This is a genomic window from Streptomyces sp. NPDC002032, from assembly GCF_042890765.1.
Classification (GTDB): Bacteria; Actinomycetota; Actinomycetes; order Streptomycetales; family Streptomycetaceae; genus Streptomyces.
In genome coordinates this window covers 275,699-332,253 of the sequence record NZ_JBIASM010000003.1, presented here as the reverse complement: position 1 = coordinate 332,253, position 56,555 = coordinate 275,699, and the positions used below count along the sequence as shown (strand labels likewise).

General features: G+C 73.2%; 51 protein-coding genes, 1 tRNA gene and 1 pseudogene (2 of these 53 running past the window's edge). 31 read left to right on the top strand and 22 right to left on the bottom strand.

Going from position 1 to position 56,555, the window contains the following annotated elements:
- Positions 1–727, bottom strand: partial view of a PucR family transcriptional regulator gene (locus ACFYYT_RS09620; protein WP_351823487.1) — the 5' end (the start) only. Its footprint begins 881 nt before the window's first position; 727 of the gene's 1,608 nt are visible here — the first part of the coding sequence; it begins with the start codon at positions 725–727; its stop codon lies beyond the left edge, outside the window.
- Positions 728–843: 116 nt separating this feature from the next.
- On the opposite strand from ACFYYT_RS09620, the gene speB reads away from it, so the two are divergent.
- A complete protein-coding gene (speB, locus tag ACFYYT_RS09615; protein WP_351823484.1) occupies positions 844–1,812 on the top strand; it encodes an agmatinase in 969 nt (322 codons plus the stop codon).
- 5 nt (positions 1,813–1,817) lie between these two features.
- Positions 1,818–3,485, top strand: a complete 1,668-nt coding sequence (locus tag ACFYYT_RS09610) for a thiamine pyrophosphate-binding protein (protein WP_351823481.1) — start codon at positions 1,818–1,820, stop codon at positions 3,483–3,485.
- On the opposite strand, the gene ACFYYT_RS09605 is transcribed toward ACFYYT_RS09610, so the two are convergent.
- On the bottom strand, positions 3,457–3,729 hold the full coding sequence (locus tag ACFYYT_RS09605) for a helix-turn-helix domain-containing protein (protein WP_351823478.1): 273 nt from the start codon (positions 3,727–3,729) through the stop codon (positions 3,457–3,459). The two genes, ACFYYT_RS09610 and ACFYYT_RS09605, sit on opposite strands and share 29 nt — an antisense overlap.
- A complete protein-coding gene (locus ACFYYT_RS09600; RefSeq protein ID WP_351823476.1) occupies positions 3,723–4,151 on the bottom strand; it encodes an ATP-binding protein in 429 nt (142 codons plus the stop codon). The genes ACFYYT_RS09605 and ACFYYT_RS09600 overlap by 7 nt, the downstream gene beginning before the upstream one ends.
- Positions 4,152–4,311: 160 nt before the next feature.
- Here ACFYYT_RS09600 and ACFYYT_RS09595 point away from each other — a divergent pair, with 160 nt between their 5' ends.
- Both ACFYYT_RS09595 and ACFYYT_RS09590 read left to right on the top strand, forming a co-directional pair.
- Positions 4,312–5,079, top strand: a complete 768-nt coding sequence (locus ACFYYT_RS09595; protein WP_351823473.1) for a GntR family transcriptional regulator — start codon at positions 4,312–4,314, stop codon at positions 5,077–5,079.
- Between the two features lie 133 nt (positions 5,080–5,212).
- Complete coding sequence (locus tag ACFYYT_RS09590; RefSeq protein ID WP_388607330.1) at positions 5,213–8,992, top strand: ABC transporter ATP-binding protein; 3,780 nt, start codon at positions 5,213–5,215, stop codon at positions 8,990–8,992.
- A gap of 10 nt (positions 8,993–9,002) precedes the next feature.
- On the opposite strand, the gene ACFYYT_RS09585 is transcribed toward ACFYYT_RS09590, so the two are convergent.
- The gene (locus tag ACFYYT_RS09585; protein ID WP_351823469.1) at positions 9,003–9,557 is read right to left on the bottom strand and encodes an EF-hand domain-containing protein; all 555 of its coding nucleotides are present in this window, start codon (positions 9,555–9,557) and stop codon (positions 9,003–9,005) included.
- 279 nt (positions 9,558–9,836) lie between these two features.
- Between ACFYYT_RS09585 and ACFYYT_RS09580 the strand changes: the two genes are divergently transcribed.
- Together ACFYYT_RS09580 and ACFYYT_RS09575 are read left to right on the top strand one after the other, a co-directional pair.
- On the top strand, positions 9,837–10,202 hold the full coding sequence (locus ACFYYT_RS09580) for a hypothetical protein (protein ID WP_351823466.1): 366 nt from the start codon (positions 9,837–9,839) through the stop codon (positions 10,200–10,202).
- 84 nt (positions 10,203–10,286) lie between these two features.
- Positions 10,287–11,723, top strand: a complete 1,437-nt coding sequence (locus ACFYYT_RS09575; RefSeq protein WP_351823464.1) for an aminopeptidase — start codon at positions 10,287–10,289, stop codon at positions 11,721–11,723.
- A 40-nt stretch (positions 11,724–11,763) separates the two neighbouring features.
- Here the strand turns inward: ACFYYT_RS09575 and ACFYYT_RS09570 are convergent, their stop codons facing one another.
- A complete protein-coding gene (locus ACFYYT_RS09570; RefSeq protein WP_351823562.1) occupies positions 11,764–13,545 on the bottom strand; it encodes a glycoside hydrolase family 3 N-terminal domain-containing protein in 1,782 nt (593 codons plus the stop codon).
- Between the two features lie 55 nt (positions 13,546–13,600).
- Positions 13,601–14,557, bottom strand: a complete 957-nt coding sequence (locus ACFYYT_RS09565) for a LysR substrate-binding domain-containing protein (RefSeq protein ID WP_351823461.1) — start codon at positions 14,555–14,557, stop codon at positions 13,601–13,603.
- A gap of 107 nt (positions 14,558–14,664) precedes the next feature.
- On the opposite strand from ACFYYT_RS09565, the gene ACFYYT_RS09560 reads away from it, so the two are divergent.
- Positions 14,665–15,597, top strand: a complete 933-nt coding sequence (locus ACFYYT_RS09560; protein WP_351823458.1) for an EamA family transporter — start codon at positions 14,665–14,667, stop codon at positions 15,595–15,597.
- Between the two features lie 63 nt (positions 15,598–15,660).
- Here the strand turns inward: ACFYYT_RS09560 and ACFYYT_RS09555 are convergent, their stop codons facing one another.
- Entirely contained in the window at positions 15,661–16,200 is a 540-nt protein-coding gene (locus tag ACFYYT_RS09555) for a DUF937 domain-containing protein (RefSeq protein WP_351823455.1), read from the bottom strand.
- A 298-nt stretch (positions 16,201–16,498) separates the two neighbouring features.
- Between ACFYYT_RS09555 and ACFYYT_RS09550 the strand changes: the two genes are divergently transcribed.
- Positions 16,499–18,745 (top strand): ATP-dependent RecD-like DNA helicase, encoded by a 2,247-nt coding sequence (locus ACFYYT_RS09550; RefSeq protein WP_351823452.1) that lies wholly within the window; start codon positions 16,499–16,501, stop codon positions 18,743–18,745.
- A 182-nt stretch (positions 18,746–18,927) separates the two neighbouring features.
- Complete coding sequence (locus ACFYYT_RS09545) at positions 18,928–20,217, top strand: citrate synthase (protein WP_048479416.1); 1,290 nt, start codon at positions 18,928–18,930, stop codon at positions 20,215–20,217.
- A 355-nt stretch (positions 20,218–20,572) separates the two neighbouring features.
- Here the strand turns inward: ACFYYT_RS09545 and ACFYYT_RS09540 are convergent, their stop codons facing one another.
- Both ACFYYT_RS09540 and ACFYYT_RS09535 read right to left on the bottom strand, forming a co-directional pair.
- Positions 20,573–22,852 carry a heavy metal translocating P-type ATPase gene (locus ACFYYT_RS09540; protein WP_351823449.1) on the bottom strand — a complete coding sequence of 760 codons (2,280 nt, stop codon included), beginning with the start codon at positions 22,850–22,852 and terminating at the stop codon, positions 20,573–20,575.
- A 91-nt stretch (positions 22,853–22,943) separates the two neighbouring features.
- Complete coding sequence (locus ACFYYT_RS09535) at positions 22,944–23,177, bottom strand: heavy-metal-associated domain-containing protein (protein ID WP_351823446.1); 234 nt, start codon at positions 23,175–23,177, stop codon at positions 22,944–22,946.
- A 154-nt stretch (positions 23,178–23,331) separates the two neighbouring features.
- Between ACFYYT_RS09535 and ACFYYT_RS09530 the strand changes: the two are divergent.
- A pseudogene (locus tag ACFYYT_RS09530) lies at positions 23,332–24,547 on the top strand (cation:proton antiporter).
- A 55-nt stretch (positions 24,548–24,602) separates the two neighbouring features.
- Here the strand turns inward: ACFYYT_RS09530 and ACFYYT_RS09525 are convergent.
- The 3 genes from ACFYYT_RS09525 to ACFYYT_RS09515 all read right to left on the bottom strand — a co-directional run bounded on the left by ACFYYT_RS09525 (position 24,603) and on the right by ACFYYT_RS09515 (position 27,077).
- Positions 24,603–24,803 (bottom strand): MerR family transcriptional regulator, encoded by a 201-nt coding sequence (locus ACFYYT_RS09525; protein WP_266577242.1) that lies wholly within the window; start codon positions 24,801–24,803, stop codon positions 24,603–24,605.
- A gap of 323 nt (positions 24,804–25,126) precedes the next feature.
- The gene (locus ACFYYT_RS09520) at positions 25,127–26,143 is read right to left on the bottom strand and encodes a Gfo/Idh/MocA family oxidoreductase (protein WP_351830257.1); all 1,017 of its coding nucleotides are present in this window, start codon (positions 26,141–26,143) and stop codon (positions 25,127–25,129) included.
- Positions 26,144–26,162: 19 nt separating this feature from the next.
- Positions 26,163–27,077, bottom strand: coding sequence for a sugar phosphate isomerase/epimerase (locus ACFYYT_RS09515; protein ID WP_351830254.1), 915 nt, complete (start codon positions 27,075–27,077; stop codon positions 26,163–26,165).
- Between the two features lie 135 nt (positions 27,078–27,212).
- On the opposite strand from ACFYYT_RS09515, the gene iolC reads away from it, so the two are divergent.
- From iolC to ACFYYT_RS09460, 11 genes are all read left to right on the top strand, one after another.
- Complete coding sequence (gene iolC / locus ACFYYT_RS09510; RefSeq protein ID WP_351830251.1) at positions 27,213–28,154, top strand: 5-dehydro-2-deoxygluconokinase; 942 nt, start codon at positions 27,213–27,215, stop codon at positions 28,152–28,154.
- Between the two features lie 7 nt (positions 28,155–28,161).
- Positions 28,162–28,968, top strand: a complete 807-nt coding sequence (gene iolB, locus ACFYYT_RS09505; protein WP_351830262.1) for a 5-deoxy-glucuronate isomerase — start codon at positions 28,162–28,164, stop codon at positions 28,966–28,968.
- Positions 28,965–30,839 (top strand): 3D-(3,5/4)-trihydroxycyclohexane-1,2-dione acylhydrolase (decyclizing), encoded by a 1,875-nt coding sequence (gene iolD / locus ACFYYT_RS09500; RefSeq protein ID WP_351830248.1) that lies wholly within the window; start codon positions 28,965–28,967, stop codon positions 30,837–30,839. The genes iolB and iolD overlap by 4 nt, the downstream gene beginning before the upstream one ends.
- Before the next feature lie 10 nt (positions 30,840–30,849).
- The gene (locus tag ACFYYT_RS09495) at positions 30,850–32,349 is read left to right on the top strand and encodes a CoA-acylating methylmalonate-semialdehyde dehydrogenase (protein WP_351830245.1); all 1,500 of its coding nucleotides are present in this window, start codon (positions 30,850–30,852) and stop codon (positions 32,347–32,349) included.
- A gap of 195 nt (positions 32,350–32,544) precedes the next feature.
- Positions 32,545–32,751 carry a hypothetical protein gene (locus tag ACFYYT_RS09490; RefSeq protein WP_351830242.1) on the top strand — a complete coding sequence of 69 codons (207 nt, stop codon included), beginning with the start codon at positions 32,545–32,547 and terminating at the stop codon, positions 32,749–32,751.
- Positions 32,735–33,259, top strand: coding sequence for a DUF6879 family protein (locus ACFYYT_RS09485; RefSeq protein WP_351830239.1), 525 nt, complete (start codon positions 32,735–32,737; stop codon positions 33,257–33,259). The genes ACFYYT_RS09490 and ACFYYT_RS09485 overlap by 17 nt, the downstream gene beginning before the upstream one ends.
- Positions 33,249–34,082, top strand: a complete 834-nt coding sequence (locus ACFYYT_RS09480) for a helix-turn-helix transcriptional regulator (RefSeq protein ID WP_351830237.1) — start codon at positions 33,249–33,251, stop codon at positions 34,080–34,082. The genes ACFYYT_RS09485 and ACFYYT_RS09480 overlap by 11 nt, the downstream gene beginning before the upstream one ends.
- A gap of 77 nt (positions 34,083–34,159) precedes the next feature.
- Positions 34,160–34,351 carry a hypothetical protein gene (locus ACFYYT_RS09475; RefSeq protein WP_351830234.1) on the top strand — a complete coding sequence of 64 codons (192 nt, stop codon included), beginning with the start codon at positions 34,160–34,162 and terminating at the stop codon, positions 34,349–34,351.
- A 6-nt stretch (positions 34,352–34,357) separates the two neighbouring features.
- A complete protein-coding gene (locus ACFYYT_RS09470; RefSeq protein ID WP_351830259.1) occupies positions 34,358–34,576 on the top strand; it encodes a hypothetical protein in 219 nt (72 codons plus the stop codon).
- A gap of 50 nt (positions 34,577–34,626) precedes the next feature.
- A complete protein-coding gene (locus tag ACFYYT_RS09465) occupies positions 34,627–34,851 on the top strand; it encodes a DUF397 domain-containing protein (RefSeq protein ID WP_351830232.1) in 225 nt (74 codons plus the stop codon).
- Between the two features lie 80 nt (positions 34,852–34,931).
- Positions 34,932–35,399 (top strand): hypothetical protein, encoded by a 468-nt coding sequence (locus ACFYYT_RS09460; RefSeq protein WP_351830229.1) that lies wholly within the window; start codon positions 34,932–34,934, stop codon positions 35,397–35,399.
- A 351-nt stretch (positions 35,400–35,750) separates the two neighbouring features.
- On the opposite strand, the gene ACFYYT_RS09455 is transcribed toward ACFYYT_RS09460, so the two are convergent.
- The 6 genes from ACFYYT_RS09455 to ACFYYT_RS09430 all read right to left on the bottom strand — a co-directional run bounded on the left by ACFYYT_RS09455 (position 35,751) and on the right by ACFYYT_RS09430 (position 41,946).
- Positions 35,751–35,951 carry a recombinase family protein gene (locus tag ACFYYT_RS09455; protein ID WP_351830227.1) on the bottom strand — a complete coding sequence of 67 codons (201 nt, stop codon included), beginning with the start codon at positions 35,949–35,951 and terminating at the stop codon, positions 35,751–35,753.
- 198 nt (positions 35,952–36,149) lie between these two features.
- Positions 36,150–37,223: a WxL protein peptidoglycan domain-containing protein gene (locus ACFYYT_RS09450; RefSeq protein ID WP_351830224.1), complete on the bottom strand. Its 1,074-nt coding sequence runs from the start codon at positions 37,221–37,223 to the stop codon at positions 36,150–36,152.
- Positions 37,224–37,315: 92 nt separating this feature from the next.
- Positions 37,316–38,608: a hypothetical protein gene (locus ACFYYT_RS09445; RefSeq protein WP_351830222.1), complete on the bottom strand. Its 1,293-nt coding sequence runs from the start codon at positions 38,606–38,608 to the stop codon at positions 37,316–37,318.
- Positions 38,609–38,839: 231 nt separating this feature from the next.
- Positions 38,840–40,177 (bottom strand): S8 family serine peptidase, encoded by a 1,338-nt coding sequence (locus ACFYYT_RS09440; protein ID WP_388607313.1) that lies wholly within the window; start codon positions 40,175–40,177, stop codon positions 38,840–38,842.
- Between the two features lie 124 nt (positions 40,178–40,301).
- Complete coding sequence (locus tag ACFYYT_RS09435) at positions 40,302–40,733, bottom strand: GNAT family N-acetyltransferase (protein WP_351816510.1); 432 nt, start codon at positions 40,731–40,733, stop codon at positions 40,302–40,304.
- A gap of 511 nt (positions 40,734–41,244) precedes the next feature.
- Positions 41,245–41,946 carry a 4'-phosphopantetheinyl transferase superfamily protein gene (locus tag ACFYYT_RS09430; protein WP_351816513.1) on the bottom strand — a complete coding sequence of 234 codons (702 nt, stop codon included), beginning with the start codon at positions 41,944–41,946 and terminating at the stop codon, positions 41,245–41,247.
- An 82-nt stretch (positions 41,947–42,028) separates the two neighbouring features.
- On the opposite strand from ACFYYT_RS09430, the gene ACFYYT_RS09425 reads away from it, so the two are divergent.
- The gene (locus tag ACFYYT_RS09425; protein WP_351816516.1) at positions 42,029–42,805 is read left to right on the top strand and encodes an alpha/beta fold hydrolase; all 777 of its coding nucleotides are present in this window, start codon (positions 42,029–42,031) and stop codon (positions 42,803–42,805) included.
- Positions 42,806–42,911: 106 nt separating this feature from the next.
- Here the strand turns inward: ACFYYT_RS09425 and ACFYYT_RS09420 are convergent, their stop codons facing one another.
- Positions 42,912–43,448, bottom strand: a complete 537-nt coding sequence (locus ACFYYT_RS09420; protein ID WP_351816519.1) for a hypothetical protein — start codon at positions 43,446–43,448, stop codon at positions 42,912–42,914.
- A 346-nt stretch (positions 43,449–43,794) separates the two neighbouring features.
- Between ACFYYT_RS09420 and ACFYYT_RS09415 the strand changes: the two genes are divergently transcribed.
- Positions 43,795–44,268, top strand: a complete 474-nt coding sequence (locus tag ACFYYT_RS09415; RefSeq protein WP_351816522.1) for a phospholipase — start codon at positions 43,795–43,797, stop codon at positions 44,266–44,268.
- An 85-nt stretch (positions 44,269–44,353) separates the two neighbouring features.
- On the opposite strand, the gene nadE is transcribed toward ACFYYT_RS09415, so the two are convergent.
- Together nadE and ACFYYT_RS09405 are read right to left on the bottom strand one after the other, a co-directional pair.
- Positions 44,354–45,226: an ammonia-dependent NAD(+) synthetase gene (nadE, locus tag ACFYYT_RS09410; RefSeq protein WP_351816525.1), complete on the bottom strand. Its 873-nt coding sequence runs from the start codon at positions 45,224–45,226 to the stop codon at positions 44,354–44,356.
- A gap of 160 nt (positions 45,227–45,386) precedes the next feature.
- Positions 45,387–45,459 (bottom strand) — tRNA-Arg (locus ACFYYT_RS09405).
- Between the two features lie 332 nt (positions 45,460–45,791).
- Between ACFYYT_RS09405 and ACFYYT_RS09400 the strand changes: the two genes are divergently transcribed.
- From ACFYYT_RS09400 to ACFYYT_RS09380, 5 genes are all read left to right on the top strand, one after another.
- Positions 45,792–47,405 carry a dynamin family protein gene (locus tag ACFYYT_RS09400; RefSeq protein WP_351816776.1) on the top strand — a complete coding sequence of 538 codons (1,614 nt, stop codon included), beginning with the start codon at positions 45,792–45,794 and terminating at the stop codon, positions 47,403–47,405.
- Positions 47,406–47,409: 4 nt separating this feature from the next.
- Positions 47,410–49,434 carry a YfjP family GTPase gene (locus tag ACFYYT_RS09395; protein WP_351816528.1) on the top strand — a complete coding sequence of 675 codons (2,025 nt, stop codon included), beginning with the start codon at positions 47,410–47,412 and terminating at the stop codon, positions 49,432–49,434.
- 99 nt (positions 49,435–49,533) lie between these two features.
- On the top strand, positions 49,534–49,941 hold the full coding sequence (locus ACFYYT_RS09390) for a single-stranded DNA-binding protein (RefSeq protein WP_351816531.1): 408 nt from the start codon (positions 49,534–49,536) through the stop codon (positions 49,939–49,941).
- 437 nt (positions 49,942–50,378) lie between these two features.
- Positions 50,379–51,560 carry a thioester domain-containing protein gene (locus ACFYYT_RS09385; RefSeq protein ID WP_351816534.1) on the top strand — a complete coding sequence of 394 codons (1,182 nt, stop codon included), beginning with the start codon at positions 50,379–50,381 and terminating at the stop codon, positions 51,558–51,560.
- 33 nt (positions 51,561–51,593) lie between these two features.
- Complete coding sequence (locus tag ACFYYT_RS09380; protein ID WP_351816537.1) at positions 51,594–53,213, top strand: phosphatase PAP2 family protein; 1,620 nt, start codon at positions 51,594–51,596, stop codon at positions 53,211–53,213.
- On the opposite strand, the gene ACFYYT_RS09375 is transcribed toward ACFYYT_RS09380, so the two are convergent.
- Complete coding sequence (locus ACFYYT_RS09375) at positions 53,198–53,845, bottom strand: hypothetical protein (RefSeq protein WP_351816540.1); 648 nt, start codon at positions 53,843–53,845, stop codon at positions 53,198–53,200. The genes ACFYYT_RS09380 and ACFYYT_RS09375 overlap by 16 nt on opposite strands.
- Positions 53,846–54,083: 238 nt before the next feature.
- Between ACFYYT_RS09375 and ettA the strand changes: the two genes are divergently transcribed.
- The 3 genes in view from ettA to ACFYYT_RS09360 are tightly spaced (at most 9 nt apart) and all read left to right on the top strand, a layout consistent with a single transcriptional unit that may run on beyond the window.
- Positions 54,084–55,748, top strand: coding sequence for an energy-dependent translational throttle protein EttA (gene ettA / locus ACFYYT_RS09370; RefSeq protein ID WP_351816543.1), 1,665 nt, complete (start codon positions 54,084–54,086; stop codon positions 55,746–55,748).
- Positions 55,749–55,757: 9 nt separating this feature from the next.
- Positions 55,758–56,213 (top strand): thioesterase family protein, encoded by a 456-nt coding sequence (locus ACFYYT_RS09365; RefSeq protein WP_285536382.1) that lies wholly within the window; start codon positions 55,758–55,760, stop codon positions 56,211–56,213.
- Positions 56,210–56,555, top strand: partial view of a hypothetical protein gene (locus ACFYYT_RS09360; RefSeq protein WP_351816547.1) — the 5' portion only. Its footprint extends 404 nt past the window's final position; 346 of the gene's 750 nt are visible here — the first part of the coding sequence; its start codon is at positions 56,210–56,212; the stop codon falls past the right edge of the window. Before ACFYYT_RS09365 ends, ACFYYT_RS09360 begins: the two co-directional genes overlap by 4 nt.

The window sequence follows — 56,555 nt, the reverse complement described above, 5'->3', positions numbered from 1 at the left end:
CCGCACCGGGCCGCCCGACGCCCGGGTCAGCACCCGCACCGGGGCGGCGCTCCCCGCCCGGGCCCCCGTCCGGTCCCGTCCCCGAGCCGGGTGACGGCGCGTCGGCCGGGGCCGCCGGCGTTGCCGTGTCCGGCGGGATGGCCGGTGCCGCCCAGCCCGTGCCCGGCTGCTCCGCTTCGGCCGCCCGGCCCGGCGGGGGCAGCAGTGCCGCCCAGCCGCCCAGGGCCGAGGCCAGGCGGCCCAGGACCGCCGGGACCGGGCTGGGGCGGGCGGCCGCCGACGCCAGGGACTGCTGCGCCTCGGTCACCCGGCGCAGCTCCCTGGTCCGGGCCTCGGCCATCAGCCGCCAGACCGCCCGGCCGACCGCCGTGAACGGGGTCCCGGGCGGCACCTCCACCAGCGGCAGCCCGTAGCGCTCGCAGGCCTCGGCGAGGGCGGGCGGCACCGTCTCGTGCACCGGGGTGACGCCGAACCCGACCGCGCCCACACCCGCCCGGACCAGCCGCGCCACGTACTCCGCCGGATCCGTGAGCCCCGCGCCGGCCGTCAGCAGCAGCTCCCCGCCCAGCAGGTACGGCGACGGGTCGGCCATCTCCGAGGCGTGCACCCCGTACACCTCGGCCGCCCCCGCCGCCCCGGCACCCGCCCCCGCGAGCAGCCTCAGCCCCAGCTCCCGGTCGGCGGTCAGGGCGGCCAGCGGGACCGGCGGGGTGAGCGGGGCTTCCATGGACACTTCCTACACATCGGGGCATGACAGTGGATGAAACGTACACTTCGCGCCCCGGCCGCGCCCGCTTACGCTCGAAGCACCGCACTCGCAGGACCACCAGAAGGGCACCCCCCATGAGCACGCAGCCGCGCGGCCCCGTCGACTCCTCCCGCATCCCGCGTTACGCGGGCCCGGCGACCTTCGCCCGGCTGCCCCGCCTCGACGAGGTCGGCTCCGCCGACGTCGCCGTCGTCGGCGTGCCCTTCGACTCCGGCGTCTCCTACCGCCCCGGCGCCCGCTTCGGCGGCAACGCCATCCGCGAGGCCTCCCGCCTGCTGCGCCCGTACAACCCGGCCCAGGACGCCTCCCCCTTCGCCCTCGCGCAGGTCGCCGACGCCGGTGACATCGCCGCGAACCCCTTCAACATCAACGAGGCCGTCGAGACGATCGAGGCCGCCGCCGACGAGCTCATCGGCAACGGCTCCCGCCTGATGACCCTCGGCGGCGACCACACCATCGCCCTGCCCCTGCTCCGCTCGGTCGCGAAGAAGCACGGCCCGGTCGCCCTGCTCCACTTCGACGCCCACCTGGACACCTGGGACACCTACTTCGGCGCCGAGTACACCCACGGCACCCCGTTCCGCCGCGCCGTCGAGGAGGGCATCCTCGACACCGAGGCGCTGTCCCACGTCGGCACCCGCGGCCCGCTGTACGGCAAGCAGGACCTGGACGACGACGCCAAGATGGGCTTCGGCATCGTCACCTCCGCCGACGTCTACCGCCGCGGCGCCGACGAGGTCGCCGACCAGCTGCGCCAGCGCATCGGCGACCGCCCCCTCTACATCTCCATCGACATCGACGTGCTCGACCCGGCCCACGCGCCCGGCACCGGCACCCCCGAGGCCGGCGGCATGACCTCCCGCGAGCTGCTGGAGATCATCCGCGGCCTGTCCTCCTGCAACCTCGTTTCCGCCGACGTCGTCGAGGTCGCCCCGGCGTACGATCACGCGGAGATCACCTCGGTCGCGGCCTCGCACACCGCGTACGAGCTCACCACGATCATGAGCCGCCAGATCTCCGCGGCGCGGGCGAAGGGCAACTGACCACCGTGACGCACGACCACGACCTGGTACTCCGTCCCACCGAGGCCCAGACGGCGGCCGCACTCGCGCCGCCACCGGGCCGCACGGGCGGGGACCTGGTCGTGGAGGCGCTGCGCGGGCTCGGCGCCACCACCGTCTTCGGGCTCCCGGGCCAGCACGCGCTGGCCCTCTTCGACGCCGTCGGCCGCTCCGGCCTGCGCCTCGTGGGCCTGCGTACGGAGAACAACGCGGGCTTCGCCGCCGACGGCTACGGCCGGCTCACGGGCACGGCCGTCCCGCTGCTCCTGTCGACCGGGCCGGGCGCGCTGATGTCCCTGCCCGCCCTCGCGGAGGCGGCCGCCGCCTCCGCGCCGGTGCTGGCGATCTCCTCCCAGGTCCCGTCCCCGGGCCTGGGCGGGGGCCGCCGAGGCCACCTGCACGAGCTGCGCGACCAGGCGGCCTCCTTCCGGGACGTGGTCAAGTCGGTCCACCAGGCCCGCACCCCCTCCCAGATCCCCTCGGTCATCGCCGAGGCCTGGGAGTCGGCCCTGACGGTCCCCTTCGGTCCGGTCTGGGTCGAGATCCCCGAGGACGTGCTCCGCGCGGAGACGGTGATCCCGCAGGTCACCGGCATGGACGCGACCCCGCACGAACTGGCGCCGCGCCCCGAGCTGACGGCCCTCGCCGCGCACTGGCTCTCGAACGCCTCCCGCCCGGTGATCATCGCCGGGGGCGGCGTGATCCGTGCGGACGCCGCGGGCAAGCTGAAGCAGCTCGCGGAGCGCTTGAACGCACCCGTCGTCACCACTTTCGGCGGCAAGGGCGCCTTCCCCTGGAACCACCCGCTCTCCCTGCGGTCCTGGCTGGAGGACCGCCACACGACGGACTTCCTGGAGGACGCGGACGTCGTCCTGGTCGTCGGCTCCGGCCTCGGCGAGCTGTCCTCGAACTACCACACGTTCTTCCCCACGGGCCGGGTCGTCCAGATCGAGGCCGACCTCGGCAAGCTGGAGTCCAACCACCCCGCCCTGGGCATCCACGCCGACGCCCGCCTCGCCCTCCAGGCCCTGCTGGAGACGGTGACCGAGCGCGCGGACCCGGACGCCCCGCAGCGGGTGGCGTCCCTCCTCGCCGCGGTCTCGGCCCGCCTCGCCACCCAGGACGTCACCCTGGAGCAGGACCTCCTGACCGCGATCCGCGCGGCCCTGCCGCCCCGCTCCCCGTCCTTCTGGGACATGACGGTCCTGGGCTACTGGGCCTGGTCGGCCTTCGACCCGAAGCACCCGAACACGATGCACTCCGCCCAGGGCGCGGGCGGCCTCGGCTACGCGTTCCCGGCGGCCCTCGGCGCGGCCGTGGCGGAGCCGGACACCCCCGTCCTCGCCGTCTCGGGCGACGGCGGCGCCATGTACTCGATCGCCGATCTGGCCACCGCCCGCCAGCACGACCTGGACGTGACCTGGCTGATCGTCGACGACGGCGGCTACGGCATCCTCCGCGAGTACGGCTGCGCCACCGGCACCGAGCTCACCCGCCCCGACTTCGCCGCCCTGGCCGCCTCCTTCGGCGTCCCGGCGACGGTCACCACCCCGCAGACCCTGCGCGCGGACCTCAGCCAGGCCCTGAAGACCCCGGGCCCCTCGGTGGTCGTCCTGGCGGCCACCCTCAAGATGTTCGCCCCGACCCACCTCTGAGGACGACGGCGCAGCTCCCGGCGGCGAGGGTGAGGTCCAGCCCGGCCTCCAGGGCGCGGGCCAGCCGGGCCAGCAGCGGCAGGGCCGGCAGGGCCGCGCCCAGCTCCAGCCGGGACGCCTCCCACCGCGTCAGTCCCGCCCGCCGCGCCAGCTCGTCCTGCGAGATCCCGAGCTCGACGCGCCTGTCGTAGACGGCCTGCCCGACCGCGAAGCCGAGCCGCACCTCCTCCACCGCCCTCAGCACGGAACCCCCTCCGGGCCCCACCCGATCTCGGCCCAGACGGCCTTGCCGATGCCGTGCCGGCGGGGGCACTGCCCCCAGCGGTCCGCGAGGGCGGCGACGATGCGGAGCCCCCGCCCCCGCTCGTCCCACTCACCCGCGTCCCCCGGGGCCAGCTCCACGAGGTCGCCCGCGTCGGCCACCTCCACCCGCAGCACCCCCGCGTACCGGGCCACCCGCACCCCGATCTCCCGCCCCGGCGGCGCCCCGGAGTGCCGGACGGCGTTGGTGACCAGCTCGGAGAGCAGCAGCTCGGCCGTATCGGCGGCCTCCACGCCGACGCACCACGCCGCGCATTGCCCCCGTAGGAGCGCGCGGGCCCGGCCGGGGGCGCGGGGGCCCGGAGGTACGAGCCAGTACGTCTCGTCGGCAGAAGACACCGTCATGAACCTCACCTATCTAGATACCTGAGGAAAGTGAAGCGGCTGCGCGAGCCTCCCGTCAAGAGATATCTAGATATGTGTACGCTGCGTGGCGGCACGGTGGCCGCCGTCCGTCACCCCCGGCCCGCCTACGCTGTCGGCAGGATGATCGGGGAGGACCGGCATGGCCAAGCACGACGCCACGGGGCGGCAGCCCAAGTACCTGCGCATCGCTGCCGCACTGAAGGACGCCATCGCGTCGGGTGAGTACGGACCCGGCGACCGGCTGCCCGGCGAGAGTGACCTGATGGCGGCGTACGGCGTCGCGCGGATGACGGCGCGGCAGGCCTTCGGCGTCCTTCAAGCCGAAGGTCTGGCCGAAGCGCGCAAGGGAGCGGGGGTGTTCGTGCGCGAGTTCCGGGTCGGCATCCGGCGGCGCGGGATCCAGCGACTGGCCGTCGAGGTGTGGGGCGCGGGCGGGTCCATCTGGGCGGCGGACGGCAAGGGCCGCGATCCGCAGGTCGAGGTGCTCGGTATCACCCAGGAGGCCGCTCCGGCCGCTGTCGCCGCCGCACTGGGTCTGGCCGACGGCGCCCCGGCGTGCGTGCGCCGCCGCAGGTTCCTGTTCGAGGGCAGGGCGGTCATGCTGGCCACCTCCCACCTCGACGCCGCCCTCGTCGCCGGCACCCCCATCACCGAGGCCGACACCGGCCCCGGCGGGATCTACGCCCGCCTCGCCGAGATCGGGCACAAGCCCGCCCGCTTCCGCGAGGAGGTCCGCTCCAGGATGCCCAGCGCCGAGGAGGCCGAGGCGCTCGGGCTGGCGGCCGGGACCCCGGTGGTGCTGATCTGCCGGACCGCCCTCACGGCGGACGGCCGCGCCGTCGAGGTCAACGAGATGGTGCTGGACTCCGCCGCCTACGTCCTGGAGTACGAGTTCGACGCCCCGTAGCCGTCGGCTTCCTCCGGGCGGGTGCGGTTCGCGCGCCGTCCCCGTACGGCCGTGCGATTGTTGCGGCGGGATGAAATCCGCCGGTCGGAGCGTTGGGGGTGGCGGCAGGACAGGACCTACGGGGAGGTACGACGTGACGGCGGCCGGCGGAAAACAGGGCTGGGCCAGGCGGCTGACCGCCTACACCTGGCGGTACAAGGGCAACGTGCTGCTCGCGCTCGGCTCCTCGCTGGGCGGCATGGCCGTCATGGCCCTCGTCCCGCTCGTCACCCGGGTGATCATCGACGACGTCGTCGGGAACAAGACCAAGGACATGGGCCCCTGGGCCGGCCTGTTCATAGGCGCGGCCGTCCTCGTCTACGTCATGACCTACATACGCCGCTACTACGGCGGCCGCCTCGCCCTCGACGTCCAGCACGACCTGCGCACCGACATGTACGCCACCATCGCCCGCCTCGACGGGCGGCGGCAGGACGAACTGTCCACCGGGCAGGTCGTCGGCCGGGCCACCAGCGACCTCCAGCTGATCCAGGGCCTGCTGTTCATGCTCCCCATGACCATCGGGAACTTCCTCCTCTTCGGGATATCCCTCGGCGTCATGCTGTGGCTGTCCCCGCTGCTGACCCTGGTCGCGCTGCTGATGGCCCCCGCGCTCTGGTTCATCGCCAAGCGCAGCCGCAAGAAGCTCTTCCCCGCCACCTGGTACGCCCAGGCGCAGGCGGCCGCCGTCGCCACCGTCGTCGACGGGGCCGTGACGGGCGTCCGCGTCGTCAAGGGGTTCGGGCAGGAGGAGCAGGAGACCGGCAAGCTCCGCGAGGCCGGCCGCAGGCTGTTCGGCGGGCGGATGCGTGCCATCCGGATGAACTCCCGCTACACCCCGGCCCTCCAGGCCGTCCCCGCCCTCGGGCAGGTCGCGATGCTGGCCCTCGGCGGCTGGATGGCCACCCGCGGCCAGGTCACCCTCGGCACCTTCGTCGCCTTCTCCACCTACCTCGCCCAGCTCGTCGGCCCCGTCCGCATGCTCGCCATGGTCCTCACCGTCGCCCAGCAGGCCCGGGCCGGCGCCGAGCGCGTCTTCGAACTCATCGACACCGAACCGGTGATCGCCGAGGGCACCCGGGAGCTGCCGGCCGACGCCCCCGCGACCGTCGAGTTCGACGGCGTCCGCTTCGGCTACGACCCCGAACGGCCCGTCCTCGACGGGTTCTCCCTCACCGTCGCCGAGGGCGAGACCGTCGCCGTCGTCGGCGCGTCCGGCAGCGGCAAGTCCACCGTGGCCCTGCTCCTGCCCCGCTTCTACGACGCCGACCGGGGCGCCGTCCGCGTCGGCGGCCACGACGTCCGCGAGCTGACCTACGACTCGCTGCGCGCCGCCATCGGCCTGGTCCCGGAGGACTCCTTCCTCTTCTCCGACACCATCCGCGCCAACATCGCCTTCGGCCGCCCCGACGCCACCGACGAGGAGATCCGTGCCGCCGCCCGCGCCGCCCAGGCCGAGGGCTTCGTCGAGGCCCTCCCCGCCGGGTACGACACGAAGGTCGGCGAACAGGGCCTGACGCTCTCCGGCGGCCAGCGCCAGCGCATCGCGCTCGCCCGGGCCATCCTCACCGACCCCCGGCTGCTGCTCCTGGACGACGCCACCTCCGCCGTCGACGCCCGCGTCGAGCACGAGATCCACGAGGCGCTGCGGGCCGTCATGGCGGGCCGCACCACCCTCCTGATCGCCCACCGCCGCTCCACCCTCGCGCTGGCCGACCGGATCGCCGTACTCGACCACGGGCGGCTCGCCGACGTCGGCACCCACGAGGAGCTGGAACGCCGCTCGGCCCTGTACCGCAGGCTGCTGACCGACCCCGACGCCCTCGGCGCCGCCTCACCGCGCACCCCCCGGGCACCGGCCATGGCCGAGTTCGAGCGGGACATCGAGCGGGACCTGGAGCTGGAGGCGGAGATCGACTCCGAGCCGGTGAACGCCAAGCGCCGGGTCGCGGACGGGATCACCCCCGAGCTGTGGCGGCGCGAGGAGAGCGGCCGGTCCGCCGCCGCCCACGCCGCCCCCGGCATGCCCGCCACCCCCGAACTCCTCGCACAGGTGGCGGCCCTGCCCCCGGCCGAGGACGATCCCGCCGTGGACGAGACCCGGGCCGCCTCCGCCGAGGAGAGCTACGGCCTGCGCCGGCTGCTCCACGGCTTCTGGGCGCCGCTCGCCGTCAGCCTGGGCCTGGTCACCCTCGACGCGGGCTCCGGACTGCTGCTGCCGGTTCTGATCCGGCACGGCATCGACCAGGGCGTCCAGCAGGCCGCGCTCGGCGCCGTCTGGGCGGCCTCCGCCCTCGCGCTGGTGCTGGTCCTCGGCCAGTGGGCCGCGCAGTTCGCCGAGACCCGGATGACCGGCCGCACCGGCGAACGGGTCCTGTACTCCCTGCGCGTCAAGATCTTCGCCCAGCTCCAGCGCCTCGGCCTGGACTACTACGAGCGCGAGCTCACCGGCAAGATCATGACCCGGATGACCACCGACGTGGACTCCCTGTCCAGCTTCCTGCAGACCGGCCTGGTCACCGCCGTGGTCTCCGTCCTCACCTTCTTCGGCATCCTGATCGCCCTGCTCGTCCTCGACGTCGAACTCGCGCTGATCGTCTTCGCCACCCTGCCGGTGCTGGTCCTCGGCACGATCGTCTTCCGCCGCAAGTCGGTCGCCGCCTACGAACTCGCCCGCGACCGGGTCAGCCTCGTCAACGCCGACCTCCAGGAGTCCGTCGCCGGGCTCCGCCTGGTGCAGGCCTTCCGCCGCGAGTCCCTCGGGGCCCGCCGGTTCGCCGAGCGCAGCGACTCCTACCGCCAGGCCCGGGTGCGCGGCCAGTGGCTGATATCCGTCTACTTCCCCTTCGTGCAGCTGCTGTCCTCCGGCGCGGCCGCCGCCGTGCTGATCGTCGGCGCGGGCCGGGTGGAGGCGGCCACCCTCACCACCGGCGCGCTGGTCGCTTACCTGCTGTACATCGACCTGTTCTTCGCCCCGGTCCAGCAGCTCTCCCAGGTCTTCGACGGCTACCAGCAGGCCACCGTCTCCCTCGGCCGGATCCAGGACCTGCTGCGCGAACCCACCACCACCCCGCGCCCCGCCGACCCCGTTGCGGTGGCGCGCCTGCGCGGCGAGATCGCCTTCGAGGACGTGCGCTTCCAGTACGGCACCGCCGAGGAGCGCGGCGAGAAGGCCGAGGCGCTGGCCGGGATCAGCCTGCGCATACCCGCCGGGCAGACCGTCGCCTTCGTGGGCGAGACCGGCGCCGGCAAGTCCACCCTGGTCAAGATGGTCGCCCGGTTCTACGACCCGACCTCGGGCCGGGTCACCGCCGACGGCGCCGACCTGCGGGAGCTCGACCTGACGGCGTACCGCCACCGCCTCGGCGTCGTCCCCCAGGAGCCGTACCTCTTCCCGGGGACGGTCCGCGACGCCATCGCCTACGGGCGGACCGGCGCGAGCGACGCCGAGGTGGAGGCCGCCGCCCGGGCCGTCGGCGCCCACGACATGATCGCCACCCTCGACGGCGGCTACCTGCACGCCGTCGCCGAGCGCGGCCGCAACCTCTCGGCCGGGCAGCGCCAGCTGATCGCGCTGGCCCGCGCCGAGCTCGTCGACCCGGACGTCCTGCTCCTCGACGAGGCCACCGCGGCCCTGGACCTGGCCACCGAGGCCCAGGTCAACCGGGCCACCGACCGGATCGCGGGCAAGCGCACCACCCTGGTCGTCGCCCACCGGCTGACCACCGCCGCCCGCGCCGACCGGGTGGTGGTCATGGACCGGGGCCGGGTCGTGGAGGACGGCAGCCACCTCGAACTGCTGGCCCGCGGCGGCCGGTACGCCGAGCTGTGGCGGACCTTCGCCGGGGAGGACGAGCCCGCCGCGGCCGCGTGAGGGGCTGCGCTCAGAGCTCGCCGAAGAGCAGGTTGCCGGGGGCGTCCTCGTCGTCCCCGGTGTAGTACTCGCGTACGGCGTCGAGGAGTTCGTCCACCGACAGGTAGCCGTCGTGGTTCTTGTCGATCTTCGCGAAGAGGGCGTCCGCGTCGGCGGGCGCCAGCTTCGTGTCGAAGGCCAGCTGGGCCTTGTGGAACTCCTCGGGGCTGATGTGCCCGTCCCCGTTGGTGTCGACGACCGTCAGGATGGCCTTCATCATCGGCCGGAAGGACTTGTCGTAGGCGGGGCCGCCGTCCTTGTAGAGGCGGGTCATGCCCTCCCGGTACTGCTCGGGCGTGAGCTTCTGGTCCGAGCCGACGCCCAGTTCGGCGAAGAGGTCCACCCAGAAGTCGGTGAGGCCGCGGAAGACGTCGGCCGCCTTGGGGGAGGCGGCGGGCTCGGCGAGCGCGGACAGCAGGCGAGAGCCGAGCGCGATCATGTCCTGCTCGTCGATCACGCCGTTGGAGTCCGCGTCCAGATGCGCGAACGCGCACTCCAGCTTGCGGTCGAGCAGGTCGTTCGTCATGTCGGATGCCCTTCACGGCTCTCGTGGCGACGGTGAGCGTTCGCTCGGCCACCTAGCGTAATGTCCTCGATGATCGCGGATTCCCGCTCTCCCGCCGGGACGTCGTGGATGCACTCGTACGAGGTAGGCCCGGGGGTGGTTGGTACGTGCAACCTTCCGGTGCGCCCGGGCGTCGTACGTCCATGCGTGGTACGTACGACTGATCGGGGGGCGGGGATGGTGTCGCAGGGGCGCGGGGAGCGTGCGGGGCGGGGATGGGCGCGCGGCCGGGGCCGGACGGTGTCCCTCGGGGTGTTCGGAGCGGCGCTCTGGCTCGCCGTGGGCGGGGTGTTCGCGGCCCCTCCCGCGCACGCCGCGCCGGGCGGGTGCGAGGGCAAGCTGGTCAAGGCGCTGCCCTTCATCACCGGCGAGGTACGGGTCTACAAGAGCCGCGACCGCGCCTGCGCGGTGACCGTCGCGCTGCGGGCGGGGGAGCGCCGGCAGATGTCGGTGAGCATTCAGCCGCGTGGCGGCGTCCCGGTGGGCGATGCGGGGCAATTCACCCGGTACGCGGGCCCCGTCTCCGTGGGGGCGATCAACCGATGTGTGTATGTAAAGGGCGCGGTGGCGTCCGGATCCGTCGAGTCCGGCTGGATCCTGTGCTGAGGGTGCGACCCAACTGGGACTGTTCAGGGGCGTGTTGACCCGGCTAGGTTCACGGCGACCACAGTGAACTCAAGGGGAGGGTGAATGCGCAAGACGCTCGGATGGCTGCTGTCGCTCGTGGTGCTGATCGGCACCATGGGTGCGGCCGGCGCCACGGCACAAGCGGCCACCGCCGCGGGGCCCGTCGCCGCCACGGACATCAAGGACCAGATCCTCGGCATTCCGGGGATGAGCCTGATCGAGGAGAAGCCGTACCCGGGGTACCGCTTCTTCGTCCTGAACTACGAGCAGCCGGTCGACCACCGGCAGCCGTGGAAGGGCACCTTCAAGCAGCGTCTGACCCTGCTGCACAAGGACGTCTCCCGGCCCACGGTGTTCTTCACCTCGGGCTACAACGTCAACACCAACCCCCGCCGCAGCGAGCCGACGACCATCGTCGACGGCAACCAGATCTCGCTGGAGTATCGATTCTTCACCCCCTCCCGGCCCGACCCGGCCAACTGGGGGAACCTGGACATCTGGCAGGCCGCCAGCGACCAGCACCGCCTCTTCACCGCGCTGAAGAAGGTCTACCCGAAGAACTGGCTGGCCACGGGCGGCAGCAAGGGCGGCATGACGGCGACGTACTACGAGCGCTACTACCCGCGTGACATGGACGGGGTCGTCGCGTACGTCGCGCCCAACGACGTCGTCAACAAGGAGGACTCGGCCTACGACCGGTTCTTCACCAAGGTCGGCACCAAGGAGTGCCGCGACAAGCTGAACAACGTGCAGCGCGAGGCGCTGATCCGCCGGGCGCCGCTGGAGGCCAAGTACGCGGCGGCCGCCGCCGAGAACGGCTGGACCTTCACCACCGTGGGCAGCCTCGACAAGGCCTTCGAGGCCGTCGTCCTGGACTACTCCTGGGCCTTCTGGCAGTACAGCCTGCTCTCCGACTGCGCCGGCATCCCGACCGCGGCCACCGCGAGCGACCAGGAGATCTGGGACACGGTGGACACCATCTCCGGCTTCTCGGCCTACGCCGACCAGGGACTGGAGACGTACACGCCGTACTACTACCAGGCCGGTACCCAGCTCGGCTCGCCCGACATCAAGCAGCCGCACCTCAAGGGCCTGACCCGCTACGGCTACCAGCCGCCGCGCAACTTCGTGCCCCGCGAGATCCCGATGACCTTCCAGCCGGGGGTCATGGCGGACGTGGACCACTGGGTCCGCACCCAGGCGAACCAGATGCTCTTCGTGTACGGGCAGAACGACCCGTGGGGCGCCGAGCCCTTCCACGTCGGGTACGGCACGCACGACAGCTACGTGATGATCGCGCCGGGCGCCAACCACGGGGCCAACGTCGCCAAGCTCCAGGACGGCGAGCGGGCCCTCGCGACCGCGAAGATCCTCCAGTGGGCCGGGGTCGCCCCCGCCCAGACCGTGTTCGGCAGGGCCCAGGCCGCCGCGCCGCTGGCCGCGCCGGACCCGGTGCTCGACCAGGTCGACCTCAGGCACGAGCCGCAGCTGCGGCCCTAGCCCGCGGGCGCCGCGCGCATCGCCGCGCGGAAGAAGGCCGTTACCGGGCCACGGGCGGGTAGGACAGCCCGTGGCCCAGCGGGTAGCGGCCCGGGACGGGGACCGGGAGGCGTCCGGCGGGCCGCCTCGCACCCGTCAGCACCCGGGCCGCCGCCCGCATCTCCACGTCCGTCCAGCAGTACGTCGCCACCTCGGCCGCACACTCCGGCAGCCGCGCCGGGTCGTACGGATTGCGGATCGCGACCAGCACCACGGGCACGCCCGTCGCGATCAGGTCCGCCACCAGCGCACGCTGCGGACTCTCCCCCTCCGGGACGTTGTACGTGCACACGAGCACCGCCGCGTGCCCCGGCGCCGCCGCCACGGCCCGCTCCGGCGCCAGTGCCGTCGCCCGGCAGCCCAGCGCCGCCAGCTCCCGCGCCAGGACCGCCGTGGGGGGTCCCGTGGTACCCGTGGGGGAGGCCGGATCCGTCCCGGTGACCAGCAGCCGGGGTCCGGCCGCCGCGTCCAGGGGCAGCAGCCCCCGGGGATTGGCCAGCAGCGTCGTCGTGGCCGCCGCGATCTCGTCGGCCGCCTCCAGGTGCGCCGGCGTGCCGACCAGCCCGTCCACCCGCGCGGCCGAGGGGTAGGGGTCCCGGAACAGGCCCCGGCGGGCCTTGAGTTCCAGGATCCGCAGCACCGACTCCTCGATCCGCTGCCGCGTCAGCTCGCCCGACTCCACCGCCGCCAGCACCCCGCGCTGCGCGAGGGCGAGGTCGGGGGCGTTCAACAGCTGGTCGCAGCCCGCCTTGAGGGCCAGGACCGGGACCCGCTCGTCCCCGTACTTCTGCCGTACCCCCGCCATGTCGAGGGCATCGGTGACCACCACGCCCCCGAAGCCCAGGCGTTCGCGCAGGATGCCGGTGACGATCGGCCGCGAGAGGGTGGCCGGGTCCCCCGAGGGATCGAGCGCGGGGAAGACGATGTGCGCCGTCATCACGGCGTCCACGCCCGCCTCCACCACCGCCCGGAACGGCGGCTCGTCCAGCTCCTCCCACCGCGCCCGGCTGTGCCGCATCACCGGCAGCCCGACGTGGCTGTCGGTCTCGGTGTCCCCGTGCCCGGGGAAGTGCTTCGCCGTCGCCGCCACCCCCGCCCCCTGGTACCCGCGCACCTGGGCCGCCGCCAGGGCCGCCACCGCGCGCGGGTCCGAGCCGAAGGACCGTACGCCGATCACCGGATTGGCCGGGTTCACGTTCACGTCGGACACCGGGGCGTAGTCCTGCCGGATGCCCAGCGCCGCCAGCTCGGTGCCCGCCACCCGGGCCGCCCGGCGGGCGTCGGCGGGGGAGCCCCCCGCGCCCAGCGCCATCGCCCCCGGCAGCAGGGTCGCGGGCCCGCCGATCCGGGCGACGGCCCCGTGCTCCTGGTCGACGGAGAGCAGCAGCGGGATCCCGGCGCCCGCGCCGGCCGCCGCCCGCTGGAGGCCGGCCGACAGGGCGGCGATCTGGTGCGGGTCACGGGTGTTGTGGGCCCAGCCGAAGTACACGACCCCGCCCAGGTGGTAGCGGGCGACCACCTCGGCGGCGGTGCGCACCCCGAACTGGGCCAGGTTCAGCTCGGCGTCCGCCGGGTCGGGATCGGTCGCCGAATGCCCGTAGGCCCGGGACACGAACAGCTGCCCCACCTGTTCGGCCGGGCTCATCCGGGCCACCACCGCGCGCAGCCGGGCCCGGTCCGGGTGGTGCCCCGGCGGGCCGCCCGGCGGGCGGGCGTCGTCCGGCGCGGAGCCGTGGGAGCCCACGGCGGCGGAGGCGGCCCCGGCGGCCGTGACGGCGGCCATGGCTGCGGCGGCGAGCAGGGCCCTGCGGGAGGCGTGGTACGGCACCCGCCGGACCCTACTGGCGGCCCGCTCCGGGCGTCCGGGGGACACTCGGGAGGTCCCCCGGAAGGGGGGCCGCGGCGACCCAGTGCTCCTGGAGGGCGCGGACGGCCTCGGTGATCGCCGGGCGGCGGGCCGCCCCGGTCCGCCACAGGGCGTACACCCTGCGTACGGGGCCCGGCTCCAGCGGGACCGCCACCGCCCCCGGGGGCAGCGGGCCCGTCCCCAGCCGGGGCACGACGGCGATCCCGAGCCCGGCCGCGACCAGGGCCACGATGGTGTGGTTCTCCTCGGCCACGTGCGCGATCTCCGGCTCGAACCCGGCCGTCCGCATCGTCCGCACCAGCCAGTCGTGGCAGACCCGGCCGGGCGGCTGGCACACCCACCGCTGACCCCCGAGGTCCGTCCGCCGCACCACCCGCCGGGCGGTGAAGGGATGCCCGGCCGGAACCACCAGATCGCAGGGGTCGTCCCCGATCACCGCCTGCTCCACGCCCTCGGGGGCCGGCAGCGGGGCGATGTCCCAGTCGTGCGCCACCGCCAGATCGGTGACGCCGCGGGCCACCAGGTCCACCGAGAGGTGGGGGTCCACCTCCGTCAGGCGTACGTCGAGCGCGGGATGCCGGCGGGCCAGACCGGCCAGCACCCCCGGCAGCAGGCCGCGCGCCGCCGAGGCGAACGCGGCCACCGTCAGCAGCCCGCTCGGCTGCCCGCGCCGCTCCTCCAGGGTGGTCTCGGCGCGCTCCACGATCGCCAGCAGCTCCCGGGCCGTGTCCGCCAGGTGCCGGGCCTCCTCGGTGAGGGCGACCCCGCGGCCGCGCCGCTCCAGCAGCGTGGTGCGGGTCTCCCGTTCCAGCTTGGCGATCTGCTGCGAGACCGCGGAGGGCGTGTAGCCGAGGGCGGCCGCCGCGGCCGCGACCGAGCCGTGGACGGAGACGGCGTGCAGGGCGCGCAGCCGGGACAGGTCGAGCATGGACCCATCGTAGGGCCGCCGGGCCCCGCCATCCGTAAGCGATGCTTCATCCATCCCGGAAGTGATCCGCGCTGGTGCTACACGGTCGGGGCGCCGATGCTCGGAGCATGCGTCCCGTACACACCGCACTCGCCGTCCTCGTCGCCGCCGTCTGGGGCTTCAACTTCGTCGTCATCGAGATCGGCCTCGGCCACTTCCCGCCGCTGCTGCTGTCCGCCCTGCGCTTCCTCGTCGCCGCACTGCCCGCCGTGTTCTTCGTCGGCCGCCCCAAGGTCGCCTGGAAGTGGATCCTCGGGGTCGGAGCGGCCCTCGGCATCGCCAAGTTCGGGCTGCTGTTCACCGGCATGGCGGCCGGGATGCCGGCCGGGCTGTCCTCCCTGGTGCTCCAGGTCCAGGCCGTCTTCACCGCCCTCCTCGCCGCCGCCGTCCTGCGCGAACGGCCCGGCCGGGTCCGGCTGCTGGGCATGGGGGTCGCCCTGGCGGGGATCGGCCTCGCCGCCGCGGACCGGGGCCTTTCGGGGCCCGTCACCGGCTTCGTCCTGGTCGTCGCGGCCGCCGCCGGCTGGGGGGTGTCCAACGTGCTGACCCGCAGGGCCGCCCCGCCGGACGCCCTCAACTTCATGGTGTGGGTCTGCACCGTCCCCGTGCTGCCGCTGTTCGCCCTCTCGCTGCTGCTGGAAGGGCCCGAACGCGACCTGGCCGCACTGCGCGCCCTCGACTGGTCCGGGGTCGCGGTCATCGTCTACATCGCCTGGGTGTCCACCGTCTTCGGCTTCGGCGCCTGGAGCTACCTGCTGCGCCGCTACCCGGCCTCCTCGGTGGCGCCGTTCTCGCTGCTCGTACCGGTCTTCGGGATGTCCTCGGCCGCCCTGGTGCTCGGCGAGGGCGTCTCCGGACTGCGCTGGCTGGCGGCGCTGCTGCTCGTCGGCGGGGTGGGGCTGACGTCCCTGGCCCCCGCGCGGCCGGCCGGCCGGGGGGCCGCGCCGCTCGGCGGGGCGCAGGGCCCCCGCGCGGTGGCGGCGGTCAGCCCCGCCCCGTGAGGGGGCTGACCGCCGCTTGGTAAGGGGCCGCGCCGCTCCGTGCGGGGCCGCGCCGCCTCGTGCCTACTTCTTGCCGCCGCCCAGGATCTGGCCCAGCAGGTCGCCGAGGCCGCCGGCCCCGGCGGGGGCCGCCCCGGGAGCGGACGCGCCGCCCGCGGTGGCCGCGCCCGCTCCCGCCTTGCCCGCCGCGGCGCGCTTGGCGAAGACGGCCAGGACCACCGGGATCAGCACCTCGATGACCCGGCTGACGGTCGCCGCGGGGATCCCGGTCTTCTTCGCCACGGCGTTGGCCACGGGCTTGCTCACCTTGGCCAGCACCCCGGCCATCATCCCGCCGCCGAGCAGGCCGCCCAGACCGCCGCCGAGCGTGGCCACGCCCTGGAGCGGGGGCTCGGACGCCTCCGCGAACGCCTGGCGGACCTCGGCGCCGTCCTCGTCGTCGGCGGCGGCCTTCTGCTGGAGGTCGCCGGTCATCGCGCCCACGGTCGTCGCGACCGTCTCGCGCGCGCCGTCCGTGTCCGTGCCCAGCAGCCCGGCGATCTCGGTCAGCTTCTCGTCGCCGAGCTCGCCCAGCACCTCGTCCTGGAATGAAGATTCACTCATGCCGGAAACGCTACTTCCGTCCCGATTCACCGGCACCTTGAGTAGGCATTGGGTCACGGAAACGTAAAGCTCCGGTTCCGCGTGCAACCCTGCGGGCCGATGACGGGTCGTACGGTGCGTCGGCACTTCCGGGAGGGGATCCGGGGGGATCGGGAAGTCCGACGAGGGAGGGGTAACCGTGAGGGGGTCCGGCCGGAAGGCCGGACCCCCTTCTGGCTTCCCGTGCACGGCGCCCCGGTCCGGCGGCGTTGTCCACAGGCCCGGGCGGGCTGTCGGCGCCGGACGGTAGCGTCGTGCCATGACAACCAACGGGGCCGTGCAACTGGCGGTGGTCGAGGGGGTGCTGGAGCGCATCACCTACGCCAATGAGGAGAGCGGGTACACCGTCGCCCGGGTCGACACCGGCCGCGGCGCGGGGGACCTGCTGACCGTCGTCGGCTCGCTGCTCGGCGCGCAGCCCGGCGAGTCCCTGCGCATGGAGGGCCGTTGGGGCTCGCACCCCCAGTACGGCAGGCAGTTCAGCGTCGAGAACTACACGACGCTCCTGCCCGCCACCATCCAGGGCATCCGCCGCTACCTCGGCTCCGGCCTCATCAAGGGCATCGGCCCCAAGATCGCCGACCGGATCGTGGAGCACTTCGGCACCGACACGCTCGATGTCATCGAGAGCGAGCCCAAGCGGCTGATCGAGGTCCCCGGCCTCGGTCCCAAGCGGACGAAGATGATCGGCGCCGCCTGGGAGGAACAGAAGGCGATCAAGGAGGTCATGGTCTTCCTCCAGGGAGTCGGCGTCTCCACCTCCATCGCCGTGCGCATCTACAAGAAGTACGGGGACGCCTCCATCTCGGTGGTGAAGAACCAGCCCTACCGGCTCGCCGCCGACGTGTGGGGCATCGGCTTCCTCACCGCCGACCGGATCGCCCAGGCCGTCGGGATCCCGCACGACAGCCCCGAACGGGTCAAGGCCGGACTCCAGTACGCCCTGTCCCAGTCCAGCGACCAGGGCCACTGCTTCCTCCCCGAGGAACGGCTGATCGCCGACGGGGTCAAGCTGCTCCAGGTCGACACCGGCCTCGTCATCGAGTGCCTGGCCGAGCTCGCCGCCGATCCCGAGGGCGTCGTAAGGGAATCCGTGCCCGACCCCCAGGGCGGCCCCGACCCCCTCACCGCCGTGTACCTGGTCCCCTTCCACCGGGCGGAGCTGTCGCTGGCCGGGCAGGTCCGCCGGCTCCTGAACGCCGAGGAGGACCGGATGCCGGCCTTCCGGGACGTGGACTGGGAGAAGGCGCTCGGCTGGCTGGCCGGCCGCACCGGAGCCAGCCTCGCCCCCGAGCAGCGCGACGCCGTCCGGCTCGCCCTCACCCGCCGGGTCGCGGTCCTCACCGGCGGCCCCGGCTGCGGCAAGTCCTTCACCGTGCGCTCCATCGTGGAGCTGGCCCGGGCCAAGAAGGCCAAGGTGGTGCTCGCCGCCCCCACCGGGCGGGCCGCGAAACGGCTCTCGGAGCTGACCGGGGCCGAGGCCTCCACCGTGCACCGGCTCCTCGAACTCAAGCCGGGCGGGGACGCGGCCTACGACCGGGACCGGCCCCTGGACGCCGACCTCGTCGTGGTCGACGAGGCGTCGATGCTGGACCTCCTGCTGGCGAACAAGCTCGTCAAGGCCGTCGCCCCCGGCGCGCACCTGCTGCTCGTGGGCGATGTGGACCAGCTGCCCTCCGTCGGTGCGGGAGAGGTGCTCAGGGACCTGCTGGCCGAGGGCGGCCCGGTCCCCGCCGTCCGGCTGACCAGGATCTTCCGTCAGGCCCAGCAGTCCGGGGTGGTCACCAACGCCCACCGCATCAACACCGGGGTGGCGCCCATCACCGACGGGCTGCCGGACTTCTTCCTGTTCCCCGAGGAGGACACCGAGGCGGCCGGAATCCTCGCCGTGGACGTGGCCGCCCGTCGCATTCCGGCCAGATTCGGGCTGGACCCGCGCCGCGACATCCAGGTGCTGGCGCCCATGCACCGGGGGCCCGCCGGGGCGGGGAACCTCAACGGCCTGCTCCAACAGGCGATCACTCCCGCCCGTCCGGACCTGCCCGAGAAGCGGTTCGGCGGCCGCGTCTTCCGGGTCGGGGACAAGGTCACCCAGATCCGCAACAACTACGAGAAGGGCGCCAACGGCGTCTTCAACGGCACCGTGGGTGTGGTCACCGGCCTCGATCCGGACGAGCAGCGGCTCACCGTCCGCACCGAGGAGGACGAGGAGGTGGCGTACGAGTTCGCCGAGCTCGACGAGCTCGTCCACGCGTACGCCGTCACCATCCACCGTTCCCAGGGGAGTGAATACCCGGCGGTCGTGATCCCCGTCACGACCGGGGCATGGATGATGCTCCAGCGAAATCTGCTCTACACGGCGGTGACCCGCGCTAAGAAACTGGTCGTGCTCGTCGGGTCGCGGAAGGCGCTCGGCCAGGCGGTGCGCACTGTTTCCGCAGGCAGGAGGTACACAGCGGTCGCCGCTCGGCTCTCCGGGCGCATACCGGTGGGAAACATCACCTAGATGATCGATCATTTGGGCTATCCGCAGGGGTGCCGAGGGGGCAGGATGAGCAGCTTGGAGGCACTCAGTGCCGTCAAAAACACCAAACCCCGACCCCGAGTGCACTCACCTGTGCCAAATGGGGGAAGGTAGAGGCAGTCAGGGCACCTCGAAGAAGAGGCACTACGTCGGTGAGGGATGACGTGAGCGACAACTCTGTAGTACTCCGGTACGCGGACGGTGAATACACCTACCCGGTGGTCGAGAGCACCGTCGGTGACCAGGGCTTCGACATCTCGAAGCTGAGGGCCCAGACCGGGCTCGTCACTCTGGACAGCGGCTACGGAAACACCGCCGCCTACAAGTCCGCGATTACCTACCTCGACGGCGAGCAGGGCATCCTGCGCTACCGCGGTTACCCGATCGAGCAGCTGGCGGAGCGCTCGACCTTCATCGAGGTCGCCTACCTGCTGATCAACGGTGAGCTGCCGACCGTCGACCAGCTCGCGTCCTTCCGCAACGAAATCACCCAGCACACGCTGCTGCACGAGGACGTGAAGCGCTTCTACGACGGCTTCCCGCGGGACGCGCACCCGATGGCGATGCTGTCCTCCGTGGTCAGCGCGCTGTCGACGTTCTACCAGGACAGCCACAACCCGTTCGACGAGAAGCAGCGCCACCTCTCGACGATCCGGCTGCTGGCCAAGCTCCCGACGATCGCGGCGTACGCGTACAAGAAGTCGGTCGGCCACCCGGTGGTCTACCCGCGCAACGACCTCGGCTACGTCGAGAACTTCCTGCGCATGACCTTCTCCGTGCCGGCCCAGGAGTACGACCTGGACCCGGTCGTGGTCTCCGCGCTGGACAAGCTGCTCATCCTGCACGCGGACCACGAGCAGAACTGCTCGACCTCCACCGTGCGCCTGGTCGGCTCCTCGCAGGCGAACATGTTCGCCTCGATCTCCGCCGGCATCTCCGCCCTGTGGGGCCCGCTGCACGGCGGCGCCAACCAGTCCGTCCTCGAGATGCTGGAAGGCATCAAGAACGACGGCGGCGACGTCGACGCCTTCATCCGCAAGGTGAAGAACAAGGAGGACGGCGTCCGCCTGATGGGCTTCGGGCACCGCGTCTACAAGAGCTTCGACCCCCGGGCGAAGATCATCAAGGCGGCGGCGCACGATGTCCTCTCGGCGCTCGGCAAGAGCGACGAGCTGCTGGACATCGCGCTCAAGCTGGAGGAGCACGCGCTGGCCGACGAGTACTTCGTCGAGCGCAACCTCTACCCGAACGTGGACTTCTATACCGGCCTGATCTACCGGGCCATGGGCTTCCCGACCGAGATGTTCACCGTGCTCTTCGCGCTCGGCCGGCTCCCCGGCTGGATCGCCCAGTGGCACGAGATGATCAAGGAGCCCGGCTCCCGCATCGGCCGCCCGCGCCAGATCTACACCGGCGAGGTCCTGCGCGACTTCGTCCCCGTCGAGGCCCGCTAGCGGCGAGCCCCCACGGCTGAGCGTACGAAAAGCGCCCCGCCGTCGATCCCCCCACGGGTCGACGGTCGGGGCGCTTTCCTTTCCCCAGCAGCGGATTCCCCCCACGGGACCCGCGCCGGGGCGTCGGTGTGTGCCGGGACCCGTTCGGGTCGGGAGGGCCGCTCAAAGCTTCCCGAGGGCACGCGTCCCGGCCGGCAGATGCCAAGGACGTCCCCCAGGACCTCCATCGAACGTCCCCCAAGACGTTTTCGGCATCGCCCCATTAGACCCGTGCCGACCCCGGATGGTTACGTTGCGATCACTGTGATCTGCGTCTCCAGTGAAGGAAATGTGGAGGGCCCGGGGAGGAGATCCACTAGCGGAAGGACCGCAGCCGCAGGCTGTTGGTCACCACGAAGACCGAGGAGAAGGCCATCGCGGCCCCCGCGATCATCGGGTTGAGCAGACCGGCGGCCGCGAGCGGCAGGGCCGCCACGTTGTAGCCGAAGGCCCAGAAGAGGTTGCCCTTGATGGTGGCGAGCGTCCGGCGGGAGAGCCGGATCGCGTCCGCCGCCACCCGCAGGTCGCCCCGTACGAGGGTCAGGTCCGCGGCCTCGATGGCGGCGTCGGTGCCGGTGCCCAGGGCGAGTCCCAGGTCGGCCTGGGCCAGCGCCGCCGCGTCGTTGACGCCGTCGCCCACCATCGCGACCGTACGGCCCTCGGCCTGGAGCCGGCGGACCACGTCCACCTTGCCCTCCGGCAGGACGCCGGCGACCACCCGTTCGATGCCCACCTCGCGGGCCACCGCAGCGGCCACCGCCTCGTTGTCCCCGGTCAGCAGGATCGGGGTGAGGCCGAGCCGGCGCAGCCGGGTCACGGCCTCGGCGCTGGTCTCCTTGACCGCGTCGGCCACGGTCAGCACCCCGCGCGCCTCCCCGTCCCAGGCGACCAGGACGGCCGTGCCGCCCGCGGCCTCGGCGGCGGCCCGGGCGGCGGCGAGCCCGGCGGGCAGGCTGACGCCCCGGTCGGCCAGCAGCCGCTCGCGCCCCACGAGGACGGCGTGCCCCTCGACGGTGCCCTCGACGCCCAGACCGCCGTGGTTGCGGAAACCCGTCACCGGCGCGAGGCCGCCGGCGCCGTCCGTGGCCCCGGCGGCCCCGGCGGCGACGGCCCGGGCGATCGGATGCTCGGAGGCGTGTTCCAGGGACCCGGCCAGGCGCAGCAGTTCGTGCCCGTCGACGCCCTCGGCGGGGTGGGCACCGGTGTACCTCATCAGGCCGGTGGTGACCGTTCCGGTCTTGTCCAGGACGACCGTGTCCACCCGCCGGGTGGACTCCAGCACCTCGGGTCCCTTGATCAGGATGCCGAGCTGGGCGCCCCGCCCGGTGCCGACCATCAGCGCGGTCGGGGTGGCCAGGCCCAGGGCGCAGGGGCAGGCGATGATCAGGACGGCCACGGCGGCGGTGAAGGCGGCGGTGGGGTCGTCGGTGATGAGCAGCCAGGTGACCCAGGTGCCGAGCGCGAGGAGCAGCACGACCGGCACGAAGACGCCGGAGACGCGGTCGGCGAGCCGCTGCACCTCGGCCTTGCCGTTCTGCGCGTCCTCGACCAGCCGGGCCATCCGGGCGAGCTGGGTGTCGGCCCCGATCCGGGTGGCCTCCACGACGAGCCGGCCGGAGGCGTTGACCGTGGCGCCGGTGACGGGGTCGCCGACGTCCTTCTCCACGGGCACGGACTCCCCGGTGAGCATGGAGGCGTCCACGGCGGAGGAGCCCTCGATGACGGTGCCGTCCGTGGCGATCTTCTCGCCGGGCCGGACCACGAACCGGTCGCCGACGGCCAGCGTGCCCACCGGCACGCGCACCTCTCGGCCCCCGCGCAGGACGGCCACGTCCTTGGCGCCCAGTTCCAGCAGGGCCCGGAGGGCCGCGCCCGCCTTCCGCTTGGAGCGGGCCTCCAGGTAGCGGCCGAGCAGGATGAAGGCGATGACTCCGGCCGCGACTTCCAGGTAGAGGCCGGAGGAGCCGTCGGCGCGCGAGACGGTGATGTCGAAGCCGTGCCGCATGCCGGGCATGCCCGCGTCCCCGAAGAACAGGGCCCACACCGACCAGGTGAACGCGGCCAGGGTGCCCACCGACACCAGGGTGTCCATGGTGGCGGCGCCGTGCCGGGCGTTGGTCCAGGCGGCCTTGTGGAAGGGGAACCCGCCCCAGACGACGACGGGCGCGGCCAGCGTCAGCGAGAGCCACTGCCAGTTGTCGAACTGCAGGGCCGGGATCATCGAGAGCAGGACGACGGGCAGGGCGAGCGCGGCGGAGACGAGCAGCCGCTGCCGCAGCGCGGCGAGCTCGGGATCGCGTACGGCGGCCACCGCGGGGCCGGCCTGCGGCTCCGCTCCGGCCGGCGGCGGGGGCGGGGGCGGCGCGGGCTCCTCGGCGGTGTACCCGGTCTTGACGACGGTCGCGATCAGGTCGGCGACCCGCACGTCCCCGGCGTAGGAGACGTGGGCCTTCTCGGTGGCGTAGTTCACCGTGGCCTCGACGCCGTCCATCCGGTTGAGCTTCTTCTCGATCCGGGCGGCGCAGGAGGCGCAGGTCATCCCGCCGATCGAGAGCTCGACCGCCGCTATGGGCCCGTCGTGGACTGTGCTGGTCATCTTTCCGGCTCCATGGGAATGGCCGGCCCGTACGGAACCAGTATGAGCTGGCCGGTACGGACCGGCTGGGCACTGCGAAGGGGGAGGGGGCTCAGACCCGGCCGGCGAGCTCGTAGCCCGCCTCGTCCACGGCGGCGCGGACGTCGGCCTCGGCGAGCGGGGCGGCGGAGACCACGGTGACCTCGCCGGTGGCGGCGACGGCCTTGACCGAGCTCACGCCGGGCAGGGCGGTCAGCTCGGCGGTCACGGCGCCCTCGCAGTGCCCGCAGGTCATTCCCGTGACCTTGTACACGGCGGTGGTCTGGGTGTCCGTCTCGGCGGTCATGTCGTTCTCCTTCTCGCGGGTGTCTCTCTGCTCCCAGATTATACCCCTAGGGGGTATTGAGCGACCATCTGGCGCGATGTGGCGGGATCCCGGTGACCGGCGCGGCGGGCGCGGGCGATGGACAAGATCCCCTCAACCCCAGTAAATGGCATACATGTCACATACCGGGACGCTCATCCTCATCATGGCGGTCGCGGTGCTCGCACCCCTCCTCGCGTACGGAGTGGCGCGCTGGCTTCCCGTGCCACTGGTGATCTTCGAGATCCTGCTGGGCATCCTCGTCGGGCCGGACGTCCTCGGCTGGGCGGGTTCCGGCGAGGTGATCGACGTACTGAGCGAGCTCGGTCTCGCCATGCTCATCTTCCTCGCCGGGTACGAGATCAAGTTCGCCGAGGTCCGGGGCGACACCCTCAGGCGGTCCGTGTGGGCCTGGCTGGCCGCCCTCGCGCTCGGGCTCGTCCTCGGCACCCTGCTCGCCCGCGGCGGCGGCTTCGACCAGGGCGTCTACATCGGCACCGCGCTCACCAGCACCGCCCTCGGGACCGTCCTGCCGGTGCTGCGCGACGCGGGGGACCTGGGGAGCCGGTTCGGGACCGTGATGATGGCGGTGGGCTCCGTCGGCGAGTTCGGCCCGATCATCGCGATGGCCCTGCTGCTCAGCGGCCGCGCGCCGGCCCGCTCGGCGGCGCTGCTCGCCGCCTTCGCGGTGCTGACCGGGCTGGCGGTCTTCTGGGCGCTGCGCCCCAAGCCGCCCTGGTTCTCGGAGGTCATCGCCAAGACCCTGCACAGCAGCGCCCAGTTCGCGGTACGGCTGGTCGTGCTGATGCTGGTGGCGATGCTGGGGCTGGCCCAGGCGCTGGGGCTCGACGTCCTGCTGGGCGCCTTCGCGGCCGGGCTGATCACCCGGCTGGTCCTGACCGGGGCGGCGCCCGAGAGCAGCGACGCCGTACTGGCGAAGGTGGAGGCCATCGGCTTCGGCTTCCTCGTCCCGCTGTTCTTCGTGGTCACCGGGATCGAGTTCGACCTCGCCGCCCTGCTGGCCGGCGGCCGGACGCTGCTGATGCTGCCCGTCTTCCTGCTGCTGTTCCTGTGCGTGCGCGGACTGCCCATCTGGCTGCTGGCCCCCCCGCGACCTGGTGGGGCCGGACCGGACGGCGCTGGTGCTGTTCGGTTCGACCGCGCTGCCGCTGGTGGTGGCCATCACCACGCTCGGGGTGGAGGACGGGCAGGTCCAGCCGGGGGAGGCGGCGGCCCTGGTGGGCGCCGCGATGGTGTCGGTCCTCGTCTTCCCGCTGCTCGCGCTGCGGCTGCGGGCCCGCGCGGGCGCCGGGCGGCCCCGTGCGGCGCGGCCCGGGGCCGAGCCCTGGTGAGGGGGCGGACCGGGCGGCCGGGGCGCGGCGGCCCCGGGCCCGGCGGCCGGGCTCCTCAGTCCTCGCGCCGCCCGCGGTTGCCGGGGCGGCGGGCCACCCAGGTGCGGATGGTGTCGGCGTACCAGTAGGGCTTGCCGCCCTCCACGTGGTCCGGGGCGGGGAGCAGCCCGTGCTTGCGGTACGAGCGCACGGTGTCCGGCTGGACCCGGATGTGGGCGGCGATCTCCTTGTACGACCACAGCGTTCGGTCGCTCATGCACGACACCTCCTGGTCCACGCCGCGGGGCCGGCCGGGAGGCCGTCGGGGGAGCCGGCGCGTGGACAGTGACGATCACTCGGGTTGTGCCCGGAGAACGACGCTCGGTGAGGGCAGGGGAGTGCCTGTCGAACGGCTGTGACGGAAAACCCGCGTAATGGGGACATGCGTGACAGGAGGGGGACACCCGTGACAGAAGGGCCACACGAACCCCCCTGCCACACGCGCCCCCTGTCACACCGGCCCGGGCCACACGCGCCCCCTGTCACACCGGCCCGGCCACACCGGCCCCTGTCGCACGGCCCCCGTCACGGGCGGCGCGGTCAGCGCGCGTACAGCTCCGGCCGCTCCACCAGCCGCACCGGGGTCCGCGCCCCGCCGTGGGCGGCCACCAGCCCCGCCTCGGAGACGGCGGCGGCCGCGTACCCGTCCCAGACGTCGGGTCCCGCCACCCGCCCCCGCGCCGCCGCGGCCACCCACTGCCGGAGCTGGCGGTCGTAGGCGTCGGCGAACCGGGTCGTGTAGTCCTGGACGATCTCCCCGCCCCACCGGCCCCCCGACTCGACGACCATCGCGTGCCCGTCCCCGATGCGGGCGCTGCCCGACTCGCCGACCGCCTCGCAGCGCACCTGGTAGCCGGACCCGCAGTTCACGAAGATCTCCACGTCGACGATCGCGCCGCCCGAGGTCTCCAGCAGCACCAGACGCGGATCGCCCAGCCCCGCCGGCGCGGCCGAGGAGGGCGTGGGAGCGAGCACCGTCACGGCGGTGACCTCCTGGCCCAGCAGCCAGCGAGCCGCGTCCACCTCGTGCACCACCGAGTCGGTGATCAGCATGTCGGCGGTGAAGAACGACGGCGAGGCCGCGTTGCGGTGGCGGCAGTGCAGGAAGAGCGGCCGGCCGATCCCGCCCGCGTCCAGCAGCTCCTTGAGCCGTTCGTACTCGGGGTCGAATCGCCGCATGAACCCCACCTGCACCAGCCGCCGCCCCAGGCGCAGCTCCGCCTCCATGATCCGCAGGGCCCCCGCCGGATCCGGGGTCAGCGGCTTCTCGCACAGCACCGCGAGCCCCCGCTCCAGGGCGAGCAGGACCGCCTCCTCGTGGGCCGGTCCGGGGGAGGCGATCAGTACGGCCTCCACCCCGGGAGCCGCTATGGCGGCGGCCGGATCCGTGTACCCGCCCGCGCCGTCCAGCCCCGCCGTGACCTCCTTGACCCGGTCCCCGTCCGGGTCGGCCACGGCCACCACCCGTGCCCCGCCCACCGTCGTGCCGATGCGCCGGACGTGGTCGGAGCCCATCCTCCCGGTGCCGATCACCGCGATGCCGAGGGTGCCGCTCATGTGTGTCTCCTCCAGGGGGTCAACGGGCGCCGCAGGAGCGCAGGTAGGACCGCGTGCGCCGGGCGATGGGCAGCGGCCGGTCGGGCGGGCAGGGGTACATGTCCTGCTCCACGATCGCGAACAGGTCCACCCCGAGCCGCTGCGCCGCCGCCAGTACGGGCTCCAGCGCGGGTACCCCGGACGGCGGCTCGCACATCACCCCGCGCGCCACGGCCGGTCCGAAGGGCAGCTGCCCGGCCCTCACTTCGGCGAGGATCCGCGGGTCCACCTGCTTGAGGTGGAGGTAGCCGATCCGCTCGCCGAAGGTCTCGATCGCGCTCACGCTGTCCCCGCCGCAGTACGCGTAGTGCCCGGTGTCCAGGCACAGCGAGACCAGCTCCGGATCGGTGGCGTCCAGCAGGCGCGCCACGTTCGCGGGGGTGTCGACGTGCGTGTCGGCGTGCGGGTGGACCACGATCCGCAGCCCGTACCGCTCCCGCACCTCCCGGCCCAGCCGCTCGGTCTGGGAGGCCAGTTCACGCCATTGCCCGGGGGTCAGCTCCCGGTCCTCCAGCACCTCGCCGGTCTTGTCGTCGCGCCAGAAGGACGGGATGACCACCAGGTGCTCCGCGCCCATGTCGCGGGTGAGCGCGGCGATCCGCGACACGTGCTCCCAGGTCTGCTCCCAGACGGCGGGCCCGTGATGGAGTCCGGTGAAGACGGTCCCGGCGGACACCTTCAGCCCGCGCCGGGCGGTCTCGTCGGCGAGCCGGGCCGGATCGGTGGGCAGGTAGCCGTAGGGGCCGAGTTCGATCCACTCGTACCCGGCGTCGGCGACCTCGTCGAGGAAGCGCTCCCACGGGGTCTGGCCGGGATCCTCCGGAAACCAGACACCCCAGGAGTCCGGAGCCGAACCGACGCGGATACGGGTCAACGGGGAGGGGGAGGAGGTCATGACGGCCACCTTAGGGTGCGAGGTCCGGGCCCACGGGGAAGAAGGATGGGACCGGAGCGAGGAGAGGAAGAAGTGACGGAAGCGACGGGAGTGACAGAAGCGTCAGGTGCGCCGGCCAGAGAAGGCGACGGGCCCGTGTTCGACCTGATCACGATGGGACGGATCGGGGTGGATCTCTACCCGCTGAAGACCGGTGTACCGCTCGGCGAGGCCGACACCTTCGGCCGGTTCCTCGGCGGCTCCCCCTCCAACGTGGCCGTCGCCGCCGCCCGGCTGGGCCGCCGCACCGCCGTGATCACCCGTACCGGGGCGGACCCCTTCGGCGCCTACCTACGGGCCGAGCTGCGCGGATTCGGCGTCGACGACCGGTGGGTGGGCGAGGTGTCCCGCTACCCGACGCCCGTCACCTTCTGCGAGATCTTCCCGCCGGACCGCTTCCCGCTCTACTTCTACCGGTTCCCCAAGGCCCCCGACCTGGAGATCGAACCCGACGAGGTGGACCGGGAGGCGGTGCGCGCCGCGCGGGTCTTCTGGATGACGGGCACCGGGCTCAGCGCCGAGCCGAGCCGCAGCGCCACCCTCGGCGCACTGGAGGCCCGCTCGAAGTCCGGTACGACCGTCTTCGACCTGGACTGGCGGCCGATGCTGTGGGACGGACCCCCGCAGCCCTGGTACGACAAGGCCCTCGCCCTCGCCACGGTCGCCGTCGGCAACACCGAGGAGTGCGCGGTCGCCACGGGCGAGAGCGAGCCGTACGCCGCCGCGCGGGCGCTGCTCGCCGCCGGGGTGGAACTGGCCGTCGTCAAACGCGGACCGCGGGGCGTGCTGGCCGTGCACCGCGACGGACGCGCGGTGGAAGTGGCGCCGATGCCGGTGACGGTGGTCAACGGGCTCGGCGCCGGAGACGCCTTCGGCGGCGCCCTGTGCCACGGGCTGCTGGCCGGCTGGGACCTGGAACGGGTGCTGCGCCACGCGAATGCGGCCGGCGCGATCGTGGCCTCCCGGCTGGCGTGTTCGACCGCGATGCCGTTCGCCGACGAGGTGGAGGAGGTGCTGGACCGTGCCGGTGGTCTCTGAGACGGGCATGGAACTGACCCGGCTGCGGGTCCTGGAGCTCGCGCCGGGGGAGACGTACGCCCACGACTGCGGGGACGCGGAGTGGATCGTCCTCCCGCTGTCGGGCGGCTGCCGGGTCCGCTGCCCGGAGGCGGAGGCCTTCGAACTGCGCGGGCGCCCCGGCGTGTTCGACGGGCCGACCGACTTCGCCTACCTGCCCCGGGACGGGCGCGCCGAGGTCACCTCGGCGCGCGGCGGCCGTTTCGCGCTCGCGGGGGCGCGGTGCGGGAACCGGCTGCCCGCCCGCTACGGGCCCGCCGGGGCCGTCCCCGTCGAGCTGCGCGGCGCGGGCACCTGCTCGCGGCAGGTCAACAACTTCGCCGCGGCGGGGGTCTTCCCCTGCGACCGGCTGATCGCCGTCGAGGTGCTCACCCCGGGCGGTAACTGGTCCTCGTACCCGCCCCACAAGCACGACGAGCACCACCCCGGCGAGGAATCCCGGCTGGAGGAGATCTACTTCTACGAGATCGCGCCGCACGGCGACGTCCCCGGCCTCGGCTACCAGCGCGTCAGCCCCTCCCCGGCCGGGAAGACCGACCTGCTCACCGAGGTGCGCTCGGGCGACACCGTCCTCATCCCCGACGGCTGGCACGGCCCCTCCATCGCCGCGCCCGGCCACGACATGTACTACCTGAACGTGATGGCCGGCCCGGACGCCGCACGCGAGTGGCTCATCCGCGACCACCCCGACCACGGCTGGATCCGGGACACCTGGGCGGACGCGGCCGTCGACCCCCGGCTGCCCTTCCCTCGGCGTACGGAGGCCCGCGCGTGAGGCTCACCACCGCCCAGGCCCTGATCCGCTTCCTCAGCGCCCAGTACACCGAGCGCGACGGGCACCGCCACCGGCTGATCGCCGCCACCTGGGGCATCTTCGGCCACGGCAACGTCGCCGGGATCGGGCAGGCCCTCCTGGAGAGCGGGCCCGGGGCCATGCCCTTCCTCCAGGGCCGCAACGAGCAGGCGATGGTGCACGCCGCCGTCGGGTACGCCCGGCAGAGCGGGCGCCTGTCCGCGCACGCCGTGACCACCTCCATCGGCCCCGGCGCGACCAACCTCGTCACCGGGGCCGCGCTCGCCACCGTCAACCGGATCCCGGTGCTCCTGCTGCCGGGCGACACCTTCGCGACGCGGCCCGCCGATCCGGTGCTCCAGCAGCTCGAAGTCCCGTACGCGGGCGACGTCTCCGTCAACGACGCGCTGCGTCCCGTCTCCCGCCACTTCGACCGGATCACCCGTCCCGAGGCCCTCGTCCCGGCCGCCCTCCAGGCGATGCGGGTGCTCACCGACCCCGTCGCGACGGGGGCCGTCACCCTCGCACTGCCGCAGGACGTACAGGCGCAGGCCCACGACTGGCCCGAGGAGTTCTTCGCCGAGCGCCTCTGGGGCGTGCGCCGCCCGCGCCCGGACCGCACCGAGCTGGCCCGGGCCGCCGACGCCGTACGGGGCGCTGCCCGCCCCCTGATCGTCGCCGGCGGCGGGATCCGGCACTCTGCCGCCCAGCAGGCCCTCGCCGCCTTCGCGGAGGCCACCGGGATCCCGGTCGCCACCACGCAGGCGGGCAAGGGGGTCCTCCCGTACGACCACCCCGCCGACGTGGGCAGCGTGGGGCACACCGGGACGGCCACCGCCGACGGGCTGGCCCGACGGGCCGACCTGGTCATCGCCGCCGGGACCCGGCTCACCGACTTCACCACCGCCTCCGGGACGCTGTTCCAGGACCCCGGCGTCCGGTTCGTCGGCCTCAACCTCGACCCCTACGACGCGCACAAGCTCGCGGCCCTGCCGCTGGTGGCGGACGCCCGCGAGGGGCTCGCGGAGCTCCTCGCGGCGCTCCCGGGGCACCGGGCCGCCGACGGGTACGTCGCCGCGTACACCGCCGCGAAGGCCGACTGGGAGGCGCGCGTCGACGCCGCGTACGCCGTGCCCGCCCGCGACGAGGACCGGCCGCCCACCCAGGCCCAGGTCCTCGGCCTGCTCGACGCCCTCGTGGACGGCACCGACATCCTCGTCAACGCCGCCGGCTCGCTGCCCGGAGACCTCCACAAACTGTGGCGGGCCCGCTCGGCCGACCAGTACCACGTCGAGTACGGCTACTCCTGCATGGGCTACGAGATCCCCGCCGCGATCGGCACCGCCCTGGCCGCGCCGGGCCGCCCCGTGTGGGCGCTCGTCGGCGACGGGACGTACCTGATGAACCCCACCGAGATCGTCACCGCCGTCCAGGAGCGGATCCCCGTCCGGCTGGTGATCCTCGACAACCAGGGGTACGCGTCCATCGGCGGCCTGTCGGGGGCGGTGGGAGGCGAGGGCTTCGGCACCGCGTACCGCTTCCGGGGGCCGGACGGCGCCTACGACGGGGCCCCCCTCCCGCTGGACCTCGCCGCCAACGCGGCCTCGCTGGGCATGGCCACCATCCGCACCCACACCCTCGGTGACCTGCGCAAAGCCCTCGCCGAGGCACGGTCGGCGGACCGGCCCACATGTGTCTACGCACAGACCCGAACACCCGACACTGTGTCGGGCCCACCCCCGGCACAGGCGTGGTGGGATGTTCCCGTGGCCGAGACCGCGACCCGTGCGTCGGCGGCCGGAGCCCGTGACGAGTACGACCGGCAAGCCGCGCAGCGACGTCGCCATCTGTGAAGGAGCAAGCATGAAGACCGTCAACCACTGGATCGGTGGCAAGACCGTCGAGGGCGCGTCGGGCAACTACGGCCCGGTCACCGACCCGGCGACGGGCGAGGTCACCACGCAGGTCGCCCTCGCCTCGGCCGATGAGGTCGACGCCGCCGTACGCGTCGCCCAGGAGGCCTTCCTCTCCTGGGGCCAGTCCTCCCTGGCCGCCCGCACCAAGGTGCTCTTCGCCTACCGGGCCCTGCTGGACGCCAACCGCGACGCCATCGCCGAGCTGATCACCGCCGAGCACGGCAAGGTGCACTCCGACGCGCTGGGCGAGGTCGCGCGCGGCCTGGAGATCGTCGAGCTGGCCTGCGGGATCACCACCCAGCTCAAGGGCGAGCTGTCCACCTCGGTCTCCAGCCGCGTGGACGTGGCCTCCATCCGCCAGCCGCTGGGCGTGGTCGCGGGCATCACCCCCTTCAACTTCCCGGCGATGGTGCCGATGTGGATGTTCCCGCTGGCCGTCGCCTGCGGCAACACCTTCATCCTCAAGCCGAGCGAGAAGGACCCCTCCGCCGCCAACAAGCTCGCCGAGCTGGCGACCGAGGCGGGCCTGCCGGCGGGCGTCCTGAACGTCCTGCACGGCGACAAGGTCGCCGTCGACGCCCTGCTCGCGCACCCCGGCATCGCGGCCGTCTCCTTCGTCGGCTCCACCCCGATCGCCCGCCACATCCACACCACCGCCTCCGCCAACGGCAAGCGCGTCCAGGCGCTGGGCGGCGCCAAGAACCACATGCTGGTGCTCCCGGACGCCGACCTGGACGCCGCCGCCGACGCGGCCGTCTCCGCCGCCTACGGCTCCGCCGGCGAGCGCTGCATGGCGATCTCCGCGGTCGTCGCCGTCGGCGCCATCGCGGACGAGCTCGTCGAGAAGATCCGCGAGCGCGCCGAGAAGATCAAGATCGGCCCCGGCAACGACCCGGCCTCCGAGATGGGCCCGCTGATCACCGCCGCCCACCGCGACAAGGTCGCCTCCTACGTCAAGGGCGCCGCCGCCCAGGGCGCGGACGTGGTCCTGGACGGCACCGGCTACACGGTGGAGGGCAAGGAGAACGGCCACTGGATCGGCCTGTCCCTGCTCGACCACGTCAAGACCGACTCCGACGCCTACCGCGACGAGATCTTCGGCCCCGTGCTGTGCGTGCTGCGCGCCGAGACCTACGAGGAGGGCGTGGCCCTCATCAACGCCTCGCCGTTCGGCAACGGCACCGCGATCTTCACCCGCGACGGCGGCGCGGCCCGCCGCTTCCAGCTGGAGATCCAGGCGGGCATGGTCGGCGTCAACGTGCCGATCCCGGTGCCGGTGGGCTACCACTCCTTCGGCGGGTGGAAGGACTCCCTCTTCGGCGACCACCACATCTACGGCAACGACGGCATCCACTTCTACACCCGCGGCAAGGTCGTCACCACCCGCTGGCCGGACCCGGCCGACGCCCCGGCGGGCGTGGACCTGGGCTTCCCCCGCAACCACTGACGCCCGGCGCCCCGCGCCCGCGCCCCAGTACGGCAGCCCCCCGGCCACCCTCACCGGCCGGGGGTTCCTGCTGTTCCGGCCCCGTCTTTATGCGACTACGCGAATATTGGCGAGACCGCATGGACGCCGGGCCGCAGCCCCTCGTACGGTCATGGTCACCAGCCCAACCGGGCTGCCCTACAAGGGGGTTTCGCCATGGCTCGTGAGGAACTGACCAGGCTCACCGGCAACGGGAACGGCACCTGCGGTAAGGACGACTGCCCCAACGTGTACGTCTCTCCGAGCGGCTCGATCATCGTGCAGGGAGACGTGTCCACGGCCTTCCAGCCCCCGGCGGGGGAGGGGCTCGTCGAGATCCCCGAGGCTGTGCTGAGGGAGGCATTCCGTGCTCTTGGATGGTGACGCCTGGCGATCCAGGTTCGAGCGCTTCACGGTCGAAGCGTGGCGCCTGGAGACCCTGCCGCAGTACCTCATGCCGCAGGAGGAGGAAGAGTTCCGGGCGTTCAAAGCCGGAGCCCGCATCGACCCTCACGCGGTCTCGAACGAGTACACCGATCGACTTCGGCAGCAGGCCGCCGAGGGCCGCCCCCAGGGCCGCGTACACATCCTGACCCAGCCGCTCTCTGACTACCTGCGATTCGAGTTCTCCCAGTACTACGCGCCTCACGCCTTGGCCGGTGAGCAGATCCGCATCCTCGATGTGACCGACCGGACGAACCCGCTTGAGGGCGTTCAAGATTTCTGGATGTTCGACCGCTCCGAAGTGGTACTGATGAACTACCACCCGGACGGGCGGCAGATCAGCCGCGAGGTCTTTGAAGGCGACCTGGCTCCGTTCATCGAGTACCAGCGCATCGCCATCGTCGAGTCGGTGCCCTTTGAGGAGTACGTGAAGGGCATTGACGTTTGACCCCCAGCAGCTAGGGGAGTCCAGGGCTGACCTAGCACAAACGCTAAAGACGCTGCGGAAACGGGCCGGGTGGACTCAGACCCGGCTCGCTCAGCGCTGCAACATGTCTCAGACGAAAGTCAGCAACATCGAGAGCGGGAAGCTGACCCCAGCTCTGGTGGAGGTGGAACTAATCCTCCGGGCCCTTGATGCGCCGACGTCCCTCGTAACCGAGGTGATGTCGCTAGCTCGGATGGCTAACATCGAATGGAAAGACGCCTGGTCTTCCCGTCGTAGGGGACTGGATAAGCGACAGAATGAGCTGGCCGGCTTCGAGAAGTCGTCCACAGAGTTCCGCTACTTCCTGCCGACGATGATCACAGGGCTCCTGGCCACGCCGGAGTATGTGCGGGCCAGCATCGCGGACGTGCCTGGAGATCAGAGCAAGACAGTAGCCAAGAAGCTTGAGCGGCAGGCCGTCCTTTATGACGGATCCAAGCAGTTCACGTTCATCCTGACTGAGCAGGCTGTGAGATGGCCCCTCATCCCTCCGGCCGCTCTGGCCATGCAGATGGATCGACTGGCTTCACTGACACGCCTCTCCAATGTTCGGATCGGGGTAATCCCAATCGGCCCTGGCGTGATGCCCGGACCGTTGAACGTCTTCACCGTCTACGACGACCGCATCGCCACGGTGGAAACGTCTACCGGTGTGATGGTATTTCGAGATCACCGAGACGTTTCCGCGTACCTTGCCGAGTTTGCGACATTCCAGCAGCACGCCTTGTTCGGAGAGCAAGCGAGGGAACGCCTGAACGAATGGTCCAGCGTCTTTACCCGATGACGCTAATAAAGCTTCAGTGGGAGCCTGTTGGGCCCGAACATTGTCGAGTACCGAACGGCAATCGGGAGGGGCCCGACATGGCAAAGGTGAAAACGGCGGAGACCCCGCAGCTCGACCGGAACGTGTGGGAGTACCTGACCTTTGCGCCCGGCCGCGAGTGCTCGGCCTGCAAGCGCAAGGTCCAGCCGCTCGAACCCGTCCGGCGGGCGGCCGTTGACCGCACGTCCGGTGCGCCCGCCGTCAGCTACAGGCAGACCGTGGGGGTCTGAGTGGACATGCAGACCTGGCGGGACGGCCACACGCGAGCGACCGACGCGCTCGAATCCTTCCGTGCGGCCCTGGCCGCTCTCGGCATCCCTGAGGCCACGTGGACGGGAATGCGTCCCACGGTGACTTTCAACGGCCTTCCGTACGTCCACCTGGGGATGCTTCCGGCTGACGTGGTGGAGCAGATAGCCGAAGTCCTGAGGGGCACGAAGACTTCCGCCCACTGAGGGCGGGGGACGGCCTCACGGGGCCGTCAAGCAGATCAGGAAGGGCACCCATGACCGATCTGTACGCGCTCAACATCGACACCGCCTCCTTCTCGAAGGCCTGCGGAGGCAACACCCACCCGGACGGCGAGGCGTGCGTGACCCTCGCCAAGATCGGCCCTGACGCGTGGGCCCTGGGTGACAGCAAGCGGTCGGACGTACAGCCGCTGCGCTTCACGACGGCGGAACTGGACGCGGCGGGCATCAACCCCGCGCGGTTCGACCTCTCCGCCTGATCTACCGCACCACCTGAACAGACGGCCCTGCCCTCACGCCGACGGGTGGGGCCGTCATCATTCCCAGGAACGGAGCAGCAGTGCACCACCACGGCTACGCATGGCTGGGGGAGAAGCAGGACTTCGACAGGGAGGGTGCCCGGCGCCCTCCAGGCGAGCCTCCGACTGCTGGCAGCCCGCAAGAGGTCATCGGTCGATACCGACAGGCTGTCGCCGAGTTCCCTAGCTCCGGCATGCCGCCGATCCAGACGGCGCACTGGCTGCTGAAGCCGCCCTCCGTGGTACGCGGGACGTGGGCGGAGCCAAAGGAGGCGGGGAAGTGGCTTGGTCTCCAACTGGCGGAGTTCGCAGCCCGGTTCGCCTCGGCTCAAGACGCCGATGCAACCCGACTGGTGGTCCTGGTGAAGTCCGCCGTAGAGCGGCTGACGTGGGGTGGGGATGTGTCCCTAGGCCACTACATCAAAGGGACCGTTTTTCACTCCGTCGCCCTGGTGACGTGCTCCCCGAACAGAGTCGAACCCGGCCTGCCCTGTCCGCTCGGCAAGTAGCCCGCAGCGGGACCTTGGCCCTGTGGCCGGCAGGGCCGTTGGTCCCGTCCTACCTGCTGCGCCGCGGCGCGGGTCAGGACAGCCCAGGCGGATCGCTGACCAGTTCGGGTCGTCATTGGCTACACGCCGGAACTCGAAGCGTCCCGACTCGTCCAGCTCCACCACGTAGTCACGGCCCCGCAGCATGGCCCTGCCATGGGCGTCGCGCACATAGCGGGGTTTGCCTCCAGCCAAATACCGCAGGTTTCACACTGGCTGTTTTCGGCCCGGGGGACGTTCTTGACCTTCTTGTATCCGTACGGAGGCGTTCCGCCAGCCCAGCGGGCATGGCGTCAAAGGTATGCGCGGGACTTAGTCACACTTGCCGAGCTTCGGCCGGTCGTACATGTTCACGGAACCGGAGACGGTCCGGTCCTCGACCTCACCCGCTACGGTGTGGCCACCAGCGAGAGCCCAGGCCCGCTGGTCCTCTAGCTGGGCCTCGATCCTGTTGCTGTCGTTCTTGTCGTCGCTGATGCGTGCAGCGAGTTGCGCGCGGGGCCATATCGACACTCTCTGTCGGCCCCGCAGGCCCCGCATCCTGTGATGCGGTAATCCAGTCACCTCCGGTTCCCGCGCAACCACTGACGCCCCGCGCCCCGGGCGCCGTGCCCCGACGAGGCGCCCCCGTACGGCAGCCCCCCGGCCAACCCTCACCGGCCGGGGGTTCCTGCTGTCCGGGGGTTCGCCGGGCGGGGCGGGGGCTCTGGGTCAGGGGGTGGGCGCCAGGTCCGGGGCGGGCTGTGTCCGGCGGGGGGCGGAGCGGCGCCGGCGCAGCAGCCGGGCGGCGACGGCGGCCCCCGCCAGCACCAGGAGGGCCCCGGCGGCCGGCCACGGCACGGCGAGGAAATCCGTACCCGAAGAAGGGGAGAGGCCGGGGTAGGCGGCCGCGCTCGCCGCGACGGTGACGCTCACCCGGTCCAGCTGCGGTGAGTCGGCCCACGGTTCGGTCAGCTCGACCCGCTGCCCCGGCAGCAGCACCAGCTTCTCCTCCCGGCCCGGCCGGTCCAGCACCCGCCGTCCGAACAGCCCCCGCGCGGACACCGACACCTTCGGCTCGACCACCACGTTGCCCCGGTTGACCAGCGCGTACGAGACCGTCGCGCGGGCGGGCTTCGTCCAGGGCAGCAGCGGCGCGCCCCGGCTGACCCGGACGTCCTCCACGCTCAGCCCCGGCGTCAGCGGCCCCGGCACCCGGAAGTACAGCCGGGCGCCGACCGAACGCCGCACCCCCACCTGTACCTTGCCGTCCTTGCGCACCCCCTCGACGGCGGTGTTCAGCGCCACGATCCCGCCGACGTGGTCGCCCGGAGTGGCGTCCGCGGGCACCTTCACCGTGAACGGGATGTCGGCGCGGCCCTTGGGCGGCACCGTCACCGTGTTCGCCGCCGCCGGGCCGAGCGCGATCCAGGTGCCGACGTCCTTGGGCTTCGTCTCGACGGGCAGCAGCGCGAACGCGCCCCCCGACGGGGTGTTGACGGCGTCGGTCGCGAAGACCTGGAAGGTCAGCGCCTGGTCGGAGGAGTTCAGGATCGTCGCGCTGTCGCTGACGGTGCCCCCGGCCTCGCCCTGGTGGAAGAAGTACGCGCGGTCGGTCATCGCGGCCCCGGCCGCGGGCGTCGGGAAGACCCCCCAGGTGCCGTTGTCCGCGGCCGTGGCGGTGGTGGCGGTCAGGGCGGGGAGCAGCAGCAGCCCGCACAGGCCGGCGAGCAGGGCGCGCGGGAGGGACGGGAGGTGCGGGAGGGTCCGGAGAGTCCGGAGGGTCGGGAGGGTACGCAGGCGCATGGGCGGGTCTCTCCAGTCGCGGCGCGGAGCGAGAACGAAAGGGGTGGTGCGACGCCTCGGCGCCGCACCACCCCGGGCCGGTCCGGGCCCGGTCAGGCGATCGAGAAGGTCACGACCGACTGGTAGGTGTCGGCGAACATGAACGGCGGCAGCTGGAGCATCGCCGCGCCGCCCACGGCGAACTCGCCGCCGGTCAGCTCGTCACCGCCGGCCGCCTGGGAGGCGACCTTCATCGGGGAGTCCGTGATCGCGCCCGGCGCACCGGCGGTGCAGGTGCTCGGGCTGTCCGGGTTGGTGACGGTGCAGGACGGCTGGATGCCGATCTGCGCCTTCGCCATCGAGTGGCCGGTCGTCTGGTTCAGGAACGGCGTACGGGTCGCCGTCACGTCCCAGCCGAGGCTGCCGCCGCGGAAGTCCTGGACGGTCGCGGCGTTGAACGCGCCGAACACCGACTGGGCCTTGCCGTTGATGGTCACCGCGCCGAAGCTGACGGCCGGCTGGCCGTCCTTCGGGCCGAGGGCCAGCGGACCGGGCAGCACCTCGACGTCGACCGGGTTCTGTACGCCCGCCTGTTCCTCGACGAACACGAACGGCTTGGCCGGGGCCACCGAACCGTCGATCCTGATCGCGTCGGCCTTCTTGGTGACGGTGATGGCACAGGTGGCCGCGCCCGAGGCGTCCGCCGTGCCGGTACCGGTGTCCCCGGTGGCCGCGCCCGCGAGGAGGGCGGAGCAGGTGACCGGGCCGGCCGGGAAGTTGGCGCCGGTGGCGGTGACGGCGGTGCCGGCCTTGCCGCTGTTGGGCGTCAGCTTGGTGGTGACCGGGTCCTTGGGCAGGGCCTCGACGGCGACCGAACCGACGGAGGCGCTGGGGCGCGGCTCCGGCGTACAGGTCGTCGTGTAGACCGTGCCGCCGAGGTCCGCGTCCGTGATCACCTGGTCGAGGGTGATCTGGAGCGTGGTGCCCTCGGTGCCGTCCGGGATGGTGATGTTCCCGCTGAAGGCGGGCGGGTCGGCCTTCTTGCCGGCTTCCTGGTGGCTGGGGACGGCCGCGCTGGTGACCGTTTGGGCGACCCCGCCGACGAGCAGCTTCGCCTTGATCGTGTTGACCGTGTCGATGGTGAACATCGGGACCACCGGGGTCTCACCGGGGTCGATGGTGATCGGCACGCTCTGCCCGGCCTTGGCCGTGTCCGGCAGCGTGACCGTGTAGTCCTGGTTGCCGTTGGCGCCCGGCTGGGGCGCGGGGGCGACGCACTTCATGAAGACCGGAGTGGTCTTGGTCGCGGCCTGCGCCGTCCCCGTCAGGGCCACCACACCGCCCGTCAGGGCCAGGGAAAGGGCGCCCGCCCCGGCCAGAACTCTTCGTCGGAACGTTGTACTCACTGGGTCGCGACTCCTTCGTCAGACGAACCCCTCCCCCCACCCGCTGTGGGGAGGAGGTTGAGCCGGTGCGGATGGCCGTCATTGACGCGTCGCGGTCATGAGAAGTCAATGGATTGTTTTCGCCCGAAGCACACAGACATTGATGTCCCATCAGGCCTGGTCGGACGGGACATCGGATACCGACCGGTCGGTGACCGGCCGGGGCCGGTGGCGGGTGGGGCGCAGGGGGGTTCAGCGGTCCGTCGGGACGTGCAGCAGGAGGTTCGGGGTGCCCGCGGGCAGGCCCGTGATCCGGTCCGAGACGGCGCCTCGCACGAGGGCCTGGCGCACCTGCTCCGGGGTCCGTGCCGTGCCGCCCGCCAGGATCAGCGCGGCCACGCCCGCCACGTGCGGGGCCGCCATCGAGGTGCCGGTGGCGCGGGCGACGGCGGTCGCGGAACCCTTCCAGGCCGAGATGACGGACACGCCCGGCGCGGAGATGTCCACGCAGCGGCCGTGGTTGGAGAAGGCGGGGCGGCGGTCGGCGGCGTCCGTCGCGCCGACGGTCAGGGCGGCGGGGACGCCGGAGGGGGAGCCGCCGCAGGCGTCCTTCCCGGCGTTCCCGGCGGCCACGGTGAAGGTGATCCCGGAGGCGACCGCGCGGGTCACCGCCGCGTCCATGGCGCGGCTGCGGGTGCCGCCCATGCTCATGTTGGCGACGACCGGTCCGCCCTTCGCCGCGGTCTTGACGGCGTCCTTCACCATCCAGTCCAGGCCGCGCAGGATCGCCGACAGGCGCCCGTCGCCGCGGCAGTCGGCCACCTTCACGCCGACGAGGGAGACCCCCTTCGCGACCCCGTACGTCGCCCCGCCCACGGTCGCCGCGACGTGCGTGCCGTGGCCGTTGCAGTCGGCGGCGCCCTCCGTCCACACCGCGTTGTAGCCGGCCCGGGCCCGGCCGCCGAACTCCTGGTGGAGGGTGTTGATCCCGGTGTCGACGACGTAGACGGTGACGCCCTGCGCCCGGGTGGCGTACGTGTACCCGCCGTCGAGCGGCAGCTCCCGTTGGTCGATGCGGTCCAACGGCCAGGGCGCGCCCGCCTGGACCACGGCCGCGGGGACGGGGACGGGCGCGGGGGCTGCGCTGGGGACGGGCGCCGGGGCGGGGGCGGGCGCGGTGGCCGGGGTGGGCGTGGGCGCGGCGGCCGGGGCCGGGGCGGTGACGGGGGCGGGGGGCGCGACCGGTGTGGGCACGGCGGCGGGTGCGGGGTCCGGCGGGTCGGAGAGCCGGTAGACCGTATCCGGCTCCACGGAGGCCACCCGGGGGTCGGCGGACAGCTCGGCGGCGCGGGCCGCGGTGGTGCGCACGGCGAAGCCGCTGAGGGCGGCGTCGTAGACCGCGCCGACCCGGTCGCCCGCCTGCGCCGCCTCGGCGGCGAGCGCACGGGCCGGAGCGCGGGCGGTGGTGTCCTTGAGGACGACGACGTAGGGGGCGGTGGGCGCGTCGGCGGCGTGGGCGCTGTGCGGCGGCAGGACGGTGGACGCCGCGAGGAGGGCGGCGGCCGGGAGGAGCGCGGTCATGGCGGTCATGCGCCCGATGCTCGGCCGCGCCCGGCCTCCGCGCGCGGAGGGTGCTCCGAGTGGCCCCGCGACACGCCGCCGCAGGGGGCGCGTCGCGGGATCCGGACCGGCCCCCGCCGCCCCCGCCCGGGGGTCACGGGCTCGCGGTCGCCCCCGGACCGAGGTCCCAGCCGCGCATCGTGAAGAACCCCTCGTCCTCGCCGCCCGCGGAGCCGTACGTGGCCAGCGCGGGCTCGTCGTCGATGTCGACGCCCGCCCACATGCCGTAGCAGCCGCGCGCCTTGGCCTCCTCGGCGAGCGCCAGGGTCAGGGCGCGGCCGATCCCGCGCCGCCGGTAGCCCTCGTCCACGGACAGCTCGTAGAGGCACATCTCGGTGCCCTTGTCGGGGTGGGTCATCTCGATGCCGGAGACCATGCCGGCGGGTACGCCGTCGACGTAGGCGATGAGCATCAGGTGTCCCGGCGAGTCGAGGAAGCGGCGCGACCACTCCTCGCGGGCGGGGCCGTCGAAGAGCCCTTCGGCGGACTGGAGTTCGGTGGGGGTGTCGGCACGTCGGATGTCCATGGCGGTGACCCTAGGGGGTCCGGGGCCCGATCATGCGGACATGACGGTGCGTGGGGGCGGGGAGTCCGGGCCGGCGTGGCGGTCCGCGCCGGAGGCGGTGCGACGGGCGCCGGCCCTGGCCCACGAGGCGCCGGCCGCCGGGGTCCGGCCGACGGGCCGGTGCTCATGGATCCGGCGGGAGCGGTGCTCGCCGAGACTGCGACGGGGCGTACGAAGCCGGTCCGGGCGTGGGGCCGTTGCGGGGCACGCCGCCGGCCCGCACCGCCGGCCCACGCCGAGATGAATGCCCTCGGGGCCGCCCGGACGGAGTGGGGCCTCGGTGCCACCACCCTGTGGGGCAGGCACGAGCCGTACGCGATGTCCGCCGCCGCGGCGGGATTCACAGGCGTGGGGGAGGTGCGGTTCCTGGCCCCGGATCCCCGGGCGCTCACCGTCGGCACCGACGGGGCATCCGGAGCCGTGCTGTCCGGGCGGCCCGCGGCCGGGCCCGGGCGGGCCCGGTGGCTGGGGGTCAGACGGTGCGCAGGGCGAGGGCGGCGGCGTAGGTGTCGGGCGCCGAGAGGTCGCGCAGGGTCCAGCCGGGCACCGGCGCCGGGGTGGACGCCGAGCCCACGTACGGCTCGGCCAGGCCCAGCGCGAGCCCGGTACCGGTGGCCTTGAGGTAGGCCTCCTTACGGGACCACACCCGGGCGAGCGCCGCCGGCCGCTCCGCCGCGGGCAGGCCGGTGAGCTCGGCCGTCTCCGCCGGATGCAGGGTGGCGAGGACGTCGTCCACCGCGCTCGCGCTCGGCAGCCCCTCGATGTCCACGCCGACCGGAACCCCCGCGAAGGCGAAGTACGCCATGTCGTCGCTGTGCGAGAGCGAGAAGTGCACCGCGCCCCCGGCCACGGCGGGGCGGCCGTGCGGCCCGCCGCAGCAGGGGCAGTCCTCGCGCACCAGCGACACCTTCTCCGGCGCCAGGCCCAGATATGCGCCCAGCAGCACCCGCAGACCCAGGTGGGAGGCCAGATAGCTGCGCCGGTCCCCCGCGCGCAGCAGACGCGAGAGCCGGTCCTGCTCCGCCGCGTCCAGCAGCGGGACCGCCCCGGCCGTCTCGTGGCCGCCGATCACCTCGCGCGTGGTGTCCAGCGACCACACGGCCACTCCGGTGCCGACCGGGAGCACACCGGCCGAGGGTGTGGCCCCGTCGAGTTGGTTCACGTACTCGCTCACCCGATGAGAGTAGACGAGGCCCTCCCGGAGCCGGTTACGCTCGGCCCGGAACGATCTTTCACGAGAGCGGGGGGAACGCGTCGTGCACAGTGCCGAAGTGACGCCGGAAGGCGACCGGATCCGATGGGTCGAGCTCCCCGGGGAGGGCCCGGCCCGCGTCTACCTCCACGGACTCGGCTCCACCTCGCCCGCCTATTTCGCCGCCTCCGCCGCGCACCCGCTGCTCGCCGGGCGGCGCTCGCTGCTGGTGGACCTGCTGGGCCACGGGCACAGCGACCGCCCCGAGGCGTTCGCGTACACCCTGGAGGCGCACGCCGACGCGCTCGCGCCGGCGCTCACCGGGGCCGGCGCGCAGGGGGCCGAGGTGATCGCCCACAGCATGGGCGGGGCCGTGGCCATCGTGCTGGCCGCCCGGCACCCCGAGCTCGTCTCCCGGCTCGTCCTGGTCGACGCCAACCTCGACCCGGTCCCGGTCGTCCCCCGCGCCCCGGGCAGCAGTGGCATCGCCTCCTACACGGAGGAGGAGTTCCTGGCGGGCGGCTGGGCCGAGGTCCGCGACCGGGTCGGCGCGCACTGGTGGTCGACCATGCGGCTGGCCGGCCGCACCGCCCTGCACCGCACTGCCGTTCACCTCGCCGCCGGCACCACGCCCACCATGAGGGAACTCCTGCTGGATCTGAAGATCCCGCGCAGCTTCCTGTACCCCGCGAGCGACGGCGCCCTCCCCGGGGCGGAGGCCCTGGAGGCAGCCGGAGTCGAGGTCGTGGCCATCGCGGACTGCGGGCACAACATCATGCTCGACAACCCGGACGCCTTCGCCCGCGCCACCGCCGCGGCCCTCGCCCGCACCGCCGCCTGACCCGTCCGCGCCCCCGTACCCGTACCCGTACCCGTACCCGTACCTACGCGCGCCCGCGCCCCCGTCTCCGTCCGCGCCCGGACCGATCCACCGAACCGCCGGCGGGTCAGGGGTGTCGCACCGGGACGGCGGAGGCCGGAGCGAGGCCGGGCTTGCCCACCTGTATTCGCGCCCCCGGCGAGGGCGTGCCGTCGGTCCACGCGTAGACCTTCTTGCCGCGCACCGCGACCTGGTACTGGTAGGGCCCCCGGCATTCGGGCCGCTCCCCGGACCGGAGGTCGCCCGGCCACCAACGGGCCGTCAGATGCGGCCCGCCGGCCTTCTTCGGCGCGCTGACGGCGCACTGCGGGCCGTCGAGCGGGGTCTTGCCCAGGGTGAACCGGATCAGCCGGGCCTCGCCGGTGGTGCGCACCCGCACCCGGACGTCGGTGGCGTCCTTCGGTATCCAGCCCGGCAGTACGAACGCCATGTCACCGCGCGTGGGAGCGTCCGCGGCGGTGGCGAAGTGCCTGCCCTTCTCCTTGAGGAACCGGTCGTTGAGGGTGTCCGTGACCGGGTTGGGAGGAAGGTTCGGCAGGGCGAGCGCCGCGGTGGCAAGGGCTCCCACGGTGGCGGCGGCGATGACGAGCGGACGGCGGTTCATACCCACAAGTGTTCGCGATCGGGGCCGTTGGCGCGTCCCTCCGCAGTACGAACCGTGCCTCTGTCTGAAGTCGGATGCGCCGTCATACCTGAGAGCGGTGCGGACGGGCCGGCATAGAACCAGGGTCCCCCCGGCCCGCGTCCGGAGATCCGTGTATAGGAGCCGTGGGGGCCGGGGATAGGACCCGATCGGAAGGTGAACCCACCTGCCGCAACGGCCAGTTGGCCGGGCGGCGCAACGATCAGGACACCGCTGCACACCGCTCCGTACGGCTCCACACCGGCCCCACACCGGCTCCGCCACCCTGCTCGCCGGTCCCGCCCCCGTCCCCACCCGGAGGAATGCCATGCGTCTTCGTCTCGCTCCCCTGCTCGCCGCCGGAGCGGCCGCGGGTCTGCTCGCCGTCGCCACCCCCGCGTCGGCGGCCCCCGCGGACAAGCCGCAGGTGCTCAGCGGCTGGACGCAGACCAGCGCCGCCAGCTACAACTCCTGGGTCGCGGCGCGCGGGAACCAGTCCGGCTGGTCCTCGTACGGTTTCGACTGGTCCACCGACTACTGCTCGTCCTCGCCGGACAACCCCTTCGGCTTCCCGTTCCAGACGGCCTGTGCCCGCCACGACTTCGGCTACCGCAACTACAAGGCGGCGGGCGCCTTCCCCGCCAACAAGTCCCGCCTGGACGACGCCCTGTACGCGGACCTCAAGCGGGTGTGCTCGCAGTACTCGGGCGTCAAGAAGGGCTCCTGCGACAGCACGGCCTGGACCTACTACCAGGCGGTCAAGGCCTTCGGCGTCTCACCGCAGGACGCCCCGGCGGCCTGACCCACCCCGATCCCCGTCCCGCCCGCACCCCCGTCGGGCGGGACGGTTCCACTTACCCGCCCCGCCGCCGCCCGGTGATCCGGTCTCAGCCGCGCCACCAGCCGTCCAGCGGGGTGACCGGGACGGTCCGCTTGTGCCGGGTCGCGAGGTAGACCGACTCCACCTTCGCCGCCACCTCGGGCGTGACGTCGCAGCCCTCCAGGTAGTCGTCGATCTCGGCGTACGTCAGGCCCAGCGCCACCTCGTCGGGCAGCGCCGGCCGGTCGTCTTCCAGGTCGGCGGTCGGCACCTTCTCCCAGACGCTGGGGGGTGCGCCCAATTCCTGGAGCAGCGCGGCGCCTTGGCGCTTGCTCAGCCCGGTCAGCGGGGTGACGTCGACACCGCCGTCGCCGTACTTGGTGAAGAAGCCGGTCAGCGCCTCGGCCGCGTGGTCGGTGCCCACGACGATCAGGCCCAGCTGTCCGGCGATCGCGTACTGGATCACCATCCGCTCGCGGGCCTTGACGTTGCCGCGCACGAAGTCGCGCAGCCCGCTCCCGCTCCCGCTCCCGGTGCCATCGCCCTCGCCGTCGCCCAGCAGCTCCCGCAGGCCGGCCGCCGTCTCGGCGGAGACCGCGTCCGCGCTCGGCTTCACGTTCACCGCGACCGACCGGTCGGGGCCGATGAACTCCAGCGCGATCTGGGCGTCGTGCTCGTCGGCCTGTACGCCGTAGGGCAGCCGGACCGCGACGAAGGTGGCCTCGTGCCCCTCGGCGCGCAGCTCTTCGGCGGCGATCTGGCAGAGCCTGCCCGCCAGGCTGCTGTCCTGGCCGCCGCTGATGCCGAGCACGTAGCCCTTGGCGGGGGTGGACCTCAGGTAGTCCTTGAGGAAGTCGACCCGTCGCCGGATCTCGACCTTGGGCACGATGGTCGGCCGGGCGCCGAGTTCGCCGAGGATCTGCTCGCGTAGGTTCGCCATCCGCGTACTGTACCGGCGGCCGGAAGACGGCCCGGTGGCGGCCCGTGGACGGCCCGGTGGGCGGCCGGCGGCGGCCCAGTGGCGGGGCCGGCGAGGCCCCGGCCCTCTGCCCCGGGCCTCCGGCCCTCCCGGAGGAGGGGCCGGACCGGCCCGGCGCGAGCGCCCCCGGCAGGACTCGAACCTGCGGCCAAGCGCTTAGAAGGCGCCTGCTCTATCCACTGAGCTACGGGGGCCGGAAGGTGACCGTGTTGGCCTGGAGCCCCTTGGTGGGGGTGGGACTGCGGTCCGTGCCGGGTCAAGGATAGGGCTCCGGTCGCCTTGTCCCGGTTGCTTCACTCGCGTGCCACGATGTGGAGGTTCGGTGAAGCGGTCCCGATAATCGCAGGCAGGTGCGATTCTCGCATCGCTTTTGCGCCGCGGCGGCCTGGGTGTTGTGCACTCGTTATGCCTGCGTCCCACTCGTCCTCGGTGTCCAGGATGTCCTGGTGGAGTAGCGCTCGGCGCGCAGAGGGCGTATAAGCTTCAAAAATGGTCCCAAATTGGGCATTCTTCGCATGTGGTGACCTTGGATGTACGGCCTCAGCTGCTCGATGCCCTGTCCGCCCTGCGCGACCGGGTCGCGTCCGTGCGTCTGCCGCTGCCCCTGCCCGGCGCCCCGCGCGCCCGCCAGACCAGAGCCGAGCTGCTCGCGCAGCTCGACGACTACCTCGTACCCCGGCTGAAGGCGCCCGAGGCGCCGATGCTCGCCGTCGTCGGCGGGTCCACCGGGGCCGGTAAGTCCACCCTCGTCAACTCGCTCGTCGGGCGCCAGGTGAGTGAAGCCGGGGTACTGCGGCCGACGACGCGCACCCCCGTGCTCGTCTGCCATCCGGATGACCATCACTGGTTCGCCGGGATGCGCATCCTCCCCGACCTCATGCGCCTCTGGTCTCCCGAAAGCGACGACGAACTGCTTCCCCGGCCCAAGAAGGGCCTCCCGCGCGGACCGAACCAGCGCACCGCGACCCGCGAACTGCGGATCGAGACCGTATCCACCCTCCCGCGCGGGCTCGCCGTCCTCGACGCCCCCGACATCGACTCCCTCGTGGTCGAGAACCGGACGCTCGCCGCGCAGCTGATCTGCGCCGCCGACGTCTGGGTCATGGTCACCACCGCCTCGCGCTACGCCGATGCCGTCCCCTGGCACCTGCTGCGCACCGCCAAGCAGTACAACGCCACCTTGGCCATCGTCCTCGACCGGGTGCCGCACCAGGTGCTCGCCGAGGTCTCGCGCCAGTACGGGGCCCTGCTCACACGGGCCGGGCTGGGCGACGTACCGCGCTTCACCGTGCCCGAGCTGCCCGAGTCGGCCGGCGGGGGCGGCCTGCTGCCCGCCAGCGCCGTCGCGCCGCTGCTCGCCTGGCTCACCCACCACGTCCAGGACCCGGCCGCCCGGCAGTACGCCGTCGGGCGGACCGCGCTGGGAGCGCTCGACTCGCTGCGCCGCCGCATGCCCGAACTCGCCTCCGCCGTGGCCGCCCAGCACGCCGCCGCCGTACGGCTGACCTCGGCCGTCGAGGACGCCTACAAGCAGGAGGGCAAGCGGGTCCGCAACCGCCTCGACCGGGGCGCCGTGCTCGCCGGGGACGCGCTCACCCGGTGGCGCGGCTACCCCCTCGACACCAGCGCCGACGAACTCCTCGACTCCCTCGCGGAATCCCTCGCCGCCCTGCTCCAGTGCGCCGTGGCCGCCGCCGACGAACGGATCGCCGCCGCCTGGCGGCGCGAGCCGGCCGCCGGAGCCGTCGCCCTGCCCGCCCCCGACCGGGAGGCGGCGGAACGTATCGGCATGGCCGTCCGGCGGTGGCGGCGCGTGCTGGAGGAACTCGCCGAGGAAGAGGTCGCCCGGCTCGACAAGCAGCCCGCGCCCGACCCCGACGGCATCGCCGCCCTGCTCGTCGCCGCCCTCCTGGGCGGGAAGCGGGCCCGCCCCGCCGGGGAGAAGCTCGCCGAACGGATCGGCGTACAGGCCGCCGTACGCCTGCGCGACCGGGGCGGGGAGCTGGTCGCCGAACACCTCGACCAGGTGCTGCGCGCCGAACGGGACCGCAGGCTCGCCCCGCTGGAAGCACTCGAAGTGACCCCGGAACCGCAGGCCGAGCTGATCGCCGCGCTGTCCCTACTGCAGAAGGAGAGGTGACGCGGTGACCGCCCTGACCGACCGCGACCGCACCGACGACCGCTGGGACGACGGCTTCATCGCGCGTTCGCGCCACCGGGTCTCCCGCAAGGCCGCCCGCGCCTCCGGTGCCGCCTCCGCCGCCGGAACCGGCGGCGACGCGACCGACGGACGCGACGGCTCCGCTGCGGACGGGAACGCACCCGGCGGGCTCGCCGCCCTCGGCGCCGGCCTGCACGCGGACCAGGACCGCAACGCGGCGCTGGACGCGGCGCTGGACGCGGAGCTGGAAGCGGAGCTGGACGAGGAACGGCGCGCCGGCGACGAGGCGCTCGTCCGGGCCGTCTCCGGCGCCGGCAGCGACGGCGGCAAGGTCTCCGCGCCGCCGCTGAGCCCCGAGGCGCAGGCCCTGCGGATGCGCCTCGACGCCCTGCGCCAGCTCGTCGGACTGTCCCGGACCCGCCTCGACGGCACGTCCCTGGCCGAGGCCGGCCGGGTGCTGGACGAGGCGGCGGCGCGCCGGGGACTGTCCACCCAGCACACGGTCGTCGCCATCGCCGGAGCCACCGGAAGCGGCAAGTCCACGCTCTTCAATTCACTCGCCGGAGTGCAGATCTCCGAGACCGGGCTGCGCCGCCCGACCACCGCCGCGCCGATCGCGTGCAGCTGGTCGGACGGGGCGGCCGGGCTGCTGGACCGGCTGGAGATCCCCGGCCGGCTGCGCCGCAGGCCCCGCGAGACCCCCGAGGCCGAGGCCCTGCGCGGGATGGTCCTCGTCGACCTGCCCGACCTGGACTCGGCGCTCGGCGTGCACCGCGACCACGTGGACCGGGTCCTGGCGCTCGTCGACGCCGTGGTGTGGGTGGTGGACCCGGAGAAGTACGCGGACGCCGTTCTGCACGAGCGCTACCTGCGGCCGCTGGCCGGGCACGCCGAGGTGACGTTCGTGGTGCTGAACCAGGTGGACCGGCTGCCCGGGGAGGCCGCCGACCTCGTCCTGGACGACCTGCGCCGGCTCCTCGACGACGACGGCATCGCGCTCGGCGAACACGGGGAGCCGGGGGCCACCGTGCTCGGAGTGTCCGCCCTGACGGGTGAGGGCGTCGGGGAACTGCGCGAGCTCCTCGCACAGTTCACCCAGGAGAAGGGCGCCGCGACCCGGCGGATCTCCGCCGACGTCGACCGGGCCGCCGGCCGCCTGAGACACCTGTACGTGGCCGACGGACACGCCGGGCCCGAGATCGGCGAGGCGGCCCGCGCCGAGTTCGAGGACCGGCTCGCCGAGGCGGTGGGGGCGTACGCGGCCGGGCTCGCCGCCGAACGGGCCTGGCGGCGCAACGCCGGCAAGGCCTGCGGCACGCCCTGGCTGCGGCTGTGGCGCTGGTACGAGAACCGGCGCGCCCCGCGCACCCTGGCGGGCCTGGCCGCCCTCGCCGCGATCGGCCGCAACCCGGCGCTCTCGCCCGGGACTCCGCTCGAAAAGGAGGTGACCGCCCGCCAGCGGGTGGAGCAGGCCGTGCGGACGGTCGCCGACGAGGCGGTCATCGGGCTGCCCGATCCCTGGGCGCAGGCCGTGCGGGAGACCGCGGTGCGCGGGGCGGAGCGCCTCCCGGAAGCCCTGGACGAGCTGGCGGTGACGCTCGGCGCCGCCGTCGCGGTCCCGGCCGCCAAACCCCCTCGGCCCACCTGGTGGCCGGCCGCCGTGCTGGCACAGGCGGCGATGACCCTGGTGCAGATCTTCGGCGGGCTGTGGCTGGTCGGGCAGATCGTCGGGGTCCTGGAGCCGAAGCTGATGCCGCCGGTGCTGTTCATGGTGGCGGGCATCATCGGCGGCCCGCTCGTGGAGTGGGCCTGCTCGATCGCGGCCCGGGGCCCGGCGCGGCGCTACGGGCAGGACGCCGAACGCAAACTCCGGCAGGCCGCGGCCGGATGCGGGCGGGCCCGGGTGCTGGAGCCGGTGGCGGCGGAGCTGCTGCGCTACCGCGAGGTGCGCGAGCAGTACGCGACGGTCGCCGCAGGGGGGACGAAGTTGTCCACAACCCGCGAGTAATCCACAGGCCGGAGCGGGGACGGCGCGCCCGCGCCAGCATGTTTCGTACGCCGTGCGGAAGGTCCGGGCGGGTGCGGAACGTGGGGGAGGGCGGCCGGGATGAACGACACCCTGGTGACGCTGGTCGGGTACGTGGCGACGCAGATCGACTTCAAGGAGACGCAGACCGGGCCGTCCGCGCGGTTCCGCTTCGCGGTGACCCCGAGGTACTTCGACCGGCGCACCGACACCTGGACGGATGCCGCCACCAGCTTCTACACGGTCTGGGCGCGCCGGGTGCTGGCGGTCAACCTGGCCAGTTCCGTGGCGGTGGGGGAGCCGCTGGTGGTGCACGGACGGCTCCGGGTCCGGGAGGATCCGCCCGACGGGGACGGCGTCCGGTGGTTCTCCGCGGACATCGACGCGGTGGCCATCGGACACGACCTCAATCGCGGAACGGCGGCCTTCCGGCGGGTGGTCAAGACGGACACCCCGCTGATGGGGCCTCAAAATGCGGCGGTGGTCTGAGTGTTCGAGGCGGATAGGATTCCCCGGTACTCACGGGCACCTGGGTCTACGGCCCGAAGGGGAAGACTGTGTCGATTGCTGTTCCCGCGTCCTGCGCGTCGTCTGCGTCCTCTGCGTCCTCTGCGTCCTCTGCGTTCTCCGCATCCGCCACGCCCTGCGACGGCTCGGCGACGCCACGCGTCGGATCCGCCGCCCCGGTGGCCGCGACCGCTCCCCCGGCCGGGGCCGCCGCCCCGGCCGCAGGCAGACCGGCCCGGGCGTCCGCCGCGCCACCGGCCCCCGAAGCGCCCCGGGCCGTGGTTCCGCTTCCCGCCGCTCCCGCTGCCGCCGACCCTGGCCCGGGCGGTGTCGCGGGTGATGTCGTCGGCGGTGTCCCGAGTGGCGTTGCCGCGAGTGGCGGGGGCGCGCTGCGGGGCTCCGTCCGGCGGGCCGCGGCCGTGGCCCTGCTCACCGCCGCCGCCCTCGCCAGCGGTCCGGGGGCGCGGGCCTCGGCGGATTCCGGCGACCCGGATACGGGCCGGTCCGCCGGGGGCGCGAGCGCCGTGCTGGACGGCCTGAAGACATACGGGCAGGCGGTCCTGCACACCCGGGACGGCGCCGTCCGGCAGATCCCGGCGGGCCTCTACGAGATGCGCGTCGACGGCGGAGGCATGCTCCAGACCTATGGAGTGGGCGTCGCGGGCTACGCGCAGCCGCAGGCCCGGTACACCGAGAGCGGCTGGAACGGCAGCCTGCTCGCCGGGAACGCCGAGGCGGGCCGGATCCGCTGGGTGCTGGAGCACTCCTACCCCCAGCACAACGACCTGGCCGGGCTGGCGAAGCAGGCCGGGGCCGGGGCGCTGACCGTGGAGAGCGCGGCCGCCGGGACGCAGGTGGCCATCTGGCGACTGGCCGACGGGGCCCAGGTGGAGGCCGCCGACCCGGAGGCGGAGCGGCTGGCCGACTACCTCCTGCGGGAGGCGGCCCGGCTGCCGGAGCCGCCGGCCTCGCTGGACCTGGAGCCCGGCCGGGTGTCCGGGACGGTGACGGGTCCGGCCGGAAGCCGGCTCGGGCCGGTGACCGTGCGCACGGGGGCGCAGAGCGTGACGGTGACTCCGGACGCGGCGGCCGTGGCCATGGGGGTGCGGGTGGTGGACGCCGAGGGGCGGGCGGTCGGCTCCGCGGCCAACGGGACGCCGCTCTACTTCGAGGTACCGGCCGGCACCCCGGACGGGACGGCCTCGGTCATCGTCCAGGGCTCCACGAAGGTGCCCGTCGGGCGGGTCTTCACCAGCGGGATCCCGGCCGAGGCGCAGATCGTGGCTGGCTCTAGCGACGCCGCTGCCGCCGCCACCGCCACGGCGGTCTGGCCGCGGCCGGCGGCGGGGGCCGCGACGGGGACGGTGGGCACGCTGGCCGGGTCGGCCGAACTGCCGCCCGCCGACGCGGCGGCGTCGCAGTCGCCGGATTCCCCGGATGGGGAGCGGCTGGCCACCAGCGGCAGCTCGGCGGCCACGCCGGTGATCGCCTCGCTGGCGGTGGGGCTGGTCGTGCTGGGCGGCATGGTCGTCCTGCTGCTGCGCAAGCGTCCGTTGGAGGGAGAGGAGGAGGCGGTGGGGTCCGAGGGCGCCGAAGGCTGATTCCGCGGGCCGCTGCCGGGGTAAGCGCGAGGGATGGGTGATCAAGATCTGACCTGGCGGGGTGCGGTCGCGCGGTGGGACCGGCGGCTGTTCGACGAGGTGGCGCGGCGGCACTGGCCGGGAGCCGACCGGGTGCTGCCGAGACTCGGCCGGGCGGCGAACCACGGAGTGCTGTGGGGCGGGACCGCGCTGGCCATCGCCGCCCTCGGCTCGGCGCGGGGCCGCAAGGGCGCGCTGAGCGGGATGGCCTCGCTCGGGCTGGCCTCCGCGACCATCAACACGGTCGGGAAGTGGTCCGTGCGCCGGCCCCGGCCGCTGCTGGACGGGGTGCCGCTGGCGCGGCGGCCCGCCGTGGCGCCCTGGACGACCTCGTTCCCCTCCGGGCACTCCGCCTCGGCCTTCGCGTTCGCCGCGGGGCTGGCGTCGGAGTCCCCCGGCTGGGGGGCGCTGGTGGCGCCGGTCGCGGCGTCGGTGGCGTTCTCCCGTGTCTACACCGGAGTCCACTACCCCTCGGACGTCGCGGTGGGCGCCGCGTGGGGGGTGGCGGCGGGGATCGTCGTCCACCGGGCCGTGCGGGCCGTGCAGCGGGCGCGCGTGGTGCCGGGCGAGGAACGCCGGGCGAGCGGGGTGCCCGCGCTGCCGGACGGGGCCGGGCTGACGGTGGTGGTCAACTCCGGGTCGGGGACCGCCTCCGTGGTGGGGCTCGACGTACTGCGCAAGCGGCTGCCCGAGGCGGAGCTCGTGGAGTGCTCCGGGAGCGAGCTGGAGGCGGAGCTGGCCGCTGCCGCCGCCCGCGCCACGGTGCTCGGCGTGTGCGGGGGCGACGGTACGGTCAACGCCGCCGCCACCGCCGCGCTGCGGGCCGGAGTGCCGCTCGCGGTGTTCCCCGGGGGAACGCTGAACCACTTCGCGCTGGACCTCGGGCTCGCCGGGGTGGAGGACACCTGCCGGGCGGTCGCCTCGGGCGAGGCGGTCCGGGTCGCGGTGGGCCGCTTCACCCCGGCCCCGACCAGCCACCCCAACCGGCCGGCGCCCCCGCCCGCGGACCCGGACTCCGGTACGGATGCGGGGACGGGCTCCGGTTCGGATTCCGCCACGGGCTCCGCCACGGGCTCCGCCACGGGCTCCCTCGCCGGTTCCGGCTCCGGGACGGCGGCGGAGGCCGGGTACTTCCTGAACAACTTCAGCATCGGTGCCTACCCCGAGCTGCTGCGGCACCGGCTGAATTGGGCGCCCCGGATCGGCGGCGGCCCCGCCGCGGTGCTGGCGGCCTGGCGGGTGCTGCGCGCCGAGCGGCCCGTCCGCCTGACCCTGGCCGGCCGGCCCCGCAGCGCATGGCTCCTCTTCGCCGGGAACGGCACCTACCAGGGCACCGGCCCCACCCCCCGCCGCCGCGACCACCTCGGCGAGGGCTTGCTCGACCTGCGGGTCGTCCACGGCGGCGGCCGCCCCGGCTCCCGCCTGCTCGCCGCCGCCTTCGCCGGACCGCTGACCCGCTCCCCGGTGCACGTGGCCACCAAGGTGCGCAGCCTGCGGATCGGGGACATCCCGGAGGGCACGCCGCTCGCCTACGACGGGGAGTACGCGCACGCCCCGGCCGCGCTCGTCCTCGAAGGCCTCCCCGACGCCCTCACCGTCTACCGCCCGCTCTGATCCCCTCCGGGCCGGCCTTCCCCGCGCCGGCCTGCCCCGTCCGATGGCTCCCCGGAGCCCTCGGACGGGGCGGCCGGCGTTCCCGTGCCCGGCCCCACCCCGAGGTCGGCCCGCATCACGGCGCGCGTGCGCTGCCAGGTGTCGCCCAGCTCCAGGAGCACCGCCTGGATCTCCTCGAACCCCCGCCCGGGCGCCGGCGTCCCCCGCTCCAGCCGCACCGTCCAGGAATAGGCCTTCGACAGGGCCGAGGTCAGACCGTCCAGCTCCGTCATCACCGCGTCGGAGGCGATCATCTGGGCCTCGGCGAAGGAGGAGTGCAGCGCGTGCCGGGCCTCCTCCAGGGCCGCCCTGCCCTCCGGGGTGACGTCGTCCCGGTGCACGGCCCACAGGTGGTTCATCAGCTCGACCCGGTAACGGCGGTACGCGGCATTGGCGCTCACGTAGCAATCGCGCCGCTTGTCCCGCTCGGCGATCTGCTGGTCCCGCTCCCACTGGGCCCGCGCCAGCCGCTCCTGCCGCTCGAACTGGCCGGCCTGCACCCGGGCCGTGATCCGCTGCGAGAGGACCGGCGCGAGCAGGGTGCCCGCCACCGCCACCACCGCGCTGGCGAGCGCCAGCAGTGCGTTCTCCACTTCCCCGTCCCCCTGTGCCCGACCCGCTTTGACGGCCCCCCGCACCCCCGGCCGCCGCCCAGGATGTCAGCCCCGCCCCCACCCCGAGCAGCGCTTTTACCCATCCGTTGGCCGTCCGGCGGCCGCCCCGCCCCACCCCGCGCCCCGGTCCGCGGGCGGGAACGCGTTTCCGCCTGGGGATGGACGTACGGCAAGATGGGGTGTATCTGCCCACCATCGATCTGCCGGACGGTTTCTCTTGGCTGAGTTCATCTACACCATGCGCAAGACGCGCAAGGCGCACGGCGACAAGGTGATTCTTGACGACGTCTTCCTGAACTTCCTGCCCGGCGCGAAGATCGGTGTGGTCGGCCCCAACGGCGCCGGCAAGTCCACCGTTCTGAAGATCATGGCGGGCATCGAGCACCCCTCCAACGGTGAGGCGTACCTGTCGCCGGGTTACTCCGTCGGCATCCTCATGCAGGAGCCCAAGCTCGACGAGTCCAAGACCGTCCTGGAGAACGTCGAGGACGGCGTCGCCGAGATCAAGGGCAAGCTCGACCGGTTCAACGCGATCGCCGAGGAAATGGCGACGAACTACACCGACGAGCTGATGGCGGAGATGGGCAAGCTCCAGGACGACCTGGACCACGCCAACGCGTGGGACCTCGACGCCCAGCTGGAGCAGGCCATGGACGCGCTGGGCTGCCCGCCCGGCGACTGGCCCGTCACCAACCTCTCCGGTGGTGAGAAGCGCCGCGTCGCCCTCTGCAAGCTGCTGCTCGAGGCCCCCGACCTGCTGCTCCTCGACGAGCCCACCAACCACCTCGACGCCGAGTCCGTGAATTGGCTGGAGCAGCACCTCGCCCAGTACAAGGGCGCCGTCGTGGCCGTCACCCACGACCGGTACTTCCTCGACAACGTCGCCGAGTGGATCCTCGAACTCGACCGCGGCCGCGCCCACCCCTACGAGGGCAACTACTCCACCTACCTGGAGAAGAAGGCCGAGCGCCTCAAGGTCGAGGGCAAGAAGGACGAGAAGCGCGCCAAGCGCCTCAAGGAAGAGCTGGAGTGGGTCCGCTCCAACGCCAAGGGCCGCCAGGCGAAGTCCAAGGCCCGTCTCGCTCGCTACGAGGAGATGGCGGCCGAGGCCGACAAGATGCGCAAGCTCGACTTCGAGGAGATCCAGATCCCGCCGGGCCCGCGTCTGGGTTCGATCGTGGTCGAGGTCAACAACCTCTCCAAGGCGTTCGGTGACAAGGTCCTCATCGACGACCTGTCCTTCACCCTGCCGCGCAACGGCATCGTCGGCATCATCGGTCCCAACGGCGCCGGCAAGACCACGCTGTTCAAGATGATCCAGGGCCTGGAGACGCCGGACTCCGGCGAGATCAAGGTCGGCGAGACCGTCAAGATCTCGTACGTGGACCAGGGCCGCGCCAACATCGACCCCAAGAAGAGCCTCTGGGCGGTCGTGTCGGACGAGCTGGACTACATCAACGTCGGCAACGTCGAGATGCCGTCCCGCGCGTACGTCAGCGCCTTCGGCTTCAAGGGTCCGGACCAGCAGAAGGCCGCCGGTGTGCTCTCCGGCGGTGAGCGCAACCGCCTGAACCTCGCGCTCACCCTCAAGCAGGGCGGCAACCTGCTGCTCCTCGACGAACCCACCAACGACCTCGACGTCGAAACCCTGGGCTCGCTCGAGAACGCGCTGCTGGAGTTCCCCGGTGCGGCCGTGGTCGTCTCCCACGACCGCTGGTTCCTGGACCGGGTCGCCACGCACATCCTGGCGTACGAGGGCGAATCCAAGTGGTTCTGGTTCGAGGGCAACTTCGAGTCGTACGAGAAGAACAAGGTCGAGCGGCTCGGCCCGGACGCCACGCGCCCGCACCGCGCCACCTACAAGAAGCTCACCCGAGGCTAGGCCGAGACCATGGCCAGACATCACTACCGGTGCCCCCTCCGCTGGGCGGACATGGATGCCTTCGGGCACGTCAACAACGTGGTCTTCCTCCGCTACCTGGAGGAGGCGCGCATCGACTTCATGTTCCGCCTGGCGCCGGGGGAGGGCAGCGACTCCTTCACGGGCGGTTCCGTCGTGGCCCGTCACGAGATCGACTACAAGCTGCCCCTCGTGCACCGGCACGAGCCGGTCCTGATCGAGTCCTGGGTGACCCGGATAGGTGCCGCGTCCCTGACCATCCGCTACGAGGTCAAGGACGAGGCCACCGCGGACGCTCCCGAGACGGTCTACGTCCGGGCCGAAACGGTGGTCGTGCCCTACAACCTCGCCGAGGGCCGGCCCCGCCGCATCACGGCCGAGGAGCGGCACTTCCTGGAGCAGTACCTCGACACGCCCGAAGCGGCCGAAGGGCGCCTCGCGGCATGAACGAGCAGTTGCACTTCGCCGACTCCGGGGAGGCGGCCGACCTCGCCGCCTTCCTGGGCCGGCTGGTGCACTACGACCGCGCAGCCGCCGTCCGCCTCCAGGCGCGGGCGGGCGGCGGCGCGCTGGCCGTCTTCGGACGGCCGCCGTCCTTCGACGTCCTGGCCGTCCGCACGGCACGGCTCCGGGCCCCGCTCGCGACGCCGCTGGACGTGACGGTCTCCGCCGGCGAGCTGCTGGAGGCCGTCGACGAGGGCGGCGCCGGGGTCCGCGTGCCCGGGCCCGTCACCGGTCCGCCCTGGGCCGGGGTGCTGCCGCCGCGCGGCGGCTGGCGGCCCGTGGCGG

Bases quoted from the DNA above. Each gene is read 5' to 3' on its own strand.
- ACFYYT_RS09555 (WP_351823455.1), bottom strand. From the start codon at position 16,200: ATGAGTGAATCTTCATTCCAGGACGAGGTGCTGGGCGAGCTCGGCGAC.
- ACFYYT_RS09565 (WP_351823461.1), bottom strand. From the start codon at position 14,557: ATGCTCGACCTGTCCCGGCTGCGCGCCCTGCACGCCGTCTCCGTCCAC.
- nadE (WP_351816525.1), bottom strand. From the start codon at position 45,226: ATGGCGAACCTACGCGAGCAGATCCTCGGCGAACTCGGCGCCCGGCCG.
- ACFYYT_RS09570 (WP_351823562.1), bottom strand. From the start codon at position 13,545: ATGGCCGCCGTCACGGCCGCCGGGGCCGCCTCCGCCGCCGTGGGCTCC.
- ACFYYT_RS09550 (WP_351823452.1), top strand. From the start codon at position 16,499: ATGACAACCAACGGGGCCGTGCAACTGGCGGTGGTCGAGGGGGTGCTG.
- ACFYYT_RS09415 (WP_351816522.1), top strand. From the start codon at position 43,795: ATGCGTCTTCGTCTCGCTCCCCTGCTCGCCGCCGGAGCGGCCGCGGGT.
- ACFYYT_RS09465 (WP_351830232.1), top strand. From the start codon at position 34,627: ATGACCGATCTGTACGCGCTCAACATCGACACCGCCTCCTTCTCGAAG.
- ACFYYT_RS09495 (WP_351830245.1), top strand. From the start codon at position 30,850: ATGAAGACCGTCAACCACTGGATCGGTGGCAAGACCGTCGAGGGCGCG.
- ACFYYT_RS09520 (WP_351830257.1), bottom strand. From the start codon at position 26,143: ATGAGCGGCACCCTCGGCATCGCGGTGATCGGCACCGGGAGGATGGGC.
- ACFYYT_RS09540 (WP_351823449.1), bottom strand. From the start codon at position 22,852: ATGACCAGCACAGTCCACGACGGGCCCATAGCGGCGGTCGAGCTCTCG.
- iolB (WP_351830262.1), top strand. From the start codon at position 28,162: ATGGAACTGACCCGGCTGCGGGTCCTGGAGCTCGCGCCGGGGGAGACG.
- ACFYYT_RS09595 (WP_351823473.1), top strand. From the start codon at position 4,312: ATGGCCAAGCACGACGCCACGGGGCGGCAGCCCAAGTACCTGCGCATC.
- ACFYYT_RS09420 (WP_351816519.1), bottom strand. From the start codon at position 43,448: ATGAACCGCCGTCCGCTCGTCATCGCCGCCGCCACCGTGGGAGCCCTT.
- ACFYYT_RS09380 (WP_351816537.1), top strand. From the start codon at position 51,594: ATGGGTGATCAAGATCTGACCTGGCGGGGTGCGGTCGCGCGGTGGGAC.
- ACFYYT_RS09525 (WP_266577242.1), bottom strand. From the start codon at position 24,803: ATGAGCGACCGAACGCTGTGGTCGTACAAGGAGATCGCCGCCCACATC.
- ACFYYT_RS09560 (WP_351823458.1), top strand. From the start codon at position 14,665: ATGCGTCCCGTACACACCGCACTCGCCGTCCTCGTCGCCGCCGTCTGG.
- ACFYYT_RS09575 (WP_351823464.1), top strand. From the start codon at position 10,287: ATGCGCAAGACGCTCGGATGGCTGCTGTCGCTCGTGGTGCTGATCGGC.
- ACFYYT_RS09440 (WP_388607313.1), bottom strand. From the start codon at position 40,177: ATGACCGCCATGACCGCGCTCCTCCCGGCCGCCGCCCTCCTCGCGGCG.
- ACFYYT_RS09600 (WP_351823476.1), bottom strand. From the start codon at position 4,151: ATGACGGTGTCTTCTGCCGACGAGACGTACTGGCTCGTACCTCCGGGC.
- ACFYYT_RS09490 (WP_351830242.1), top strand. From the start codon at position 32,545: ATGGCTCGTGAGGAACTGACCAGGCTCACCGGCAACGGGAACGGCACC.
- ACFYYT_RS09585 (WP_351823469.1), bottom strand. From the start codon at position 9,557: ATGACGAACGACCTGCTCGACCGCAAGCTGGAGTGCGCGTTCGCGCAT.
- ACFYYT_RS09515 (WP_351830254.1), bottom strand. From the start codon at position 27,077: ATGACCTCCTCCCCCTCCCCGTTGACCCGTATCCGCGTCGGTTCGGCT.
- ACFYYT_RS09450 (WP_351830224.1), bottom strand. From the start codon at position 37,223: ATGCGCCTGCGTACCCTCCCGACCCTCCGGACTCTCCGGACCCTCCCG.
- speB (WP_351823484.1), top strand. From the start codon at position 844: ATGAGCACGCAGCCGCGCGGCCCCGTCGACTCCTCCCGCATCCCGCGT.
- ACFYYT_RS09470 (WP_351830259.1), top strand. From the start codon at position 34,358: ATGCAGACCTGGCGGGACGGCCACACGCGAGCGACCGACGCGCTCGAA.
- ACFYYT_RS09365 (WP_285536382.1), top strand. From the start codon at position 55,758: ATGGCCAGACATCACTACCGGTGCCCCCTCCGCTGGGCGGACATGGAT.
- ACFYYT_RS09475 (WP_351830234.1), top strand. From the start codon at position 34,160: ATGGCAAAGGTGAAAACGGCGGAGACCCCGCAGCTCGACCGGAACGTG.
- ACFYYT_RS09435 (WP_351816510.1), bottom strand. From the start codon at position 40,733: ATGGACATCCGACGTGCCGACACCCCCACCGAACTCCAGTCCGCCGAA.
- ACFYYT_RS09390 (WP_351816531.1), top strand. From the start codon at position 49,534: ATGAACGACACCCTGGTGACGCTGGTCGGGTACGTGGCGACGCAGATC.
- ACFYYT_RS09535 (WP_351823446.1), bottom strand. From the start codon at position 23,177: ATGACCGCCGAGACGGACACCCAGACCACCGCCGTGTACAAGGTCACG.